Here is a 57,671-nt window from a genome sequence, read left to right as displayed (position 1 = left end):
ATGGTGGCTAATGTTTGACGATGTTCGGTTTGTTGACGACGTAATCCTGCAATCCAAGCCGTAGCATTTAGTTCCTTCAAAGCTCGCTGCATCGGCTCGACCTTGCGAATGCGATAATAAAGATTGAGGGCTTTAACGTCATCTTGCTCCCAGAGCTTGCCATACTTTGCTTCCATCCGCGCTGGACTCATTGAAGACTGATAAATTTTCAGATTCAAATTGAGTCTTGCGGTCAACTGTTCGGCAAATTGATAGGTTTCTCGATGGAGATAACCTGTATCTGTCCAGATAACGGGAATATTGGGGCAAACTTGAGTCACTAAATGAAGCATTACTGCTGAATGAATGCCGAAGCTAGTACTCATTACCAACCCATCTCCAAAAGTTTCTACTGCCCAATTAATGTTCCAAGTTGGTTCCGTATTGACCAGTAAGTGATTAATGGTTTCTAAATCAAAATCTTCTAATTTAGAATTGGGGAATTGATTTTCTTCGTACACTTTTAATTCTCCATTTGTCGATCGATTTTCCGACTTTTAAATCGCTTTGACCGCCCGATTCAAAATTTTGCTGAGCCATAACTTCTAGAAATTGCAGTAAACTCAGCCAATTTTTTAGACTCGCAGAAATACACTACAAACAAAATTACGCTTAGGTTAGATCGGTCTTGCAAAAGAGCATCCACTCCCTTTACTGCTCAAGTTACAAGCTTTATTCAGTCGCTTCTTAAGAAATAATAAAAGATTAAAGCTCGGTTGTCTGTGATAAAGTCACACAAGAAATTTGTCGATCGTTGACTGTCAATAAATAATGGAATGTACCTTGTGTATTCGAGAATACAGAAGTATATTTCGAGCTTTGATTTTTCCAAGCTGGCTAATTAAGCGTAAGTAAATTACTTCACCATACTGGCGTATGTGCCTCAAAATACAGAAGTTATTGAAATACTGTTTGTTGCAAAATTACCTTATGACTTTTATGAATGTACTAATTCTGGTATTTTACGTCGCAGACCGATAGGGTATTTCACTCAAAGAAATTGATTGAAGTGCAATCCGAACTATTTTTTGCGAGTAGTTATGCAAAAAGGAAGATAGAGAGGACAGGTACTTACTAACCCTGTTAAAAGCAATATTACCGCAATGATACCAAGTAATAAACCCAACCAACCAGTAACAACACCTTTTAAAAGAATTATACTAATTGTGATAGCACTTGCTAATCGAATTACTTTGTCTACTGCTCCGATATTCTTCTTCATCATTGACTCCCAGAAATATAAATCAATTATTAAAAATAATAAAGGTTTTGATTTATCAAGTCCGTGATAAAGTCACCAAACTAGTTTATCAATTTAGGGAATTCCAAATCTAGCAATGGTTTCAAGTTTTATCCGATTATTCAGCGCGATCGTCTTACGAGAAAGAGATAGTAATTCTTCTTTCTCGAAAATTTTTAGAATTCGGCTGACTACTTCTCTGGAGGTTCCTAATTCTCTGGCAATTTCCAGATGTGTTTTTGATATAGCTTCAGATTTATTACCACTAGTTTTTAATAAATAGGAAGCAATTCGACAATCCATCCGTCGAAAAGCAACCTCTTCAACTATTTCAATAACATTGGTTAACCTGCGGGAAAGTAGTCCACATATGTAATCTTGCCAAATAGGATTATGTCTTATCCATTTACGCAAACTGCTGGCAGGAATAGTAACAGCTTCGACGCGGGTTAGAGTAATTGCGAAAGCAGGAAAATCTTTTTGACTCATAATACTAGAGGCTGTAAGTACACAACTATCACCTTTTTCTAAATGATAAAGAGTTATTTCTCTACCTTCTTCTCCTAGTTTATAGATACGAATATTTCCAGAGATAATTAGTGGCAAAAACTGACAACAATCTCCTTCAAAATAGACAGACTGATTTTTCGCCAATTTAATTGTTTGCGCTTGAGTTAAAAAGGAGTTCTTTTCTTGACCACTTAGCTTTTCTAAAAATGGAAAAGTGCTAAAAATAGCTGTGTCAAAACTGGAATTGTGATTTTTAGATAAATTCATCATTCTCCATTAATTTCTTACGTTTTGGTTACTCATCAATATTATTCCCAAAAGTCAAAGCAACTAAATAAAATGATCCTGAGCAAATAGGTGAACTAGCAATATTGTTCAAATTACAAGAGAAACTTGACATATCAAAGCTAATTTAGAAAAACTAAGGCAATCGGGAAGCAAATACTTGACAAAGAGGTAGAAGCTCTTTCATTAAATAAAGTCACACTGACTGATGAAAAAATAGAAAAAAGAATTTTAATTATTAGCCAGAAGATGGGTAATGATTGTACTTTCCCTTTGTCAATGCAGAAGCTTTGTCTAGTAGTTGGTGTAGTTGGTCATGAAAAATTACCTGAAACATGCGAATCAATTACTTATATTGCGATGGTACAGTCGTTATCAAAGCTACTATCTCAAAACAAAAAACAGTTTGCTTAATATTTATTTACAAACGGTATCTTGGATAGAGCTAAAACACAAGTAAGAACAAATTAAGGAGAAAATCAGTTTATTCTCAGATTTTGTGGCTAGACTACATATGGGTTCGTGATACAAGTGTCTCAAAACTATCTTCTATGCAGCGTTGGCCTTTTTTCGCTAAAGACACTTTTAAATATTCCAGATTTGAATGCTGATAAAGGTTACGATATCTGCCAGAAGCGATTGCAATTTAGAAAGAGAGCCATTAAACTCCAATTTTTTAGAACGATATACCGAGATTGCGGAAGAACCTTGTTGTATTCGGTATCAAAGTAAATATCGTCGTTTTGCTGTTTGATGAAAGCGTATAAAAGTTAATTTCGATGCCTCTTTTTTTCTGGGTACCTTTCACGTTTAGATTAACAGAATATTATTAATGGAATAGGTTCATAAAAAACATGAAAACAAAACTAGTATTAGTTGGTGGTGGTCATTCCCATGCGATCGCACTCAAGCAATGGGGACTCAAACCTATATCCAATGTAAATTTAATTTTAATTAGTGATGTAAAGCAAACACCATATTCAGGAATGTTACCTGGTCATGTGGCGGGTTTTTATAGCTACTCTGAAACTCATATTAATCTGCTTAGTCTGGCTAAATTTGCAGGTGCAAAGTTGATTGTCGATCGGGCAATTAAGATAGATGCTGACAACAATAAAGTTATTTGTAATCTTAATCAGATTGAATTTGATTATTTATCTTTAGATATTGGCAGCACCCCCGAAAATACTACTATCCCTGGTGCTAAAGAATATGCTATTCCCGCCAAGCCTGTACCTGTGTTTCTTAATGCTTGGTATCAGCTGAAACGAGAAGCAAAATTAAATCCAGTTCGACCGCGAACGATAGTGATTGTTGGAGGTGGTGCTGGTGGAGTAGAATTGGCGTTGAATATGCAAACTTGTTTACAAAAAGTTTTGCCAGTTAGAGAAAAAGAGCTACTTCAAATTCATTTGATTCATCGTAGAGATCGGCTACTCTCCAATCACAATGATTGGGTAAGCAACAAGCTTAAAAAAATTATCTTAAAACGGGGTATTAAACTGCATTTACAAGAAGGCGTTACCCAAGTTTTACCAAATTATATTCATTGCAAATCGGGATTGAAAATTAAGTGCGATCGCACCTTTTGGGTAACTCAAGCTACTGCACCTGAATGGGTTAAAAAGTCTCAACTTACTACCGATGCTAAAGGTTTCATATTAGTTAGGGATACTCTTCAGTCAGTGTCTCATCCTCAAGTTTTTGCAGCAGGAGACATTGCTAGTATGACTAACTACAAACGTCCTAAAGCAGGAGTTTTCGCTGTACGTCAAGGACAACCACTAGTGGATAACTGGAAACGTATACTTACAGGTAAACCACTAAAAACTTATACTCCTCAACACAAGTATTTAGCATTAATTGGGACAGGAGATCGTAAGGCGATCGCATCGTGGAGTAATTTTGGTTGGCAATCTAGTGTCTTCTGGTGGCTCAAAGACTATATTGACCGAAAATTCATGAATCAGTTTTTTGATTTAAAGTAAAGACTTCTATTCCTTAGAGGATGTACGAAAAGTCTAAAATGTAACTTCTGAGTGGCTGATAGAACTTTTGTGTGTTAAAGGATTTAATCCAAGGAGTATGTATAATAAATTGTGCCAAAGGTCAAAACCTACTCTATTGCTAGTATCGATGGTCTAAATGGCTTTGCCGAAGCGACGAAGCGGTATTTGCCCAAAACAGCATACAGTCGTGTATGGTACGCATAGTACGAAATTCCTTGCGCTATGCCTCTTACAAACACCGTAAAGCTATTGCTGCTGACTTGAAAAGCATGTACAATACTGCTACTGAAGCTGAAGCCGAATAAGCATTGATGGCTTTTGCCGACAAATTGGACTCAACCTATGCCCCAATTAGTTAGTAAGTCTTGGTTGGCTGAATAGCAGCACGTCATCCCTTTTTTCCAATTTCCCCCAGAAATTTGCCGTATCATCTACATTACTAATGCGCTCTAGTCAATGAATATGATTTTGAGAAAAGTGTTGAGGAATCATCGGATTTTCCGACCGATGAAGCTGCACTTCAAGTTATTCATCTAGCTGTAGACAATTTATTCTAGAGATGGAATAAACCCCTACGGGATGGTAAAGCTGCTTTAAATCGATTTTTGACCGAATTCGATGGGCGACTTCCACTATGACTTTTTCGCTTTGACACAAACTTATTGGCAGACCCCATTGCGATCTATTTATTTGAAAACTGCTGTAAGCTTATTATCATTTCCCATTGTTAGGAAAACTTGGTCAGTAAACCCAAGAAAAATTTCGTCTTGGGAGTTAGCAGGGTACGTCGATAAGTATCGGCGGCTTTTTTGATTGCTTCTGCCTGAGTAGGATATGGATGAATCACGCTGGCGAGCTTGCTCAAGCCTATTCCGTTAGTTATTGCCGTTGTTACCTCACTAATCATTTCCCCTGCATGACGAGCCACAATAGTTGCGCCGAGAATTTTATCCGAGTCTTGTGGATGATGAATTTTAAGAAATCCTCCCTCTTCACCATCAGCTAGGGCGCGGTCTAAATGATTAAAATCAATTTTAATGGTATTAGTCTTAATGCCTTGTGCTTGCGCCTCCTCAGCATACAGTCCCACATGGGCGATTTCGGGATCGGTATAGGTTACCCAGGGTATTATCAATTTGCTCAACTTATCTTTACCCAAGCCAAAAGGAGCAAACAAAGTATTTTTAATTACGATTCGCGCTGTAGCATCTGCGGTGTGGGTAAACTTTTCCTTAAGACAGATATCTCCTGCTGCGTAAATCCGAGGATTGCTAGTTTGCAGAAAGTCATTAACTTTTACGCCGTGGCGATCGTATTTCACATTTACCGCCTCTAAATTCAATCCTTCTACGTTTGGCGCACGTCCAGCACCCACCAAAATTTCATCGACAGTTACAGTGTGCTTACCCTGACTTTTGGTATAGGTAATCTCTTTACCTCTGCTGGTCTGACGAACAAACTGAATTTCGGAGTTTAAAACCAGATTGACACCATCTGTCTCAAATTGATATCGAACGATGGCGGCAGCTTCGGAATCCTCATTACTGAGCAAATGCCCTCCACGATGGAGTAGAGTTACTCTAGAACCCAAGCGATGAAAAGCCTGCGCCAATTCACAGCCAATCGGTCCTCCACCAATAACAGCCAGACGGTTGGGTTTTTCGGTCAAGTTAAAAACCGTTTCATTGGTCAGGTAGCCTGCTTCTGCCAGCCCCTCAATTTCGGGAGCGATAGCTCTTGCTCCTGTAGCAATCACTGCTTTTTTAAAGCGCAGGATTTTACCATCTACTTCTACCGAGTCTGCACTACTAAACCTTGCCTGTCCCAAAAAGACATCTACACCAGATTTTTTAGCACCTGCCGCCGAATCAACTTTGCTGATTTGCGATCGCACCCGCCGCATCCGCCGCATTACGGAGGCAAAATCAACAGTAATAGTTTCGGGTGCAGCAATTCCAAGTTTTTCTGCCTCTTGCATCTCCGCTACTACACGCGAGGAGCGAATTATACATTTGGAGGGAATGCAGCCCACGTTAAGACAGTCTCCTCCCATCAAATGCCGCTCGATTAAAGCTATTTTTAAACCGATACCAATTCCTGCCGCTCCTTTGGCAACTACTAATCCAGCCGTTCCCGCTCCAATAACTACCAAATCGTAACAGGCAGCAGGTTTGGGGCTAATCCAGTCTATAGGATGCACATAATCTACCAAACGGCGATTATACTCATCCATTGGCGGAACAATTACTTTCTCTACTCTTGAATGTGACATGATGCTTTAATCGGCTCCTAAAAATATATAAGGTTAGAATTGCTCTCAATCAGTCGCTCGTTTAAGAAAATTGTTCGGAAGATTCAGTAGAAATTTCTTCATTAAGTGCGCGGCGAGCAATTTTGGTAACGTATAAGGTTACGGCTACAGTGGCAATAAATCCTACAATGCGAATCGTCCACTGTATTACAGGATCGCTGGGTTGATTTTCGCCACCAAGGGTAGCCAGACTACCAGCTAGAGAACCGATATAAACGTACATAATCGTTCCTGGCAGCATTCCACAGGAACCTAAAATATAGTCTTTTAAGGATACGCCAGTAACGCCAAAACCGTAATTTAGCAGATTGAAAGGAAATACAGGAGATAGCCGCGTTAGGAGAACTATTTTACTACCCTCTCTCTCCACGGCTCTATCTACAGCCCGAAACTTCTCATTACCCTCAATTTTTTTGGAAACCCAGTCTCGAGCTAGATAGTGACCGACTAAGAAAGCCAAAATCGCGCCAAGCATCGCGCCGACAAAGACATAAATTGAACCTTCAATTACGCCATAGACTACTCCCCCACCGAGAGTCAGAATCGAACCAGGTAAAAAAGCAACCGTCGCTACGACATACAATGCCATAAAAGCGATAATCCCTACGGTTCCTAACCCCTGAATCCACTCCAGGGCATTACGCAACCATTCTTGGGGAGCAAACCACCCTCCACTAGTTCCTTGGGCTAATGCAGGAGTAATAGCGACTGCCAAAGAAATCGTAGCTAGCATGGCAATATCAATTATTTTTTTCATTAATCTATTGGGAACTGACTAAAATTACACCGATAACAATAAAAACCAAACCAAAATATTGATTGGTAGCGGTCGATTTACTAAGAGTTTTTGATTTTTACAATCTTACGACCCGTTCTCCAAAAGCTTAGTGGTGCATAAGCTTAGAGAATTACGTCTGATTAACCAGTGGCTAAAAGGTTTGCGACTTTTATTTCTCATTCCAGTAAAAACGATAAAATAAAAAATCATCGGCAAATTTATGTTGGTCTAAGACATGATGTACTAAATTTTCATCTATTAATCTTTGACCTAACCGAACTGCTTGTTTTTTTGTCAGCTTCAGATTTGATTGCATCCATTCCACTGCTTCGCTACCAACAAAACATTTCGGATAAACTTTTAATCTATAACGACGAGCTTCGATCTGAACACCACCTATATTTCTCATTTTAGAAACTAGGTCGTCGAGATCGATTTGATTTACAATGTCCATAGACTCAGACCCACTTAGAAGATTTAGATTTTTATCTTCTATCCAGACAGTAAAACCAATAGGCTCTTCAATCAACACACAAGAAACTTCTCCTCGGAAATCTAGAAATTTGTTGCGACAATATTCTAATGCATCTCTAATGCATCTTGTTTTCGTTCCAAAGAAAAAAATGCATCTTTTGTATGAAGCTTATTTCCATAAGCAACACCAGGTAAATATTCTAGTCCCAGTTCAGTCTTTTTAGTTAAGTTACAGTATTCTATTTGCTGATTGCTTAATATTTTCATTATTTTACCAAGCCCCAAAAATATGCGGTATGAATTTTTGAAGACTGAGATCGAAAAATCATCTCAGTCCACGCAAATATTTTTCCCAAAAAAAGCATATTTTTATCAGTTCTGGTAAAACAGTATTGTCAGAGGCGGTTTGATATCCTGACCAACATGTACAACTCTGTCACAGCAGACATCTGTGAACTGTCCCGCTGCGGATTCCGCTGACGAACTTAACATAAGAACTAAAAGCGATCGCGGACAAGCAAAAATACTTTAGCTAATCAGGAGCTAACTCAGCAAAAGAAGATATGCGAGTTTTAGCCGAGGAACTCCCTCAAAACACGTAAACAGACGAATCGCATTCATCGCATTCGCAGTAAGTATGTGTTGTAAATTAACTTTGTTCAAACCTGTATAATGAGCAGACCGCATATCAAAACCACGAACGCCTTGAGAAATTGTAACTTCAACTCCTGCACGTTGATTGTGTAGTCGGTCATGATTTGCAGGATTCGTTCGAGAAATAGATCGGATTCAATCGCCATTTCATTTAAGACGGTTGTAACGGAATCTGGCTTTACCATCCCTTCGTTTAGACCATCCTCGATTAATTCGATAGTCATCTCAAACTCGCCACTTGAGTAAAGATAATCAATCGCCGCCTTTAAAGATTCTTTCAACATGATGTGATTCCTCAATAGTTTTTTTTCTTGAGGAATTGCGGGCTTTTGTGTAATTAGGGAAAATAGCAAAATTCCTATGGTTTTTTGCGGCACGGTTTGCTTCATGCTTGCCAATGAATCTGCTCAAGAGAATATATTGAGCCTGCAAATAAAAGTGTTTATACTGATGCGGTCAATGCTGCAATGTCTCTGGGAACGCAGTGATCGCCCAGGCAGATGTAACGTTTCTTGCACCTGCGGTTCTTGGGAGCAGGATAAGAACTGGTGTAAATTAAATTGGTAGCTAGTTCTGATTTAAGTTTCACCTGAATGTATTGCTCTAGAGAATTGTAACTCGATATTCCCAGCCCCATTGCCTCATTAATGGTCGCGGGAATTATCAATGGAGGAATACCGGTCGCTCTAACATTATTTTGCGATCGCGATTTGGGATTTTCCTTTACGTTCTTGGCAAATTCCTTGGCAGCATCAACTCTATCACCGCCAGTAATTTTGTAAATGTAATGTAGTATTATTGCAATTCCTTTGATGCTCAAGCAAATTAAGGTAACGATCGCCTTAAGTACATTTGCAATTAATGGGATTATTTTCTCATTAACGATGTATTCAAATACGTCTACGTATCGATTAAACTCTCGTGCCGTCATGGTTTTAGTTTCCTCATTCATTATTTTTTCTTTTTAAATGAGGTCGCTAATTAGTATCCCGAAATGTAATGTCGTCCTGGTTTGAAAGCTAAACATTATATTTATTTTTCTTTTTGCATCGTGTAGTGCTGCACGAGCAAAATTCTCTTAGGTTATTTTTTTCTCTTGAACTTCCTCAGAAAACAAAAAAAAATCTGAGGATGATATGAGTACCAAAAAGAGAAAACCCCGAAACAAGACTAAATTTACCGATGGCGAAACATTTATCCATCCCAACATCAGTTACAAGCTAAGTGAGAAACGCAAGCTACTAATCGATCTCGTTAATCATTACATTAGATCGGGTCTGGCTTACAAAGACATTGCTAAAGCGATCGGATATTCAGAAGCTACGGTTGTCAGACTTTATTATGGTTATGCCGATAACTGTCTATCTTCCAATCAAATAAAGGAACTCAAAGCATTGGGTGCTGAAATTACTCTGACCGAAACGGTTAGTCGGATTGCTAGCAAAGGCGAAGTATCAGACAGAAAGGCAATAATGCCTGTCGTGACCAATATGTCACTCTATTATTTCGAGAAGCACGAATTAACAGAATCAATGCCGTTGCCGTTTGAAATCCGAACTATTAAATACATCCCGCGATCGCCAGGACGAGACTTTGGCAAGTTAGAGAATGAAGCTTACGAAGAGGTTAACGTTATCGATACTCAAAGGAGTTACCGTAAAATCAGACCTTACGTTGTTATGTATCTTGGTGCTTGCTGCACAATTTAACCGTTCGGTAATTTTAAAACCATTAGTAACTAACCCAAATTACTGGTGGTTTCTGACCTAATGGCGCACCTGAATTAATTTTACGTATACCAGTAGGAGTAAACGGAGGGAACAAATTCCCCTCCATCAACTCAGTCGGTAAATTTAGTTCGAGCGTCGATATAATTCGAGCGATTTAATAAATTGATGCAAACTTTCGATTTTCTCGACGAGTTTTGCTTTCTCGGCATCGCTGTCGGCTTGAAATTTGATAAAGGTATTGCGTAGCATCAGCTTTTCACTCGATGGCAGTAAGGATTTATCTGATTTAATCGCTTCGAGAAATCGCGCCAACTGTTGATTAGTGCGTTCGATGCCGAAGTAGATATCGCCTTTAAGGTCTGCCAGGTTTAGCTTCCTAGTCATATCCGCCAGATTATCAAATGTAGATAAATGACTGCTAACTGGATTTTGGTAGTGTATTTTTAGTCGTTCGTAATACTCTTCATCGGTACGAAAGCTAACCTGGGGTAAATCACGTTTTCGTTTCTTCGAGATCGGGGGAGCGTTGTCTTCTGCTATTTCGTCTAGACTGCCATCTTCTTGTCTGACGATCGCGGTAAAGTTCTTAGTCTCGTTTTGTAAACGTTTCTCAATATCCTCAATTATTTCTCGTTCTAGATCGACTTTGCTCTGCGCTGCGGCTATTGCTTGATTGTCGTCGCTTGATTCTAACTTCTCTAACTTATTGAGTGCTGCTTTTAATCTAGCTTTGGCGTTGGCTAAGTCTTTCTGTAGTCTATTGGACATGATTGTCTCCTCTAGTTTTAGTTTTAGTTTTTTTCTTTTTTTTTTTGTGGAGACAGTCACCGATTTTTACGTGCAGCAATAGGGACAAGAGCGGGTATAAATCCCGCCCGAATTTCGTAGTTGCTTTTTAGTGCTATTCGTCTTTCAACGTATAGTAATTGTCTAAAGCGGCGAGAAATTCTGTTTTGATTAGGCTTAAAGCGATTGATAGTTCATAGGTGGTGTAAGTTTCCAAGAGTTCGCCAGCAATATGGTTATAGACTGTAACGCTATATACCAACCTGGGATTGCGCGTACCACAGGTAATCAATTCGTTGGCAGTTAAATAGATTTGAACGTCTTCGGCTCTGGCAAAGATATATTTGAGAGTCGTATGAACATCATAAGCATCTTTGCCGATGTCTTGATAGCGACTGGTCTCCTGAGATAATTTATCTACGAAGGATAGAGCGATGCTGTTGGTGAGAAATTCCATTGGTTTGTTCCTTTACTTTTTTTTCTTTGGCAGTAAAGGAACCGAAAGTTTATTTTTTCTTGAGATATCGCCCGCTACTCTACATCGGTGGTAAATCTATTTTGTCCCTCGCCGCGAGATAGTTATTGAGAATCATTTCGGGACTCGTTCCCGCGAGTCTAGCAATGGTCGCTACGTCAATGCCCGCTCGTACCAGCCTCGTAATTCCCGAATGCCGCAGGCTATAGAATTTCAGATACTTATGAACTTTCCCTGATAAAGCTAACTTAGTAACTAATGGCTTCCAGACATCGCGTCCCCAGGCTCTTTGATTCATGTAACTCCTTGCCTTGGGAGTTGGAAAGAGTAAATTGTGCTGGTTGGGTTTATGGGGTACGGTTCTCAAAAAATCTCTCAATTCCCGATTGCATTTAAAGACACGAATTTCGCGAGTCTTGCCATCTTTGAAAACGCCTCTCGAATAAGCTTTTGAAAAAGTAATAAACGTGCCGTTGCTTCTAGTTTTAATATCGGACCAAGTAAGCGCGATCGCGTCTTCTGGGCGACAAAATGTCAGAGCGACGAATTTTACGTAGTGAAAGTAATAAGAATGGGGAACTCTAGAATACTTACTAACGTATTTGTCAGATTTAAAAGCTTCGAGTATTACCTCGATCTCATCTGATTCATAGCATTCGATTTTCTTTTTCGCTCGTTTTGGAAGTTTGAGACCTACAAAGGGATTCTTATCGATTTGACCTTGTTTGAGAGACAGGTAGCAAGCAGCCTTAAGATCGGGAAACACCCTCTCCAAAGTTCCTACGGAGTATATTGCCAATAGCTCGGATAATAGTAAATCTGTCCGATTTAGCTGCAATGCCTTTTTAGTTACTTTATCCAAACAGCTATCGGTTTGTTTCCAGGATGCTTTTTGCGTTGTCAGTTCGCTAATGTGCTTGTTGGCTGACGGGGTGACAACCCTGTGAGAAGTCAGACAGTGTAGAGAACAGAGACAACCTATGGTAAAAAAGATTCGGTCAGTTATTGAGAATCCGACCGAACCCTAAAAAATGTTAAACCAATTGTACCGCAATCATCTTTCACGTTATCTGAGTGATGACCAACTAATTACTTTGGAAGTGCTGGTATACCTTATCCAGACCTACAAACAAGTAAAGATAGAAAGACTAGCTGCATACTTCCCTTTACCAATTAAATATGAGAGCCGTCGTCGCCGAATCCAAAGGTTTTTGAAGTCCTCAGCTTTATCAGTTTCGTTAGTCTGGTTTCCCATAGTCAAAGAAGTAGTTCAAAAGAAATTCTTGCCAGACCAGACAATTTATCTAGTCTTAGATAGAACTCAATGGCAAGATAAAAATCTGTTCATGGTTGGAGTAGTGATGGCGAAAAGAGCTTTGCCTATATACTGGCAGTTTCTAGAGAAGAAAGGAGCCAGTAACTTCGCTCAACAAAAAGCCATATTACGTCCAGTATTGAAGCTGTTTAAACAACACCAAATCGTTATTTTAGGAGACAGAGAATTCCAGAGTGTTGAACTAGCTAAGTGGCTGACCCAGCAGCAGGTCTACTTTGTGCTTCGACAGAGAAAGAGTACGAAGATAATGGTAACTCAATTAGGTTTTACTCCCTTAAAAGACCTAGACGTTAATCCAGGAGACCAACGGTTTTATCAAGAAACTAAAGTCACTCAACTGCATCAAGTTTCGGGGATTTATTTAGGGGTCTATTGGCGACGTATTTACCGAGGCATGGGGGCAAAGGAACCCTGGTATCTGCTGACAAATTTACCCAATTTACCTGAAGCTGTCAAAGCCTATAAAAAGCGCGTAGGGATTGAGGCGATGTTTAAAGATTGCAAGTCAGGTGGCTACAATCTCGAGGGGTCGCAAGCTCAGATTGAACGCCTTACTCGTCTAGTTTTGCTCATCGCCATTGCTTACACTCACTCGGTGTTCAAAGGACATACTCTTAGCCTTCGAGGTCAGTCTAAATACATCGGTCGCCATCGAAAAATTAAACAATCTTTGACTCGCAACAGCTACTTTTGGCTTGGTTTATATGGTAGTAGCTGGCTGGTTTCATTTACCTTGATGAAGGAATGGATAAACAAATTGATGTGGCTCAATCTCAATAAGCTGCCTTTTTACCAGAGGGGTCTACGAGCTATGTTTATTATCCAGCAATCTTTCTAGCTCCCTTGTCACCCCTTCAGGCTTGTTGGTCTCTTTGTACTGGTTCCAGATTTGAACTAAGTCCCAGACCCTTTGTACTATTTCAATCTGTTGAACTTGTCGCGGCAAATATTTTTCGTAACTAAAGTCAAAAGTTCGCGCTTTGATATCGTTATTTATTTCTTTGGCTACTGCTAAAGCCTCGAACCATCCATCATCATTGGCTGATGCAATAACGATTTGATGGCGCTTACCTTTGGGATAGGTAAACCGAACGCGGTAGCTATTTTTGTATTTATCGATATTAACTTTGCCAATCTTGGCTTTATCGCGTCCATCAATGTACATTCTGGTTTCTGTGTTGAGTCTAGAAACCAAAAAGAAACCAATTTATTCAATTTTGAGACCAAAATCTTTTCTCTAACAGAGCTAAAGTCAAAATTTTTCCCTCGCAAAATATTGACGAAGCTATTGCTATATATAGATTCTAGAATTTTTAGCTACTAGCTTTTCTCAGGCGCAACTTCTTTCACGCACCACACTCAAAATGTGGCGTAGCAATACGTGTCGGTTCGAGTCCGACTTTGCCCATGGAAAATATACAGGTCAAGGGTTTCAGCTTTCTTAGCAATAAAATTAGAGCGAATTTGGCTGGACTATTAATTCTAGATTAGACCCAATTCTGACCCAAATTTCTCACTTTTGTAGTATTTGTTTACAAAAGATTATAGGATTGTGGTTCAGATGCTTGGAAAACTCAATTGCGATCACGAATAATTGCGCTCCTAGCCTGGAAAGTTACCGATAAAGTTTAAGTTGCTTGCTCTAGCAGGCTCTTAAGGATATTAGACACGAGGTAGGATAGATCCATAAATACTACAGACATAGAGATGCCGTGCGAGTAATGATGGGTACTAATCGAATTACTGGCTATTTAGAACTCGAAGCATGTTTAGATTAGGTCAGTTCAATCTTGCTTTAGAAGCAATACTTTGAATAATCGAATCTACCCAGTCGGGTATTCCCTCAAAATCGTCATAGCCTCCAGATTTATAAAGTTCAATTACTTCTTCGCTCAGCAAATTTAAATTTAATGACGGCTCTTCAATATGGCTAGCTGTTTGCTCGGAATTTGCCAAGAATTTTTGAATCAAATCTTGTTCGATAAAAGCATGGTACTGAATATTGTCGATTATGCTACGAGTCAGGCGTTTATATTTACCATTATATTTACCATTTGCTTCTTGATAAGACTTAGTCATCACAAATTTTAAGCTGTGCTTTGAGACTTCGTTCCAAGTCTGACTGTCCGCGTCATATTTTTCCCATTTGCCTCTAGAATTACCGTTGGGATTATAACGGTAGAAATTATTGATTAAATTTATGGCTGCAAGGAATTCGGGGTTGAGGTTTTCTGAGGAGCTTTGATTGTTAAGCATGGTTCAATTTGTCTATGGTAGGGGATTCGAGATTGATTAAACGTTTGACTAAAGTATTGCGACAATATTCGCTACGGGTTTGGTATCGTGAAGCTGCCGCTCGGTCGATTAGCTCTAGTAATTCGATTGGAATACTAAATTTGACGATTGCAGAGTGATGTTTCTGGGGCATATTTTGCCTCTAGTTGTACTGATTAAGACCAACATTAAGCTCTTACCCAGACTTTTGGGAACCGATGCGAGCACTTGTAAGGCTAATTCCAGGTATCGTTTGTAGATCTTACGTTTTTACCCATAGCAGTTTCAATGTAAACTCCAGTACCCAGACGTAATTCAAAGAGCGGTCGTGCAAACGTAGGTACCTTCAAAGGATTTGATGGGAAAGCTAACGCCCTGGGTAAACTCGCTGCGATTAAAATCTAGCAAACGCTTTGCCTTTCTACGTTATCAACTTAAGTTCGCCCCAATAAACATGATGCAAAACCATTACCTGCCTGAGAATACCCGGTAGATTGGGATAGAGAAGAAAACGCAGACACTTTGGTTTTTGAAAAGATGCGGGTAAGACCATTATAGAGAACCAAATTGCGTCCTCTTGACTTTCACCAAAATCTATCGGAGGTAATCCCATGACTAAACGTGGTCAAACCACATTACAGGTAATCATTAGACCTGAATTTAAGGAATTGATTCGTCAACAGGCGGAGAAAAACTTTACCAATATTTCTGATTATGTGCGACATGCGCTCTGGAATCAGATGCGACAAGAGCTCGAACTCAATCCGAAAGGAGTGCACTAATGAACGAAACAACTAAAAATGGGGCTGCGCCAACAGCACCCACTCAAGAGAAAAAAGAAATTATTAATAACGATTTAGAGAATTTACCAATGAACCATACTCAAGACAAGAATCAAGCCCAAGTACAAAACTCAGAAGAAATTCAGAATCGTCAAAATACCCAAGAGCTATCTGAGTCTAACTCTAATACCTCTAATCTTACACAAGAACCCGAGTCTATTGTGGAGATGCTGCAAAAAGTTTTGGTTCGTAGCTACCACGATCTCATTCAAGAATTGGCAGATAGAGACTCGGCAGCATTCTACGTGCACTTAGCCAACATGGTTTCTGATTCCCTTGTCAGTGAATTAGATATCGATGAAAACGATGAATCTATTCCTTCGATTTATCGCTTAATAAAAAGAACCTTTGTTCTAGCACGACAGCAGCAAAAACAAGTGGAGGATATGTACCCGCTGCCAGAAAAACCTCCCGCAGATTCGAGTCCGACGAAAATCAAACAGTATGAAGAAAAAGTGTTTGAAATCCAAGGCTACCGTCAAAGCGTTGAAGTGATTCAGTGTGCTTTCGAACGAGCTTGCTATGAAAACATTAGGTTCGATTTGAGTACGAGCACCTATACCTATAATGACCGAAGCGATGTGGTTTGGTCGGTTCTCGACGCCACCATGAAGCGGGTTCTCAACGCGCGCCAGAAAAACTTCTATGACGGAACTCCCGGTCAAAAACTTCGCAACCTCAATACCAATCACATCGAAGATAATATTGGCGTCAATCATATATATCGCCCAGTAAAGGAATGGGCTAAGAATTTGCCTGCCTGGGATGGAGTAGACCGTTATCAACTCATGGCACAAACCCTTCATATGGATGCCAAGTCCCAGGAATTCGAGATTGTCAAAACCTGGTTCAAAGGTACGATGAATCGCTGGTTAGTTCCCGGTACCAAGCACGATAACGCCCTGATTATTCACGGGAAACAGGGTAGATTCAAGAGCACTTTCTTTAAAAACTTGGCGCCCAAATGCATTTACGACGATGAAAGGGGAGAGCTAGTTAATGCGCACTCCAACGGTCAAGAAATTAAAGATAAGGACGAGCTGCTACGTTACCACAAGCACGCTTTGGTTGAATTTGATGAGATCGAAACGATGTCTGGTAAACAAGAAGCTGGTGCCATTAAGAAATTTCTATCTCAGACCGAGGATGATTTGCGCCCCGCCTATGCCAGAAAGAGTATTCTTCTCAAGCGCGGCTACTCTTGTTGCGGTACGGTTAACGTCGAGGAATTCCTCAAAGACCTGACGGGGAACCGACGCTTCATTATTATTAGTGTCGGAGCCAAGTACATTGATTCTGCCTGGCTCGAAGATGAGAACGAACAACAGCAATTTTGGGCACAGGTCAAGGAAGATGCCGAATTACTGGGATATGTCCCTCGCGAACTAAGTGATGTTCAAGAACAAATGTCGAGACGTTATCAATACATGGATACCGACACGGAAATGATCTTAGAGTACATGAGAGAATTGTCCGAAGACCAATTGAAGCGCGGTATTCTACCCGGTCCTATAGGCAGTGGTAGAGAAACCCATGCCGAAGTTCCCATGAATCTGAGTAATCTCGGTTTCGCTATTTTTGGAGCGGAATACTTTACTAATGCCAACTATGACCTATCTCAATTTCCCTCAAGTAAAACCATTCACGGACGTGCCGATAGATTGATTTCGGGCAAGCTCAAAAGCGTTCTGACTAATAGGTTGGGCATGAGCGTCAAACAAAAAAGATTTGAGGGTAAAAGACAGGATGTCTATTGTTTGAGCGAATAAAGCCTGCCCACCATAAATTAAAAGATTGTGAGTCCTATGAGCATTTATTCATGGGACTTTTTTGATGTCAGTGAATGTCAGTGAACTAGTACTTTTTTCCCTGACACCCAAAATCCATAGCTGGTATACCTTTCGAGCATCGTGTCAGTCAAGCTCAGTCTTTCCCTGACATTTAACTGACAAAGCAAAACCCATACAGGGCTTAGCTTACAGTGCTATCTGTCAGTGAAAAGTAAGTTTTTTGAGCTCCTCTAGGGGGCACACATGCCCTAACCACTACATTATCTATGATAAATAAGCCTGTCTCCCCCTTTTTCAAGTTAAAAAAGTAAGTTTCCACTGACAAATAAGCTACAAAGGTATACCAGGTCAGACTTTTACCCTGTCAGTGAAAGAAACAGTCTCCACTGACACTAAGTTCGTAATGTATACCAGGACAGAACTCCTGCTGTCAGTGGAGAGAGAGCGTGTTCACTGACACAACTGACACTTACCGAACAGGAGTACTAGAATCTCATTATCATAGCGGATAATGTAGGTAGCAGATGGATTGGTCTATTCTCAACAAAACTAGACTATTGACCAATAATGTGAGGTTGCCCCTTTAAATATATTTACCTAATAAAATATTTATGGGGTTTTTAAAATAGTCAGAACTTTAACTGTAAATACTAAAAGTGATTCAGAAGGAGAACGATGAGTTAAAAACTACCTAAAAGTTTACAAAATTTACGCAATTGAGCATTCACCAATCTCTTTTGAAATTAACCCATATATGAAAATCAATAATAAACACTACCACACGATTTGGATCAATGAAGAGAATGCCCAACTCATTCAAGCCTTCGATCAAAGGTTCTTTCCTCATGAAATTAAGATTTTTGACATCACCAACACTGATGAAGCCGCATTTGCCATCAAAGAAATGGTGGTCAGGGGAGCGCCGTTGATTGGGGTAACAGCAGCCTATGGCATGTATTTAGGTTGTATTGAAGCTAAAGCCCACAGCGATCGCAATGGGTATTTAACCCAAGTCGCCGAGAAATTAAATGCCACTCGTCCTACAGCCGTAAACCTGTCATGGGCAATTAAAGAAATGCGTGACAGCTTATCCGTCAGCGACGATCCAGACGAAAAAATTGCGATTGCCTTAGCTAAAGCCAATCGGATGAAGCAGGATGATATTGATGTTTGTTATCGCATTGGTCAGCATGGGTTAAAGATTATTCAAACCATCGCCGAGGGCAAAAATGGCCATGGAGCAAAAACCGTGAGTCATTCTCAACCAAACGAAATAACCGAGCATCAAATCAGTAAACCAGTAAATATCCTCACCCATTGTAATGCCGGTTGGTTAGCTACGATCGATTGGGGTACTGCCACAGCCCCCATTTACCAAGCCCATGAGGCAGGTATTAACGTCCATGTCTGGGTAGATGAAACTCGACCGAGAAATCAAGGCGCAAACCTCACGGCGTTCGAACTAAATCAACAGCATGTACCCCATACCTTGATTAACGATAATACTGGAGGGCATTTAATGCAGCATGGTATGGTGGATTTAGTGATTGTCGGAACCGATCGCACGGCCCGCAATGGCGATGTAGCCAATAAAATTGGTACTTACCTCAAGGCCTTGGCCGCCCATGATAACCGGGTTCCTTTTTACGTCGCCCTACCTTCATCGACGTTAGATTGTTCGATTGAAAATGGAGTGCGGGACATTCCCATTGAAACCAGGGATGAAAAGGAAGTGAAATACATCCAAGGCAAAGTAGACGGGGAAATTAAATCCGTATTGCTCTGTCCTGAATCTACACCAGCAGTCAATTATGGTTTTGATGTCACTCCCGCTAAATATGTGACTGGATTAATCACCGAGCGGGGAGTTTGTGCTGCCTCTGAAGAAGGTATAAAACGATTATTTCCAGAAAAGTTTTAAGGACATGAACGATCTCAATCGGGACCTTGATGAGGGGTATATTAAGTTCGATCTGACTTGGATTGATCAGCCATTATCTATTTCTGTCCCAACCGAACTGATGGCTTGGCGCGATCGCTTGTACGAACTAAAGCAGATTGGATATGATGCCGGGCTTGGGGTTGGTTATGGGAATATCAGTGTTAAAACTACAGCAGGTATCTTAATTTCAGGTACTCAAACTGGGAAGATTTATCCGATTAGGGAAGAGCATTTTACCTTAGTGACAGAATATGACCTACAGCAAAATAAAGTAGTGTGCGCTGGACCCGTTAAAGCTTCATCAGAATCGATGACCCACAGTGCTGTTTATGATGCCGATCCCGAAATTAAAGCGATCATTCACGTTCATAATTGGGATTTATGGCGAACATTAAAGGGAAAAGTACTCACTACCGCGGAGGATGTTCCCTATGGAACTCCCACTATGGCAGAAGAAATTATCAGGCTATTTGAGGAAACCAAGGTCAAAGAGGAAAAAATTATTGTCATGGCAGGTCATGAAGCGGGCATTATTACTTTTGGCAAGGATTTGACCGAGGCAGGTAATATGTTGCTGAACTTCTTGCGCTCCTAGAGATGTCAAAATCGGGGTCTAAAGAACTGTAGATCTTTGGCGAACTCACAACGTCTGATAATATCTTGCTGGCAACTGGAAGCGCGATTCTCAAGATGTCGGGATCGGAACATTTTTGTAGTTTGTTGTATATTCTTATATTTCGATACGGTGTTGGTATAGCAGGAGAGAATATATATAAGGCTTTCAGCACTTTAAATTTCCTTACCGACCAAAATTTCCCCGTTGCTAAACAAACACCGATGTTCCTGTTCCTTATTGATTCATGTCTTAATTCAGCAATGCCAAACAAAAAAAAATTCTGAGGATGATATGAATACGAAGAACAGAAAACCCAGAAACAAGTCCAAATTCACTGATGGCAAGACGTTTATTCACCCAAAGCTCGGTTAGAAAATGAGCGAGAAACGCAAGCAACTAATCGATAAAGTCAACCATTACCTTAGATCGGGTCTGACCTATAAAGACATTGCTCAAACTATTGGATATTCAGAAGCTACGATCGCCAGACTATATTACGGATATGCCGATAATTGTCTCTCATCTAATCAAATAGAGGAACTAAAAGCATTAGGTGCTGAAATTACTCTGACTGAAACAGTCAGTCGGATTGCTAACGAAGGCGAAGTACCAGACAGAAAGGCAATAATGCCTGTCGTGACCAACATTTCTCTCTATTATTTCGAAAAACACGAATTAACCGAATCAATGCCTCTGCCGTTTGAAATCCGAACTGTTAAATATATTCCGCGATCGCTTTAGATGAAAACTGGCAACAAAAAATGCAAATGTTAACTAGCCTGCCTGGAATTGGTGAAGTAGTGGCTGTGACTTTAATTTCTTCTTTACCAGAACTAGGCAAAATTTCCCATAAATCAATTTCTTATCTAGTTGGTGTAGCTCCTTTAAACAAAGACAGTGGTAAGTTTCGAGGTAAACGAAGGATTTGGGGTGGACGGGCTAAAATTCGTGGTGTTTTGTACATGGCTACTTTGGTTGCAGTTAGATTTAACCCACCTATCAAAGCTTTCTACGAGCGTTTGATTAACAAAGCCAAGCTGAAGAAAGTGAGGGGCTGTCTCTTGAATTTATTTCAAGAGCTTGTAAGCCCCGTAGCTTTGACTGCTTGTATGCATAAGCTCTTAATTTTCTTAAATGCCATGATGAAAAAGAATCAGCTTTGGCAACCTCAAGTTGCTAATTAAGGCTACAGAGCATTTTTGAACTTTCAACATCACAAGATACTCCCATTGTGGTGAATCTTTTGATTGACTGATTTATGGATTTAGCGCTCGCCTTAAAAGAAAAAATTAGACTTGACATTCAAGACAATCGCTTTTCCCTTGCCTCAACAGAAGTTTATTGGACTTATGCAAGAGTTCTACTGTTGTTTGGTGTTTTTTCTTACAATAAATCTAGATAGTCTAATAGGTTAATATATTTATTGCCTTTTTTCTGGACTAGAAAATTTAATTTGGCACATATTTTTAATGTCAATAATATATGGATATAACCAATCTCAAACGCAATCTCGAAACTATCTCGCTACGCCTGGGTCAAACCCAGGAATATCTTTGACCTGCCCGCACTTACTGCAAAGATCGAAGATCTAGAACAGCTAGCCGCCCAACCCGATTTTTGGGACGATAACATTTCAGCCCAAAAGGTTCTTCAGCAATTAAGCGATCTTAAAACCAACTTAGAACAGTATCACCAATGGCAAAAAACCCTCGAAGATACTGAAGCGATCGCCGAATTGTTAGAACTAGAAGTCGATGAAGCATTGGCACTAGAAGCAGAAGCCAATCTAGAAAAACTGCAAAAAGAACTAGACGCTTGGGAACTACAGCAACTGCTTTCAGGTACTTACGATACCAAAGGGGCGATTCTGACGATCAACGCTGGCGCAGGGGGAACCGATGCTCAAGATTGGGCAGAAATGCTGCTGCGAATGTATACTCGTTGGGGGGAGCAGCAGGATTATAAAGTAAGACTAGTCGAATCATCAGCAGGAGACGAGGCGGGTATTAAATCGGCAACACTGGAAATAGATGGACGTTGCGCTTATGGCTATTTAAAAGCCGAAAAAGGCACTCATAGACTGGTGAGAATCTCTCCTTTTAATGCCAACGGCAAGCGGCAAACTAGCTTTGCTGGTGTAGAAGTGATGCCCAATTTAGAAAATGAAGATATTAATATTGAAATCCCCGACAGCGATTTAGAAATTACTACTTCTCGTTCTGGTGGTGCTGGCGGACAAAACGTCAATAAGGTAGAAACGGCGGTGAGAATCGTTCATCTTCCTACGGGAATTGCGGTGCGCTGTACCGAAGAACGATCTCAGTTACAGAATAAAGAAAAAGCCTTAGCTTTACTAAAAGCCAAACTGTTAGTAATTGCCGAAGAACAACGGGCTAAACAAATAGCCGAGATTCGTGGTGATATGGTCGATGCAGCTTGGGGCAATCAGATTCGCAATTATGTCTTTCATCCCTATCAAATGGTCAAAGATCTGCGAACGGAAACCGAAACAACAGATATTAGCAGTGTCATGGATGGCAACTTAGAGCCTTTTATTGAAGCCTATCTGCGTCGAGAAAATCGGTTGGTTTAGGCAAGGAGTGCACTACTTTATTCTTTTAACCAATTGAGCCAAAAACCAGTTATTTGGGAACGATATGGATAACTACAAATTTCAGTTATAAAGATCCATATTTTTTACATGACTGCCCAAAGATTAACTATTAACGATCCCACAGATTTTGAAAGCGTTGTTGCTCGCTACTTTCAACAAGACGGCTATGAGGTTATCATGCCTCCTGCAAATACTAAAGGTTATGATATTGAACTTCAAAAAGGTGATGAATGTATTGCCGTTCAAGTTAAAAATCATCGAGCCAAATGCAATGTAGCCCAAATTAGAAAATTTCAACAATTTATCCAATTGCCATTAGCAGATAAGTTTACTAAAGGTTGGTTTATTTCCGCTAGCAGCTTTTTTATACCAGCACTGACTCACGTTCATACCGAACAACCAGAAAATTTACGTTTGGGAATATTTGAGTTTGAAAGCGATCGGATCGAATGGGTTTATCCCGGGTAGTCCTGTAGAAGTAACGATCTAAAATAAGCGTCGAGCTTAAATAACTCGAGAGCAAAGCCTACTTGTCCAAGCTGCCATTCTGAGAAAATTGTCAAAAATGGTCGGATTCACAACGGAAAACAAAGGTTTAGATGTAATCAATGTCATCGTCAATTTGTAGAGAAACCGCAAAAAATCGTCGTTAATCAAGAGAAACGGGAGTTGATTGACAGGCTCTGATTAGAAAGAATTTCTTTGGCAGGTATTGCACGAGCAGTTGAAGTGTCAGAAAAGTGGCTTCAAACCTATGTTAACCATAAATAAATATGCTCTAGTTCCCAGAGAAATAAAAGTCACACCCAAAAAAAGGGGAAATTGACGAAGCAGTGTGATGCAATGTGGAGGGGCTGTGTGCGGACACAGGTTCCGCACCTTGAAAGCCCCGTGTCATTTGTAGACCATCAAGGAAATAAACAATGGGTCTGGTTAGCTTTGGATTCCAAAACTCGTGAAATCGTTGGGGTAACAATTGGCGATTGGCTTTGCCACTGCGCGGAGCGCAATCGCAGCGAACAAGCAGCGCCAGAACTGTGGAATTCGCTACCTCCTGTCTATGGTCAATGTGCGGTTGCCTACACTGATTTTTGGGCAGCTTATGAGACGGTATTTCCTCAACAACCCCATCAAGCAGTGGGAAAAGAAACAGGAAGAACAAGTTATATTGAACGGTTTAACAATACTCTTAGACAAAGAGTATCTCGATTAGTGGGAAAAACCCTATCATTTTCCAAATCATTAGAGAATCATCTAGGTGCTATCTGGCACTTCGTGCATTACTATAATGCTTCATTGCATCTTTAGCACTACCAATGCTTTGAGTAAATCGTCTTTATAACTTCTAGTTCTGGTCATTGCCACGCTTATCAGTCATCAGTCAGGAAGGCAGAAGTTGTAACAGACATTTCGCAGGTAGGCTAACAAATTAAATAATATTTTTGGCAAGGGCTTCCAAGAAAACTTAAAATCTTCAGTCGAGCCTCATTAAGATTAGAAACTTGTAGTTGATGATTCAAATGAACAAGATGAATCGCTTGAAAACATCGAAATATCCATCTTAGTGTGGGAGTAGAAGTGGGTTTCTTGAGTTGATTGGGAATAGTTTCTTGGTTCTGAGCTAAAGCTTGTCGTAACTGAGGTTGACCGAGAGTATAAACTAGCAAACACAAACCCATAACCATTGACAATGCTGCTACTCTTCGAGGGGTGTTCAAAAAAACACTGGAAGTAAAAAATAAAGGGTCTTTAAGAAAACGCAAGCCTCGCTCAGAACTTTGCTGTCCTTTGTATTCAACTAGCACCTCATCATTGGAAAGAACGTCTTCATCTGTGACATTAGTTGCTAAAACAAATCTCCCAGCTCGCCTTTGGGCAATCTCAATTATCGACTCTAAAGGAACAACTTGAGCAGTGACACGATAGGTAATGTGTTCGGGAGACTGATTGTTTAGTCGGTCTTCCTGCTTTGATGTAGTGAGGATGAGTTTCAATTGCCACTAATTCTAAAGAATGATATTTCCAATTACGACTTAGCATCTCCGCAGCTTGTTTGGCATCGACAGCACAAGCAAAATCCTGTCTCATGAGTGACTTTAGTTCACTGGTGGCTATTTTGAGTTGTTTTGTCAGTTGCTTGTCTAGCTGCTTCAAATGACTATCGCGACGTTTTTCACTTTCAACAACTAACCAACCTTGAGGCACTCCACCATAATCACAACAACAGGAGGCAATGCGATAACCAGAAATTTCACTCTCGACAAAAACATCGTCTTTGATTGATTCGGCTAAAATCTTAGCTGTTTTGATACTTCGAGGAACAAGAGTAATCCAGTTCAGTTTTTCTAGTTGTTGAATATTGTCCGCGCTGTAAAGCGCACTTTCGGCAACGTAAATACTCTCTAAATTCCATTCCTGTTTAAATTGCTGAATCAACTGAAAACGTCTATTTTCAGCTTCCCATGAATACTTGCCCTTTTCTTTTCTCGCTTGAGATTTCAATACTTTCACCTACTTGTGTCAGGCAGTCAGCTATAATACTCTTGTTAAAAATAATGTCGCGCTTGTCATAAAATCTCAAAACAGTGACAACCGTACTGAAATACCCGTATGGACGTATACTCAATTTATTCAGGGTATAGAGAGTAATAAAGTCAAACAGGTCATGATAGACCATAAAGTGACTAAAGCTGAAATTATAACTGTCGATAATCATCAAGTAGAAGTTTTGATTCCTCGTAATGTGAACTATATTCTAGAGTTTCTCGCTGACAAAAATATTCTAATTTCATTTGAGCTTCCCAAAAATAATTCCCCTATAAAAGTTATTGCTGAATCTCTCCAACAAAACTCTAGAAATATAGCCGAAGTCACATTTACTGAGTTTATTCAAATAGACGAAAGTAAAAAAGTTGAGCTATTTGTTTTACAAAAAGATAGAGTTAGAGGAAAAGCCAAACTCTTCGATGGTTCAGAATTTAGTGTTGTTTTGCCTTTCGATCCTAGCTATGCGATTGATATTTTGGGGGCGAATAATGTTTGGACAAGTATTAATGATTAATTGATATTGAGCTGATTACAGAAATGGAAACAGCGATCGCTAAAATAAACAACTGATTCGCAGCTTTGGTTTAACGGAAGAATATCGCGATATTCTTCTCGAATTGGATCTTATAGCCGAAGTCGATGCGTTACGATTTAGAAGAATTGTTCGAGCGCGTAAATCGAGAATACTTTACAGGAAAGTTAGCCAAACCACGTCTATCCCTCTTCTAAGAAACCAGATTTGCTGAGGGTTGAAGAATAAGCTCAAAACCCAAAGCAATCGCTTTTTTGTGGAGGTTATTGACCATTCGCTCTCGGTAACGCTGCTCATAATAATCCATGCCAGGAGCGGTATAATCTCCTTGGGTTGTCCAAAGTTTGTAAAAAATTCGGGCAATTTTATGAGCGGTAGCAGTAATGGCTTTAGGGGAGCCAAGTCGAGAACGTCAGCGACGATAAAATGCCCCTAAAGCAGAATTACTTTTTCCGGCAGTTTGTGCAGCTATGCCGAAAGCATTAGCAGCACGGTTGACGACTAGACGAGTCTGAGAGCTTTTAATTTTGCCACCAGTAATGCGGCTGCCAGGACAAAGACCAAGCCAAGAGGTAAAGTGTTTAACTGTAGGGAATCGGCTGGGATCTAAACCAACCTCAGAAAGAATGATTTGTACTGTCAGGACACCAAGAGCGTCAACACGAGTAAAATCTACCCCACTCATGAGGTAAAGATGAGTAGGCAAATCAAATGCAGGTTCATTACCTTGAGGTTTATGGCGAGGATGCTTGGGTGGAGAAAGGGGCGACTGGGAAATATCAATTTGGTCGTGAAATTGATTTAAGCACTCCTCAATTTGACGGTCACATTCGGCGATTTGGGATTGATAGACATCATAGAGATCTAGCTCTTGTTGCAAGACGAATAAGTGTTCTTGTCGGTAATCACTTTGAAGCGCAGCTGCTATTTCCGCTTCACTCCGTTTGACACGGTGATGTTTTTTAGCGGCAAGTACTTGTGGGTCATGTTCTCCAGCAACAATCGCTCTTATGATTGCCATGCCTGTAGTGCCTGTAATATCGCTGACTGCTTGATGCAGTTGTATGTTCATTTGAGTTAAAGCTTTCTGCATCCGTTGGATGTGAACACTAGCACTTCTGATGAGACTATCACGTTGACGGATATAGCTACGTAAAACACCTGTAGATTCCATTGCCACTGTCTCAACTCCACACTCAGCTAACCAATCCGCAATTGCATATAAATCAGTTGCGTAGCAACCAAAACGCTGGACGCACTCATTAGACCGTCCTGAGGGCACACACACCCAATGATTTTGAGAACCAATATCAATCCCTGCCGCATTGGGATGAATCGGATTCAGTTGAGATGCCTTGGCTACAGATTGGCGATTCCCAACTGAAAACTTCTGTTTTTTCTTCATTTTAGTTCTCCTAGTCTCAAGCAATATCAAAGTTGAGAGTGTGCCTTGACCCAGGTTGACGGAATTCTACAGTCTTCTAAACGGGATAACGTTTAAACGCTTCACCAATGCCATCGCCGTCACAACCCAGAACCACGCTTTTGTACGGACGAAGATGCACCATTGAGGGAACGGTCTTAACTGTCAAGACACAATGCGAGTATAAGCTTTTTCTGTCCTTTTTATTTCGTTTCTTTCATCTATCGTGGACATATCGTCCATCAACCGCTTTTGTCATTCTCCGAACACAAAGAGTAAGAAATAAACCGATTTATCCAGAAAGAGGCAGTAGAGAAAATTGATTTATGCTATCTATTAAATTATGTAATCCTAGCAATAAATAAGAATTAGGAAATACTTCTCTTCTAACCAGGGAAAAATTAACCATAATAGAAGACTCGGTTGAACCAGGAGACGGACATACATTATTTGGTAGTAATGCATTGTAATGGTAATCTAAAAGTCGAAACATTTTAGGAATTATAGCCGAGCTAATGAACTGCCCCAAATGCCAATCAGCTCGAATCATCAAATACGGTTCTACCCATTACGGTAAACCAAGATTCCGCGGTCAAGAATGTGGACGACAATTTGTCGAGAATGCTAGCCGTCAACCCATTGAGGAGGCAACTCGCAGCAATTCTCATTTTGAAACCTGAACGAAAGAAAATACAGAATGAAAAATGAGAAACAGGAACTTGTGCGCGAAAAATTTTTGCGCACAAAGCGAAGAGTTAATTAATTGTGAGCCAAAGTAAGCTTAGAAGCAGCCATCATTTCCGAGGAAGTTCATTTTGAGCCATGAAAAAGCCGAGTAATACTTGGAACGACTGCCTTTTACTTTAATCTAATTCATCCTTCTCTTAATCAGAGTGGTTTTTGTTAGCAAATAACTTTCGCTAACAAATGTTCATTTCTCATCTATTTTTCTCTGGGAATTTTTAAAATGAGAATTGCTGGGCAACTCGCCAGTTGATTGATAAGCTGCTACTCGAACGTCTATCGTTGGCAGCAATCGCCAGAGTCTCAGGTGTTGCTCAACGTTGGTTACAAATGTACGTCAATCAGAAATTTTATCAAATCCCTAGGACTGTTAACGTTACCCAAAAAAAAGAGGTAGGCTGACGATTCAATTAGACGAGATGTGGTCATTTCTGGGTTCCAAGAAGAACAAGCAATGGATCTGGTTGGCTATTGATGCCGAGAGCCGCGAAATTGTCGGGGTATTTGTTGGCGAGCGCTCTCGGCAGTCAGCGCCGCCGCTTTGGCAATCTTTGGGGGTGATTTATCCTCAGTGTGCGGTCTGTTACACCGACTTTTGGGAGGCTTACGAACAGGTGCTACCAAGTAAGCCTCATCGGGCTGTTGGTAAAAACACAGGTAAAACCAATTACGTTGAGCGATTTAACAATACCTTGCGGCAACGAGTGGGTCCCTTAGTTCGCAAGACCTTATCCTTCTCGAAAAAGTTGAGCAATCACATCGGCGCAATCTGGTACTTCGTTCATCATTACAATAGTCTTCTTCGAGCTTAACCATTACTATTCACCACTACCAAGAATTGATAGGTAAAGGATTTGCACCTATAAAAGCTAAACCAGAAAAACTAGCAACAGTCCGAGCAAAACTCACCCCAATTTCTCAAATACAAGCTGATTTATCCAGTTATTTTCAGGAACTTCGAGACCCGAGAGTTAATCGAACGAAAAAACACTACACTTGTTACAAGATATTTTAGTCATTGCCATTTTGGCTGTAATCGCTGGAGGTGAAGGCTGGGAAGATATCGAAAATTACGGTTATGCCAAGCAACAGTGGTTAGAAGAATTTTTAGAATTACCTAATGGAATACCGAGCGACGATACTTTTCGTCGGGTTTTTGAGAGGCTCTTATGACCGTGAAGGGGGTCTAAAAGCCTTACATCTAGTAACAGCATGGGCTGCGGAACACAAGTTAATTTGAGGACAAGTTAAAGTCGAAGACCATTCTAATGAAATAACGGCTATTCCAGCCTTATTGGAGTTAATTGATGTTACCGGGGCAATTGTGACTATTGATGCCATGGGAACTCAAACTGAAATTGTGCCCTTAATTGGTGCTAAAAAAGCTGACTATATCTTGGCACTCAAAAGCAATCATCCCACTCTTCACCAAGAGGTCAAAAATTGGTTCGTTCGAGCCCGCGCCTCCAACTTTGAAGGCATTAAAGTCTCTCATGACCGTCGCGTGGAAAAAGGACATCATCGTACCGAAAAACTACTGGTTTGGGCTGTTCCTCTCTCCGAGTTTGGGGGTCTCTACCAACAAGAACAGTGGTCAGGTCTTCAAACTATTGTCATGGTGGAAAGAACCCGCCATCTCTGGAATCAAGTTACTCATGAACTCCAGTTTGATCTTTCTTCTCTACCCGCAGACCCTCAGAATCTTGGCAATGCAATTCGGACCCATTGGGGAATTGAAAACCAAGTCCATTGGTCTCTCGAGGTAACTTTTAGTGAGGATGACTGTCGCATTCGCTCAGGAAACGCACCTCGCAATTTCGCTCTCCTGAGACCCATGGCAGTTAATGCCTTGAATCTAGAGAATACTCTAGCGCGATCGCTGCGACAAAAAAGCAAGCGAGCATCTATGAATAATGATTATATGATGACTGTTCTACAATCCTTTTGTCAATAGGGTTTGAGATGCTCTTACCCTGACGTCCTTGGGAAAGTTATCTGACTCAAAATGAATCGGTGAAAGTTACTCCGAGCTTGGTTCAAAGAGACTTTTCTCGAATAATTTCGCAGATTGAGACATCTGCCAAATCTCCCAAACGCCGAGGTTATTCTTCTGGATGTATTAAAGGGTATAAAAAGTTCCACGAGTTCGTCATCAAGTTATCAAAAAACAGAGAAAAAAATCAAAATATTCGTCAAAAGTTGCTTAGCTTTTGAGAAAGATATTGTCAAATTACTATTTCTGAGCTTTTTATCTAGCTGAGACTAAGGAGATATTGTCCCTCGATAATTTGCGTAATTATTACGCAAATTATTTTTCTCTTTGTCCAAAGTCCAATATCTAGCTATCCACAGATTTATATCACTACCAAATCAGTTAGTAGTTCAATTGGATTGAGAGACAAATTGTTGGAATCAAAGAAATCGCTAACAGTTTTTCTGAGTACTTGAGTCATTTCTTGAGTAAATAATCTTGCCATTTGAGGAGTGTCCAAAAAAGTATCTCTTTCAAAACTTTCAAGTGGAAGGCCGGCATGATTAGATTCTGGAAAAAGATCGAGGGACTCCAAATTACCTGAAAAATCTTGTAGGTTTCCAGAATTTTTATCGAGTTTAACTGTCCAGCCGTCTGCTGCACCTGTATTAGTTTCTCCGAGAGAGCCTTCAGTAATTCCCGTCACGTAAACATTACCTACGTTATCATCACTGATAGCGTGAGCATAATCGAGATCGGGAGTACCGAACTGCTCGAGCCATTGGCGATCGCCATTACGGCTGTACTTAGCTACCCAAACATCATAAGAACCCGCGTTATTTCCTGCTAGGTCATTATCGGTATGTCCTGTTAAAAATATATCCCCATCGGAGTCAACTTCGAGATCGCCAAACAAAAGACTATCATCACCTTGAGTACCAAACTGCTCGAGCCATTGGCGATCTCCGTTACGGTTGTATTTAGCTAGCCAAACATCGTAAGAACCCGCGTTATTTCCGCCTAGATCGCCTAAAGTCCATCCCGTGACATAAATATTGCCTTGACTATCGGTATCGATCCCCCAAGGAAACTCATAATCTTCTGTGCCAAACTGTTCTATAAACTGTAGTTCGCCATCGTTGTTGTGTTTGGCTATCCAAACATCATAAATTCCCGAATTGTTTCCTCCCAAATCTCCTAAAGTCCATCCCGTAGAATAAACGTTACCATCAAGATCGACAGCTACATCGTAAGCTTCGTCATATTGATTTGTTCCGAACTCACTAAACCACTGTCGGTTGCCATTGCTGTCATATTTAGTGACCCAAGAATCATCAGTTTGAGAGTTTCGAGTCTCTTCGATTGTATAGCCCGAAAGATAAACATTACCATCACCGTCAACATCGATGGCAAACGTTCGATTAATTAGTTCTGTACCAAACTGTTCGAGCCAAATTTGATTGCCGTCGCTGTCATACTTAGCTAACCAAACATCAGCAACTTCTGCATCTTTACTGTCTCCTAAATTACCCTCGGTATATCCCGCCACATATAAATTACCGTGATTATCTGTGACCAGACCGCTAATCCACTCAGAGTTGGCACTACCAAACTGTCTAGTCCAAACTTGATTGCCATTACTATCGTATTTCGTCACAAAAGAATCATACGCACCAGCATTTTCCCCTTCTAGAGAACCAGTAGTCGCTCCTGCTATATAAACATTGCCTAACAAGTCTGTAGCATTACTTGTAGATAACTCATTTCCAGTAGTGCCTATTAGTTTTGCTTCTCTCGAAAATGATACGGGTGGAGGAGTAGTGCCTTCAAATTGAAATAAGTCATCTTCTAAATCTAGGTTATCTACTAAGGGTAGAAAAGCAATGAGGTCTCGATTAATATTTTCTCGCCAAAAAATTGCCGTACCGAGTTCTGCGTCATTTAAACTTATTTCTTCTAAAAAATAATTTTCCTCATTACCATGTAGCTGAATGATATCTCGATTGGAATCTAGATCGACAATTGTCACAAATTCATCTAAACCAAACTGAGATGGTTGGCTATCTACATAATAAGGCTGTTGCCAATCGCCCAGAATAAATCTATTTTGCCAATTGCGATTGGATTGAGGCTGTTGTCCTTCTAATAGAGGAACTTCAAGATCGCTAATCCAAATGTCAACTTTTTGTCGACCGTCGTTATTAACTCCATTAACTCCAGGATTGTAGGTCATTATGCTGTCATTTCCGTCACGAGTATAGACTAATTGACTATCGGAAACGCCAAAAGTATAGTCACTGCCAGGAGTCCATATTTGGGATATTTGGGTATTAGCCATTTTAATTTTTTTGGTAAGTAAAAAATTTAATTTAATATTTGAGAGTTTTTGAACGAAAATGAAATATCTTGAATCGAAAGAAGAATATAGCGTTCCTCAGATGAGTGAGGTACAGTCTTTTTAAGAAGAAATGATGAAGCTAGGAGAGAATCTAGCTTTAGTGAGACTTTATGCCCGTGCGCTTAAAGGAAAAAGAGCCACGGGAGTTCGACCTCAGAAGCGAGGAAAAAATATCTCGATGATTGGTGCTATTGCACTTAAAGGAGTTATTGCTTCGGCTAACATCTATGGGGCTTGTGATCGCATCATTGACTAAACCTTGCCAAAGAAGATTTTTAGCTTGTCTTAACCTTCGATGACTTTCTCCCACTTTATGAAGATTCTCGATTAAGTGATACCAATCTAAAACCTTCCTTCTTTGCTCTGGTTCACCAATCTGCTCGATTAAATTCCACACTCCATCATGACCATCTCGCAGACAAATTATATTCCTACTTTCTTTCCTCCTGCTATGCTGAAAAAAATCACCTATCTCTGGAGCTAACGCTATAATTGGTTTTGTACTTGGTTTCAATACTGAAGAATTTATCTTCAGTATTGAAACCTTGAAATTGCTAATATAGCCCCTCAACTTTCAGAGTGAATTAAAAATCTAGTAAAGTTCCATCTGCTGCTGAAAACCGAGCTATCCAACCATCAAAGGACCCATCATTAGTAGAGCCTAAAGAACCTTCGGTAACTCCTGTGACAAAAACCTTGCTACCACTATCACTAATGCTAATTTCATAAGAATTATCAAGCTCAGAAGTCCCAAATTGCTCGAGCCAAAGTTGATTGCCGTCACTATCATATTTAGCAACCCAAGCATCATAAGACCCTGCATTACTTCCTCCTAAGTCACCATCGGTATATCCTGTCAGGTAATAATTACCCAAATCGTCAACTTCAACATCTACAGCTGCATCATCTCCTCCCGTGCCAAACTGGTCGAGCCAAAGTTGATTGCCGTCACTATCATATTTAGCAACCCAAGCATCATAAGACCCTGCATTACTTCCTCCCAAGTCACCAAGAGTCCATCCTGTAATATAAAGATCGTCATTTGGGTCGGTAGCAACATCCCATGACCAATCAAAAGTATTAGTGCCAATCTGTTCGATCCACTGCTGACTACCATCGGAATCGTATTGGGCTAGCCAAATATCGTAAGTTTCTTCACCGTTGGAATTCAAGTTATTGGACGCGCCTAAATTTCCTCTTGTCCATCCTGTAGTGTAAATGTTATCTTCACTGTCGATGTCGAGACCAAAAGTCTCGTCTCCTTCATTAGTACCAAATTGTTCGATCCATAATTGATTCCCTCGATCATCATACTTAGCAATCCAAGCATCGGCACTAGGAGGAATTTCTGTATCCACATTGGGAGCACCTAAGTCATCATTAGTGTAGCCAGCGATAACAATATTGTTAGAGCTATCAACTTTTGGATTGACAAATGGATTATCATTGCCCGGACTGCCAAATTGAGTTTGCCATAGTTGTCTTCCCGAACGATTGTATTTGCTAAGTACAACATCGTTACCTATTCCTGTATTATCACCTGCCACGCTGCCATTTGTTCTTGACAGTAAATAGACATTACCTGCCGAATCGGTTTCAATACCATAAGCATTCTCAATAGATGTAGTTCCGAATTGTCTAGTCCATTGTTGGGTGCCTTTGTTATATCTAGTCATAAAACTATCTAAAGCACCGAAATCGCGTCTTCCAAGAGGACCACTAGTGTATCCTGCGATTAAAGTTGATTTAGAGAGGTCTTTACTGTTAGTAATGGTAAAAGGAAAATCAATGCCAGCAGTTCCAAATTGTTCGATTTCCCTCGAATTTGGCCGTGCCGCCGAACCATCCACAAATTTAAAGTACTCAGCATCCAAGCTTAATCCACTAGCATTAGTAACATTAGCAATTAGTTCGTTACTGATTTCTCCATTTAGAAATATTGCCGTTCCAGTCGATCCTTGTTCGGCAAGATTGACCAGAGTATAGTCTTCTGGGCTGCCATGAAGTTGAATGATATCTTGTGCGGGATCAAAATCGAATAAAAGAGCTAGATCCCTGTCGCCAGTGGTATTAGCATTGCCATCGTCGTAGTAGGGTTTATTGCGATCGCCTAAGATAAAACGATCTCTTTCACTTCCTCCACTCAATAGGTCTTTTTCTCCCAGTCCTGGAAGATTTAGTTCGGGATCGACACCTAAAATTACATCACTGCCTTCCCGACCTAAGATAATATCTGTTCCCGTACTACCAAATTGGAAAGCATCACTTGCAGGAGTGCCAGCTACAACAAGGTCGTTAATAAAAGCAATCACCGGGTCCAAAAGCTCATCTGGTATTGGTAAGTCTGGTGCGGTGTCGTCTACTTCATCCTCTAATTCTACGACCATTGCTTCTTCTATATCTTCTAATCCTTCTTCTCGTTGTTCGTCAGTGGTATCGCTACTATCAAAAGTGCGGATTAATTCTTCTCCTATATTTGTGATTTGTGGTACAAGTTCCGTGTAATCTACTAAGAAATAGGCAGCGATTTCTTCTATTAAGTTTTGAGATAAATCGGAGAAAGGAGTGGAGTTAATCGTATTTAGATCGATAGCCATATTGATTTAGTTTCCTTTGGGTAGGCTTTAGGACTGTTAATTTTTTGAAAATGTCGCTCGTTTTTCAACCTCTTCATGGCTTCATGGCTCACAATTACTGCAATTTTCCATCTGCCATTTTTTCTCAGCCAAATAGCAATGAATCAGTAGCTCTGACTCGAGTTTTAGCTTGTTACTCATTAGTTAACTGCAACAAAAGTGTTTTCAACTAATTGAGACTAATTGAGTTAGTTTGTCTGTCTAACATCGAGCCAGACCGAGCAAACTAACTTAGGACAGACTGTACTTTGAGAACGAATAGTTGAAAAAAAATTGAGAAGATACTAAAAAAATAGTTAGATTTAACTTTTGTTGTTTGGTATCTTCCTATCCAAATCGAGGCAAATAAACTAGGATAATGCTAGAGCTTTACTAAGATTTTCTTTACTCATTTAAGAGTATGTGCTCGATTGTGTCTATTGAAAAAATCTACAAAAAATCTACATTTTATGAATATTTTCTGACGGGGCTAAGTTGCTGCATTTAATCCGCTAATCCATGCCAAACTCCTTGCGACGTTTTGCGGGGTAATAGTTAACCTCAGTTCGGGTTAAGCAGATTGAGGTAAAAGCCAGTCTAGGTGAAGACTAGGCTCTGGCTGATGGACACATCTTTGTGAATCCCTTGAAAATTCGTACAATTACAATCTCCAAAACACGTAATATCAATGACTTGACGGAGGCGCGATCGCTCGACCGACTATATACTTTGAGCGTTAAAAAGTATCCCTATTATGTAGTGGTGATATAAATCTCTGGAAAGGGGGATGAGCGATGATTTGATTCGGGTTAAGGTGACAAATGAAGAACTCAAATTAACTTTTCGATGACTGTTTAGCTCGCTGTTGAATGTCCCCATTGCCTTGGCACTGATGTGGTTAAAAATGGCAAGTCAGGAGAAGGAAAGCAACGATATCTTTGTCAGAATAAAGACTGTAATCGCCGTAGTTTCATTCGTGATTATAGTTACAATGGATGTCGAAAACAAGTCAAAAGGAAAATTCCTAGAATGGTAGTTAATGGGAGTAGAATTATCCCTCTCCTAAGAAACAAAATCAGTTACAGAGGGTGAGACGGACTGAGGAGTCAAATCAAAGCCGAGAGAGTCAGCAATTCTCATTTTGAAACCTGAACGAAAGAAAATACAGAATGAAAAATGAGAAACAGGAACTTGTGCGCGAAAAATTTTTGCGCACAAAGCGAAGAGTTAATTAATTGTGAGCCAAAGTAAGCTTAGAAGCAGCCATCATTTCCGAGGAAGTTCATTTTGAGCCATGAAAAAGCCGAGTAATACTTGGAACGACTACCTATTACTCTGTAGAGCTATAAAGGGCGCGAATTGGTTCTGGTTCAACAGTCGCGAAATTTAGCTAGAATTAACCCTGTCAGTTGCTTTTCCCTCCCTCAGCATAAACTCCCACAAAGTCTGCCAACTCTCAAACCATAAATATCTGGTTAGTGCCCGAACATCATTGAAGAAAGTTTGGCGAGTAACTAACATCGAGCGAACGGCACGATAAGTGATGTGGACTAAATCCCAACTGGTGTGGAAGAGATAAGCTAACCAATTAAGGCAGAATAGAAGTTCCGCCTGGTGGTTTTCACCGTGACCCAAGTTGTGTTCGAGATGATAGCCTTTAGTTTTGAGAATATTATTCCCTTCATTTTCGAGCTTCGAGCGCGCACGAGCAGCAGTGACAATCTCGATCGCATTCTGTCGCTCGATTTCATGGCAAGTAGCAAAGGCATTGTAATACAAGGTTTTCTCGTCGCTGGTATCTGTAACCGTTACCTCACACCAGTTTACGTCCAGGGCTGGTTGGGTAGCTCTGAGGGGAATTTTATTCACAAAGCGGTAGTAGTAAGACAAACATTTTCGTCCTCGAATCTCCAACTGGGTTAGAGTTTTCACCTCCCCGACTCGTTCGAGGTAATCCACCCACTCATAAAGTTCTGAATGAGATGTACGCTTACAGACAAAGATAAAATGATAACCATGAGCCAAAGCCGTTTCACAGATGGGTTGATTGCAGTAGAGGTCATCCCCAAGTAAAGTTACAGGGAGGTCTTCTGGGTCGCGGGGATGAGCAGCAATCCAACGCTTAGCGGCAGCGTTCTCCCAGTCTTGTTTATCATGACCATCTTGGGAAGTGATGAATTCTGGTTCTAAACTGATGAGCTGTGGTCGTCCTGGAGCCACCAGTACCGGAGTAACCGCAGCATGAAAATAGGTAGTACTGCCGTTTTTATGAGTCCGATGGCAACAATGACAACAGTGAATCTTCTTGGAGGAGAAATATTCAGTTCCATCAAGTGTCAGCAAAAATCCTCCACCGAAGCAACGATAGGGCGATAGGTTCCCTGTCTTGGACAAACCATTATAGACTGAGCGAAAAACGCCAAATACCGTCGAAGCTGGCACCAAATTGAGCAGGGTGCGAATCTGAGGATCACAGGGGATGTTCTCGATGCCAAACAAACTCTGGGCATTATTTTTCCCTTTCTGACTTTTCATCAAACGTTGATGGTCTAAAAAAGAAGGAGATTGCATAAAAAATACAGAAAATGCACTTAAGTGAGCTTCTTCAACCGTATATTTAGTATTATTGCTTGGTTTTCGTTCCTCGGGAAGATTATTTAACTCGGCACTCAGCATCGATAGTAATTCAGGCATTCCTATTGCTAGACCCATGTTGCTACTCTGTGAGAATTTAATGCCTTTTACTTTAATCTAATTCACCCGAATCTTAATCAGAGTGGTTTTTGTTAGCAAATAACTTTCGCTAACAAATGTTCATTTCTCATCTATTTTTCTCTGGGAATTTTTAAAATGAGAATTGCTGATTGGAGCCTTGAAAATCAGCTTCATTGGACTTTAGATGTCACCTTCAATGAAGCTCGTTCTCGGATTCGCTCAGGTTACAGTCCCCGCAATTTCGCTTTCCTGAGACGACTGGCACTTAATGCTCTCAATCTAAAGACAACTTTCAAGCGTAGTCTTCGCCAAAAAAGAACACCAGCTGCAATGAACAATAATTACATGGTGACGGTTCTCAATGCCTTCTGTCAAGCCTGATTGAGATGAGCTTACCCTGTGAGTGGGTCGAGCGGTTAATGATACTGACTCCCAATAAATTACCTTTTTATCAACAGGGTATTAGGGCTAAAACGTTGATTATTTCATCTTTTTAAGCTTGCTGTCACCCCATGAGCTCGTGTTTTTTAAGGATCAAATAGTTGCGATCGCTATAGTTGACACACCAGTTTGGTTCGATAACAATGGTGTTGGTTGGTTCGACAATAATCGCCACACCCGTGAGGCGATCGCCCGGCTGTAAGTCCTCGCGTCGATAAACTGAGGCATCGTGCCATTTTTCTCGAGCAAACATCTTCACTGTAGTGATCGCCGATGGTGCTTCATCTAAAGACCTAGTGCGAGTTACTACAGGTTCTTCAGGTGTAGGCATTTTTCGAACCACTTCCACTGAAGCCGATTCGACGATTAGGCTTTTTTCAGGTTGAATAAAACCATAGCGAGATTTATGTTCGGTTTCAAATTCGCGCTGCATTACAGCGACATCGGTAGCAAAATCGACCGTCAGAGTAGAGTCCGATCCTTCATATTTTAAATTCAGCTTGTGCAAGATCTTCTCGGTGGTAATTTTGTCCTCGGAACCGAGTTCGTTTTTGCCTCTAGTTTTTAGAGACTGCATTAACGAGACAAGCTGAGAAATAAGCTCGTCGGTGAGAATTCGCTCTACCGACTCGACTTTAGTCACCCTCATATCTGCTAAACCGATACCATAAGCAGAAAGAACTCCTGCATAAGGATGAATGAAAATCTTGTCAATGCCTAAAGTATCGGCAATTAAACAAGCAACCTGCGCTCCCGCACCGCCAAAACAGCAGAGGACATAATTAGCCAAATCGTAACCTCGTTGCAAACTAATCTTTTTAATGGCATTAGCCATATTCATCACGGCAATAGCAATAAATCCTGCTGCTACTAGTTCGGGAGTAGCAGATTTCCCCGTAGTGCTGGCAATTGCTGAATTTAACTCGCTAAATTTTTTCACTACAACTTCTTTATCCAGAGACAAATTACCCTCTTCACCAAACACCGCAGGAAAATATTGGGGTTGAATTTTGCCCAACATCACATTGGCATCGGTTACTGTAAGATTTCCACCACGTCGATAACAGGCAGGACCTGGGTTGGAACCAGCAGACTCTGGACCGACGCGATAGCTAGAACCATCGAAAGAAAGTATCGAGCCACCGCCAGCCGCTACGGTATGAATTGCCAGGACGGGAACTCGCATTCTTGCTCCCGCAATTTCTAAATCTAGATTTCGTTCGTATTCACCGTTAAAATGAGCTACATCGGTACTAGTACCGCCCATATCGAAGGTGATAACGGAGTTAAACCCCGCCCTTTTACTGGTCTGTACTGCACCGACAATACCCCCAGCAGGACCACTGAGAATGCTATCTTTACCTTGAAACTTGGTGGCTGAAACCAATCCGCCATCGGACTTCATGAACATTAACTTGACATTGGGTAACTGACTTGCGACCTGCTCGACATAACGCCTTAAAATTGGGGTTAAATAAGCATCTACTACTGTAGTATCGCCACGACTGACAAACTTAATCAAGGGACTTACCTGATGGGATACGGATATTTGGGTAAAGCCAATTTCCTTTGCCAGTTGAGCTACCTGCCGTTCGTGGTCGGGATAGCGATAGCCGTGCATCAGGACGATGGCACAACTGCGAATGCCCCGTTCGTAGGCGGTTTGTAAATCTCGTTTGACCGTTTCTGATGCGATCGCTTTTAGTTCTCGTCCGTCAGCATCGTAGCGTTCGTCTACCTCAATTACCGTCTCGTAAAGCATACTAGGTAAAACGATCTGACGGGCAAAAATATCGGGACGATTTTGATAGCCGATGCGCAAAGCATCTTTAAAGCCTTTGGTAATTAATAGTACCAGGCGATCGCCTTTTCGTTCCAGTAAGGCATTGGTTGCCACTGTCGTTCCCATTTTGACTACTTCAATCTCGTCCGTGGGAATGGGTTGGTTTGCCTCAATTCCCATTACATCCCTAATTCCCTGGAGCGCTGCATCGCGATAAAGTTCCGGATTTTCAGACAACAGCTTGTGAACGATAATAGTTTCTTGAGGTGTTTTGGCAACTATGTCAGTAAAAGTACCGCCGCGATCTATATAGAATTGCCAGCGTCCATTAGAATTAGCAGTCATAAGCAGTCAGTCGTTAGCAAAATGAATAAATGATATATTGAGATCGTAAACCCGATAGTAATTTTAAAATTAGCGGCAAGTCTGTTGCCGAGCAGTACTTTTAATCTTAATAGCGTTGAGTAACTAAAAGACAATGGCACGAGCTATTTGGAATGATGTAATTTTAGCCGAGAGCGATCGCACCGAAGTAGTAGAAGGAAACCAATATTTTCCTCCCGACTCGATCGATCGAAAATATTTTCAGCCGAGCAACACTCATACAACCTGTCCTTGGAAAGGACAAGCTAGCTACTACAATATCGTAGTCGATGGCAAAGAAAATCCCGATGCGGCTTGGTATTATCCTCAAGCTAAAGAAAAAGCCAAAAATATTGAAGGCTATGTTGCCTTTTGGAAAGGAGTAAAAGTAGAAAAATAGCTACAGTTACTGGATGTGGAGCCGAGCTTAGTTTATACTCGACTCCAAAATAGAGCAGCGCATCCAATTGTTTTAACTGAAATCTCTGAAAAGTTTTGCTGGAGAATTTTCTTCAAATCTTCTAAATTATCATCTTGATTGGTAAAGATGCCTTTTTTGTTATAAACCTCCATTAACCGTTGGGCTACAAAACTTCGTTTGACTCCTCCAGTTAGAAGAGTCGAACCAAATACTACTCCACCTGGATTGAGTAAATGCTTTACCTGCTCAAAAACGAATGCTTTCGTTAGCATCGTTCCAGGCAAACAGTGAAGTAAATAATTCAATCCCACTGAATCAAATCCTTGCTCGTCGAACTCGATTGGTTCTAAGACATTTCTTCTGTAAGTTTTCGGATGATAACGGGCAACTCGACGAGACGTTACTTCTAAACTATTGGGGTTTAAATCCATTAAACACAGTCGAGGGTTGCTAGTAGGAAAAGTGCAACAGTCTAGGAAAAATCCAGTTCCAATACCTAGATCGAGATGATTAGCTGAAATATGCCGATCGTAGAGTTCTACTAGGTGGGATGATGGACATTTCCAGATAAAGCGATTAGAAATTCCCAGCACCCAGAGGTCGTATATAGCTAGAGTTAGCTTAGTGTAAACAGCCTGTCCCGCCTCTACTTGTTTGGTAATTTCTGTCATCTTTATCTTTTACTCAATATTGCTAAATTGAGCTAGCAACCGGCTCAGTAGTTTGCCCTTGTCCCATGCGCCTACCCTTCATCACCATCTTCACCCCACCAGCAGGGGAGAGGTTAACACCTCGGCGCTGAGGTCGGACGGGTCTATTATCAGCTAGCGCCAGTTGATAATTTGATAGAATAGTTGCCAATATTAGCTTCATTTCAAACATAGCCAAAGCAGCGCCAAGGCAGCGACGGCTACCGCCGCCAAAGGGCAAATACTCATAAGGGGAATATTGCCGTTCTAAAAATCGTTCCGGTTTAAATTGCTTTGGTTCTGGATAGAGATCCTCTCGCTGATGGACGAGATAAATACAGGGAGACAGGCTAATATCGGTTTCAAACTGATAGTCCAGCACTTGGAAGGGGTCTTTCAAAATTCGGGAGAAAGCAATGAATGCCACTGGATAAATCCGCAGCGTCTCCTGACACACAGCCGTCAGATAAGGCAGGCGGAAAATCTCGATCGGGTCGGGGTTTTCACCAAGGCGGTCGAGTTCTTGCAGTAGCCGATCCCGCACCTGGGACTGGTGATGAATCCAGTAAAAAGCCCAAGATAGAGCTGTGGAAGTGGTTTCGTGACCAGCTAACAGTAGTGTAATCAGTTCGTCGCGCAACTCCACATCTGTCATTCCCTCTCCTTGCTCGTCGACAGCTGAGATCATTAAAGAGAGAATATCGGTACGCACGGGGTCATTGTGCGATCGCCTTTCCTGAATTTCAGCATAGAGTAGTTCGTCAATTTGTTGCCGGATGCCAAGAAAGCGTCCCCAAGGACTCCAAGCTCCTAAATCCTTTTGCAGGAACTTGAAAAACAGCAAGCTGGAGCCCAAAGGAGAATTTGTAAGTTCTAGGAATGCTACCAGAAGTTGTCTCAGTTGCTCGTAACGTGGTCCTTCATGGATTCCAAATACCACTTGCAAGATGACTCGCAGACTAATTTCTTGCATGGATTCTCGGACAGAGAAGGGTTGGTCAATAATCCACTTGCTGCTGACTTGTTGAGTAAGAAGACAAATTAGCTCCCCATAGACTCGCATTCGTTCCCCATGAAAGGGTGGCATCAACAGTTTTCGTTCCCGATTGTGGCGATCGCTATCCAACAGAAGTAAGGAGTTTTCTCCCAATAGTGGTTGTAAAAACCTATTATCTCGACCAGAGTCAAACCCCTTGGGGTCAGCGGTGAAAATCTCTTGAATTGCTCGGGGGTTGCTGACGAATACTACTGGGAAAGGAAAAACTCGACCCAAGTGAGCGGTGAAGACATCCCCATAGCGTTGGGCACAGGTTTCTAGATACCCTATCGGATCGGCAATCCATTGAATTAGCTGCAACCAGGGGGGAGTTTTCGGACCGTCAGGTAATTTCATTATCCTTTTCTAGCTGTATAGAGGTCTTCGGAATTTCAATGGGTGGGGCAATTGTCAAACTGCGCCACTGCTGAATGGAGCTAACAACAGACAGACAAACATCGGTCAATCATCTACTTATACTTACTACTTATACTTACTACTGATGGCGATCGCCATCCAACAACAACCAACAACAATAGGTTGCTTTTCTTAAAAATTGAAACCCTACATTTATTTATTCGGGTAGCAATTGTTGGTTTATGCATTAATTATTTATTTGCCGAAATTTAATTTCATACCCAAAGTGCGATCGCGCTAACTATTCTACATAAAATGCCAACACAGCTATAGAGTACAGGACTTACGCAGTTGAATGAAATTTCGTTGTTTGAGCAGCGAGTCAGGTAAATCAAGGTTTAGAGTGCTGAAGTGCGTAAGTCCTGGAGTAATGGATACCAGTAGAAGAATTGCCTCACTCCACATCAAAGAAAATCGCTAAAATTTTAAATATTTTCGTTAAGTCGATTTTTATTTAATAATTCTCAACAATATAACTACAAAAAAATAGAAATAAAATAAAATAGATTTTTATACTTTCAGTACTTGATATTCCTTATCTATCAAGAGTTGTAATGTAAAATTATTTTGTCTATTTTTAAGAAAATAATTTATTTATATCTTTAGTACGATTATTTATACTGTAATCAATTAATATCATAATAAATAGAATAAGAAACAAATAAACTGCTTTGTCGGATGGGGGTTTTACCGCTGTGACCCATTGCTTTTTACCAAAGGAGAGCGAATTGTCAGGTAAAAAGACGATAAAGTAAATCTAAAGTTGACTGAGGCGTTGCAGAGTTTTTATCGCTTCCTCTGCTTAACTGCCATCGAGGTGAGGCGCAATCCTCAATCAGAGCGGTCTGAGATGGCAGGCGTAATTATGTCAATTTTGAACCAACTTCATGATTGTGATAATTTTGGCTCTTATTTTGTTCTGCCTACTTAATCTTTCTAGGCAAATTAATTTTTTTTAAAGTTACAGATATTAAATCTCCTCGTATTTTCTGACTCGCTCGCGATTTTTCGTCACAGTCGATCTGAATTGAGTCCGAATCCCTAGTAGCTTGCCAAATCTAGTTATTCGTTCAGAATCGTGTTATAAGATATAGCTGATAATAGCCTACTTTTTCGAGAAAGAATTACAGCTATCTTAGAATCTAGGCGATCGCTAACATAAAACACATCGATGAAAACTTTACAAATCGGGTTGGGTTGGTTTCCAGAATGCGCCGGTGGTTTAGATCGTTACTATTATGACTGTGCCAATCATTTATCTCAAGCCAATATCGAATTTAGCGGTTTAGTCGTAGGTTCGGAAAACTTAGAGCGTGATTCGCAAGGTAAAGTCAAAGCGTTTGCCACAGCAGATGCTTCTCTCATACAACGCTGGCTTAAAATTAGAAAGAATTTTCAACAGCTAATTATCCAACATGAATACGATTTAATTGTTTCTCACTTTAGCCTTTTTGCCTTTCCTTTATTAAATTCTTTGAAAAATCGTCCTTTAGTCACTCATTTTCACGGCCCCTGGGCATTAGAAAGCGATGTAGAAACTCAAAAGCCGCTCGCGATTAAGGTAAAAAAACTGGTCGAGCAATCAGTATACAGGCGATCGCGTCAGTTTATCGTATTGTCTAAAACCTTTCGCGATATTTTGCATCGAGAATATCGAGTATCTTTAGACAAAATTCATATTATCCCCGGTGGAGTAGATCTAGATCGCTTCAATATCGATCTTTCCACAACTCAAGCTCGTCTCAAACTCGGTTGGCGTTCAGACAGACCGACTATTTTCTGTATTCGCCGCCTCGCCAAGCGTATGGGACTAGAAAATTTAATTGCTGCCATCGCTATAGTACGCGATCGCCATCCCGAGCTCATGCTTTATATTGCTGGCAAAGGTGCATTGGCAGCAACTCTCGAAAAACAGATTGCCGAACTAGACCTGAATAATAATGTCAAACTCTTAGGATACGTCTCAGACGAGCGATTACCACTGTGCTATTGCGCTGCCGATTTTTCTGTCGTTCCTACCTTGTCGTTAGAAGGTTTTGGTTTGATTGTCGTCGAGTCTTTGGCTACCGGAACTCCAGTTTTAGGAACTTCAGTAGGAGGAATTCCCGAAATTTTGCAGCCTTTTTGTAAAGATTTGCTGTTTGAAGATTCTTCTCCTGAAAAATTAGCAGCGGGAATTAACGAGGCACTGTCTGGACAGAGAAAATTACCCAGTCAAGAAGCCTGTCTGACTTATGTTAAGGATAACTATAGCTGGAATAAAGTGGCTCGGCAGATTGCAGAAGTTTATCAACAAGCATTATAAAATCTTTGATTTTTGGTAACTGAATTATAATGCAACTAACTTCAAGTTCTGAATTGGATAAATTTATGAAAAAAAATATATGTAATTAATAAACCCTCTCTATTTATTTAGAAGGGCTTTAGAAAATATTATCCGTATAAAATAAAACGGTTCTATGGAGATTTTAGAACCAGAAGGGGTGTTTATTATTTAAAGTAAAAATATTACTGTTTATTGGGTTGAAGTCGTTTTCGAACAAAAAATATCTCTAAGTTTAGATATTAATAGTTGAAACATAATTTATGCGATCGCGATTGATTAAATATTGGAGCTTCCGAGCAGCAACTGCAAAAATAAGATTTTTTAAAAAATTGAAACATACCACGCAAATTTTATCACAGTTTAAACCGCGTCCATATAGAGAACTGGAGTTTTAACCAGATCCCTTTTTCCTTTGCCCCTTGACCTTTAACCTAAAAATAGAAAAATAAAAAACTACGGGTTTCAAAGTAGACGCGGTTTATATAAAAATGTTACCGATAATTGTGTGGAATTTTAATTTGTATGGATTTTAATGGTATGCAACATGCTAGATTTAGCAGCTTGGGAAATACAGATTTTGTAGGTATGAATGTCGTTACTGGGGATGACAACACTGGTTTGTTAAATCAAGACAGTATTACGTTTGATGCTGGTAACGATCTAGTTCAAAATGTGCTGTTGGTTTCTGGAGGTGGCAATCGCAATCAAGCGATTTATAATCTTGGGGAACTTGGTGAAGAACAAGAAGCAGTTATTACTACTGGAGCTGACAAAGATAATATACGTGGCATTAACATCGTTACCGGTAATGGAGACACCAATACCGGTATTAGAAATTATGAAACCTTTATCGGTATGGATGCTGGTATCGATCGCGTTTTCGGTTTAGTTCTGGTTAGAGGCAATGGTGACCGTAACAATGGTATTAGCAACGTTTTTAGCTCCATAGATCTGGGAGCCGACAACGACCGAATCATCGGCATCGCAACTATTAATGGAGATGGCAATGACAACTACGGCATTAGCAGTTCATTTTTCGGCTTCAGGTTAGGAGAGGGAAATGACGATTTTAGTGCAGTTGTTAAAGTTGCCGGTAATGGTAACGGAAATGGAGGTTTTATTGCCTCAGATGGTGGTCTCAGCGGCGATCGAGGAAACGATGTTGTTAGCGCTGTAGCCTCTATTGGCGGGGATGGCAATGACAATGTTGGTCTCGACATAGCTAATGAAGCTGGTATTAGTCTTGGTGATGGGGACGATCGCATTGATGCTGTTGCAGGTATTGATGGTAACGGCAGTAACAATACCGGAATTTCCTCTAGGTTTGGTGGAATTTCCTTTGCTTCTGGCAAAAACTATATTAATAGTACCGTTGGAGTAAGAGGCAATGGTGACTTTAATCGTGGTCTCGATCTTGAATTCTTTGGAAATATTCAAGGTGGTGCTGAAGATGACAAGATTGACAGTAGAGTAAGGGTTCGAACAGGGAATAACAATAATGGTAGCTACATTGGCGACTTTGGTACTGTCGATCTAGGAGATGGTGATGACGAACTGATAAGCTCGGTTGAAATCTTTGGCGGGGGAGATAACAATAGTGGCATAGTCTTAGTACCAGAACAGGGCGACTCCAGTCTAAACACTGGAGCTGGAAACGATCGCATTTACAGTTCGGTATCTGTTGAGAGTGGTATCGATAACCATAGTATTAACAACCAAGGAACAATCGATCTGGGTTCGGGAGAAGACAGAATTGAGACTCTGGCACCCGATGCTTTCTCAGGATATACAGGAGGTGGAATCATCAATTTAGGGGAAGGTAACGATTATATTAGTGGCTTTGGAGATCAGTTCGTCGATGGGGAAGAAGGTTTTGATATTGCTAAATTTGATTTAGAGACTGAATTTTCAGTCTTTCTCGGCAGCGATCCAAGTTCGATTGCGATCGTGGCGAATGACATAAGGATGTCTTTCTCCAATGTCGAGCAATTTGACTTTGCTCATAGCTCCTACTTCTTTGAGGACTTGGTTGCTATAGCTGCAGAAATTTGAGTTTAAACTGACAATAGACTTCTTGCACGAATCATAATCGACTAGCTTCCCAAGAGGAAAAAGCAATTATCCTCAGTGGTCATGCTACTCAAATAGGCTACCAACTTGAATTTATCCCTATTGCATAACCTTTTCCTTTCGCTTCCACCGATTTATAACAGGTGTAGGGTTGCCCGTTCCTGTTTAGAGAACGAGTTTTTGTAATATTGCAATACGCATTGCTGTATAAAAATACAAACTGCTATCACCTATAAATATTCTGTTGATTCTGTTGAAAAAATCTACTGTAAAAATAAGTGCTGATTGATATTCTATAGTCAGTCCAATATAAATTTAATTGCTTCTTAATTGCTCTTTCGGTTGGGATTGAGCAATTTTTTGTGGTAGAACTATCGAACTAAAATTCATGGCAGACAGAATAAAACATGAATGAAGCGAAGACTTTATCTGTAATTAAGAATATTGGTAACGTATCTTACTCCCAACAAAAATTTGCTGCTTGTTTCCAAGTCACTCTCGTCACTTGCATATTTTCTGCATCCTAGCCGTAGTTTGATTTAGATTCAAACTTAAAACTTACAGAAGAGAGACAAAAAATGAGACACTTACAAGCTTTATTTACCGCTTTTGTACTTTATATCGTACTGTGTTTTAGCCTCGATCCGCAATCCGCCAAACAACTTATTAAATACCTAGTTGAAAATTAACTTTTACATTTTGACAAATATTGAATTAAACTCACTGAAATATTGAATTAAACTCACTCTCAAATCGCTCGATAAATCTAAAATAGATCGAGCTTACTAAAAAGCTTTTGTTTGTGAAACTTATTACATCAAGTTTAGAAGTAAAACTATGTATTCAAGTAATGTCAATCTCCTCGCCAATTCTTTAGGAGTATTATCTTTAATAGGTTCTAGTATAGTTTTTTATCCCGCGATCGCCAGTACAGTCAGACTATTGCCCAATTACAAGATATTGTGTTGGCAGACTGCTCGTCTAGCTTTAATGGTTACTATTTTCTTGGGATTAGTACATGGTTTGTTAATGACTCAAAAGGAAGATATTGATTTTAACGAGCTCAATACTTATTGGGTTTATGCCGAAGGATTACTAGCTTTTAATCTCCTAATTTTTTTAGCTTTTACCTTTAGCGAATTAAAACGCGATCTTAAAAAACTAATTTATTTTACTTACGCTGGTTTATTCCTTTTAGGATGTCACGTCTGGCAACAAATCGCACATTTATTTGGTTAGGAGGTGAATGGTGAATATTTTAGATTCCTTAGGAATGGCGCTTGCCACCTTAAAAGCTGACAAGTTAAGAAGTTTATTGACCACCTTAGGCTTAATCATCGGTAATACTTCAGTTATTTTATTGGTGGGCATTGGCCAAGGTGCCAAACAGTTGGCAACCGAAGAATTAGAATCCTTTGGACCGAATATGCTGTACGTAATTCCCGAACAGGGTAATGTACGCCGAACCACAGGTAAGCCCAAAACCTTAGTCTTAGCAGATGCCGAAGCGATCGCCACTCAAGTTCCTTCTGTCTCTGCAGTAGCCCCCCAAATCAAAAACAAGCAGCTAATTAACTATCGAGATCTCACTATAGAAGCTTCTTTGGTTGGTACTACCCCAGAATTTCTTGCGGTGCGTAATTTTCAAGTAGCAACGGGAGAGTTTTTTACAACCAGGCATCTCAAACGTAACAATTTAGTTGCAGTCTTGGGTGCAGACTTAGCCGCTCAACTATTTCCCCACGAACGAGCAATTGGCAAAAAAATCCGCATTAAAAATAATAGCTTCGAAGTCATCGGCATTATGGCGGCTAAAGGCTCTTTACTCGAAAGCAATCAAGATCGGGCGGTATTTATTCCCGCTACTACTATGGCAACAAAAATAGTGGGCCAGACTTCTCCCTACGGTACAGAAGTCTCTTCAATTACTTTTACCGCTACAGATAAAGCTAGTGTCCGTGCGGCAGAGTTTCAAGTGAGTAATTTGTTGCGCTTGCGCCATAAAATTATCGATCGCGACGATTTTGCCATTCACTCTCAAGAAAAGTTTTTACAAACCTCTAATTTAGTAACGTTAGGTTTAACTGCTTCTTTGGTGGCGATCGCCAGTACCTCTCTGATCGTCAGCGGTATTGGCATTATGAACGTGATGCTGATGTCGGTCAAAGCCCGTACCGCAGAGATTGGCTTACGCAAAGCTGTCGGTGCTTCTAGTAGGGATATTTTGACTCAGTTTTTAATCGAGACTTCAATTTTGTCTTTAGCTGGAGGTGTTATTGGTACTTTAGTTGGTGCCAGCGGTATAGTGACAATCGCCATATTAACTCCACTTCAAGCTAGCGTAGCACCGTTAGCAGTATTTTTAGCGATCGCTAACTCCTGCGGAATTGGTTTTTGTTTTGGAGTCATACCTGCCAGACAAGCTGCCCAACTCGATCCGATCGTATCCTTACGCCAGGCAATTTAGAGTTTATCGGGAAAATTAAACTCTTTACTTGCCCTCATATTAAATTAAAAATCTCCCCTGAGTTCGTTCCGTCTCAGTTAATGCAAAACGTTTAATTTTTTGCTCTAGCAAATGTTCTGCCATTGCTACATCTAAATTGCTCCAGTGCATTAGTAAAGCCAATTTGACTCGTTTGTTGCTGCGCTCTAGTAACTCCTCTGCTTGTTGGCGATTTAGATCGGTAAGATCGCTAATTATTCTCAGGGCGCGATCCTGCAGTTTACTGTTAGTGACGGCAACGTCAATCATGCGATTGCCAGTCAAAAATAAGAGCCTTGAATTTCTATGCTCCACAATAAACATCGGAGTTTGCGAATTTTTAGTTCGGTTTTACGTCTTTGAAGAAGCAACTAAAACAGCTACGATTTAATCATTACGGGTAAATTATCTCTCCTGGGAGGTATTAAACTCCAAAAGAAATGATTAATTGTCGGTGGAGGTCGAAATACAAGTGCAAAACTGGTGGCTGCAGAATCTGAGCGAAATTCTCAATCGCGATCGAGAAGAAGTTTTTGGCTCTGTCTTGGTTAGACGAAATTCTCCAGGAAACCCAGAGCATTTAGAGCAGTATAGTAGCAAAAATCGTACTGCCGAACTCAGAGCACAAAGAGAATGGTGTGGCGCGATCGCTACAGCCGAGCAGCTACTTTTGTCAAAAATTGCTTCTCAGACTGAAACCTCTAGTCCAAAGGGTTTAATCTTAGCAGCTCCAGTTCCACTTTTTAGCAATTTAGCTCTTTCAACTCACTATCAAATAGGAATATTTACCCCTAACGCTTCTAAAGCTGCGGCATTAATGCCCTCTCAACCCTCCTCTGTCGTTAATGATAATTCTCTTATTAATACTCCTTCGACCTTTGAGTTACCTCTGTTCGCTGGAGATCCCCTCGCCGAAGAACAGTTTTGTTTGATTTTAACCGACGAGTTTAGCTTGGTGATGGTGTTGGGAACCGACAAGGCAAAAGTAGCGCAATTTGATTTTTCTTTCGAGCCAGAAGTCATCACCGAAGTATGGCTAACTTTGCGCTCGCGCTTATTACCTAATAATTTCGACAGACGAGAAAAACTAGATAGTTTAGTCGAAATTTTTAAACCAACCGTTCCCGATTCTCGTTTGGTAACTAGCTTTACTCGTCAATTACTACAAAATATACCAGACGAAACTACTTTTGAAGCTGCCAAAGCTCGTCACGTCGAGTCAATTGCCTCTCGGAGATTGCCTGAGGTAGCCTCTGGGTATTCTGCTTCGGCTTCGCCTCAAAAGGGAAATAAACTAGAAATGGAACTGTTGCAGGCACTTACTCACGAAGTTCGGACTCCTTTAACTACGATCCGAACTCTAACTAAACTGTTATTAAAGCGCAAACAAGACTTTAAGCCCAACGTAGTCAAGCGTTTGCAAGAAATCGAACGCGAATGTACCGAACAAATAGACCGTATGGAGCTAATCTTTAGGGCAGCGGAATTTAAATCTACATCTCCCGTTACAAAACCAGTTAATTTAGTTCCTTTTCCCTTAGAGCAAGTATTTCAACAAAATATTCCTCGCTGGCAAAAAAAAGCGCAGCGGCGAAATGTGGAACTAGATTTTGTTCTTCCCCAGCAGCTACCGAGAATAGTCAGCGATCCAGCTATGTTAGATCGAGTTCTTACCGGCCTGATGGAAAGCTGCACTCGTAGTTTACCTACCGGAGGTCAAATTCATGTCAAAGTCTCTACGGCTGGCGATCGCTTAAAACTTCAGGTATTATCGGAACACAATAATCAAACCAATCGTCTGAAGTCTTTAGGTCAACTACTGTCATTTCAACCAGAAACGGGATGTTTGAGCCTCAACCTCGATGTAACTAAAAACATCTTTCAAGCTATAGGCGGCAAACTTACCGTCAGACAAAGACCCCAACATGGTAAAGAATTTACGATCTATTTACCACTTGGTAACTCAGGAATTACTCAAGATTGGCAATGCGCGGCTAAAAATGCCTAGGTATAGTTATAGTAGAAGCTGTCTCACTCCCTCAATCGATTACAATCTCAGACGAAAACATAGTCGTGGATAATCTTAAGGCGATCGCCGATCTTTTCAAGCCAGAGGAGGATCGAGTTTTAGAGCTGCAACAATTTGGTAGTGGCAATATCAATCATACCTTTTTAGTAACTACCGACTCTACAAGCGAACCTTATTTCATATTGCAACGCCTTAACACCAGAGTATTTCGTCAGCCAGAACTGGTTATGGGCAATATTCGTACCTGTTGCAATCGCCTGCGTCAAAAACTTCAGCAAGCAACCCTAGGAGAACGTCGTTGGGAAGTTCCTCGGGTATTGACCATCGGTAGCAGCGATCGCTGCTACTGGATCGATCGCCAGGGTTCATTTTGGCGGGGTATTAGCTACATCAATAATTCTCAATCCTTCGATACCGTTCTAGACCTCCAACACGGAAAAGAAATTGGCTACGGTTTGGGGATGTTTCATCATTTAATTAGCGATCTTTCCGTAGCCAAATTAGCCGATACCCTACCGGATTTTCACATTACGCCCAAATATTTACAAATTTACCAGGTAGTTGTCGCTCAAACTAAACTTATTCAATCTCCTGAAATCAATTATTGTCTTAAGTTTATTGACGCTCGCGCTGAGTATGCTGAAATTTTAGAACGTGCCAAAGAAAAGGGTAAATTAAAGCTACGTCCCATTCACGGCGATCCCAAGGTTAACAATATTCTCCTCGACTGCCAGACCCAACAGGCGATCGCCCTAATCGATCTCGATACGGTCAAACCAGGATTGATCCATTACGATCTAGGTGACTGTCTCCGTTCGGCTTGCAATCCTCTTGGAGAAGAAACTCGAGACTGGGAGCGAGTATATTTCGAACCACACTTAGCTCAGACTATTTTACAAGGCTATTTATCCGTGGCCAAAAATTTCTTGACTGGTAACGATTACGAGTATCTCTACAGCGCGATCCGCCTTCTGGCATTCGAGTTAGGACTGAGATTTTTTACCGATTATCTAACAGGCAATGTTTACTTTCAAGCTAAATATCCAGAACACAATCTCATTCGAGCTTTAGTTCAATTTAAGCTGACAGAAAGCATTGAATCTCAAAAAATAGCGATCGAAAATTTGGTTCGAGGCCTCAAATAGAATGAAATACTGTCGAGATCGATCGTCATTTCTTGATGATTTTTTTAAATAAAAATAATTATTAAATTAAGTAAGTTGTAAATTTGTATACTAAAATTAATATTAGACAATATTTTTTAGGTTTATTGGCAAAGAATGGACGAAAAAGCAACTAAAGCAGAACCACCTCTACTGTATGATGCAAAAGCAATTTCGTCTCAATACCGCTATCGACCTTGGCAAGTTATCGGTCGAGCCTTGGTCATCATCTGGTCATTAGGTAGTTTTGCATTTCGCCTTCAGCTAGATAAATGGTTGGGCAAAACCGAGATTAATCGACCGAAACGCGCCAGAGAATTACGTAAAATTCTCACCAAACTCGGTCCCACATTTATTAAAGTAGGACAAGCTCTATCTACTAGACCAGACCTAATTCGTCGCGATTTTCTCAACGAGTTGATCGAGCTGCAAGACCGGTTACCGCCTTTTGATAATCAGACTGCATTTGAGATTATTGAATCTGAGTTAGGGCATAAAGTTCGAGATATCTATCGCGAAATCTCCCCCAATCCGATAGCTGCTGCTAGTTTGGGTCAAGTTTATCGGGGATTCTTGCATAGTGGCGAAGAAGTGGCGATTAAAGTCCAGCGTCCCAATTTAAGACCCTTATTGACCTTGGATTTATATCTAATGCGTTGGGGTGCGGGTTGGCTGGCACCTTGGCTACCCCTAAATCTCGGACACGATTTAACTTCGGTTGTCGATGAATTTGGTATCAAACTCTTTGAAGAAATTGACTATGTCAACGAAGCCAAAAATGCTGAAAAATTTGCCCTGAACTTTGATGGTGACCCAGAAGTAAAAGTTCCTTTTATTTATAGACAGTATAGTAGCACTCGTGTTTTGACCCTAGAGTGGATTAATGGTATCAAGCTCACCGACATCAAACGCATTGAAGCTGCTGGATTAAATGTCAATAGCCTGATCGAGATTGGAGTAACTTCTGGACTGCGTCAACTGTTAGAATACGGCTTCTTTCATGCCGATCCCCATCCTGGCAACTTGTTCGCTACTTTTGATGGGCGGATGGCATACATCGATTTTGGCATGATGGATCAACTGGAAGAATGGATGAAAGAAACTATTGCTTCGGCGGTAGTACAGCTAATCAACCGCGATTATCAAGCTTTAGCCAGAGATTTCGTCCAGCTAGGATTTTTAACTCCCGATGTAGACATAGAGCCAATTATTCCCGCTTTAGAACAAGTATTGGGCAGAGCAATGGGCGAAAGCGTTAGGAACTTTAACTTTAAAACTATTACCGATGAATTTTCCGAGTTAATGTACGAATATCCTTTTCGCGTACCTGCCAAATTTGCCCTGATTATACGTTCTCTAATTACTCAAGAAGGGTTGGCACTCACTCTCGATCCCAATTTCAAAATTATTGAAGTTTCTTATCCCTATGTGTCGCAACGTTTGTTAACGGGAGAATCCCCTCAGCTAAGAAGACGTTTGCTCGATGTATTGATTAGAGATGGCAAATTCCAGTGGGAAAGACTGGAAAATATGATTGCGATCGCTCGTTCTGACGGTAACTTCGAGCTTTTACCTACGGCTAGATTGGGTTTACAATATTTACTTTCGGCAGAAGGAAAATATCTTCGCCATCAGCTATTGCTGGCATTAACCGAAGACGAACGCATCCATACCGATGAGGTAAGGCGTTTGTGGATTTTAATTCAGGATGAAATTAAACCACAAAGTATTTTCGAACTAGCCTTAACTACCTTTCGCGAACTATCCATGGAAAGAGTAGCAGCAATGATACCTACTGCTACTAATTGAGACAGAGTGAGGTAACAGACGGGGAAATCCTTACTACTTCTTCCTTCGTTTTGACGTTTCGAGATAAAGTAGTTGAGAACTAGATCGTCAATCAAATAGCTAGCTTCGTTTATGTACTATTTTTCCCAACCACCATTCTTAGTGTCTATTATCGGAGTTGCAATCGCCCTTGCCTTTATTTCGTCGTTTAAGGCTCAAGTAGAACAACAACTTCAAAATCGGTCTCAAGAAGCAAAAAAATCCGATTTTTACCAATTAAAAGGTAAGGGATTAGTGCTATCTTATTGGGGAGTTTGTCTGGGAGTCTGGATTTTTCTGGCAGGGGGATTATTAATTTTTGATTTCGGAATCATCTCTGCTTATGGAGTATCCCTACTTTTAACTATATTTATTGGTTCTCTAATTTGGACTCAACTCAATGACTTACTGATGCAATTTTACCGAGAAGGTTCAAAAGCACTGAATTTGGATGAAATGAACAAATAAATCAGTCCTGTTTTTGTCTAACGCCGACGATCGACTCTTGCTGCAAAAACTATAAAATGGCAAAATAAGGACAGTTATTAAGAGAAAATAAAAATAGTAAATTTAGTCACTAAATTGCCCGTACCTGATTAGATAAAACTTAAATTAAACTTGGGAGATAACTCAATGAGTGAAGAAAATACTGAAAATAATGGCAATCAAATACCAGAAAACCAAGGTCAGTCACCAGAAAATGGTGAAAAAAAACAAGCCTTAGCTTTATCGGTCAAAGAAAAAAGCACTTTATTGCCACAAAATAGACCAATCGAACGCAGCCATCTGCAAATAGTAGACACATACAGTTCTGTGGGTTCTAATCGTCCCATAGCTAAAGGCACTGTCGAATTTAAAAATGCTCTAGCAATATCTGGAAATCGTCCCATTGCAGTAAGTAAGCTGCATATCAGTCAAAACTATTCGGTTATGGGCAATCGTCCCGTAGCTCCTAATGAAATGGATGATGTTTCTACATTAATGGGCTATATCGACTAAATTAGCTCGATAGAAGCTTTAGATTAATTGGAATGAATACTAAGATCGTGACAGCAAGTAGGGCAATTTGTTTCTGGTTGCTGTCATTCGTTTATCCGATCTATGGTTAAAAAATTGTTTAGCTGCTTAAATTGCTTTTTTTTCTACGACGCAAACGTTTGAGAATTGGCAAGCCACCAAAATAGGCAACGGATGCGGCGATCGCACCTACTACAACACAGCCCGTAATTAGGGTTGCCCCAAAAGTAAAGCCTAGTTGACGAAAAGATTTAAAAGACTCAATATTCAAAGGCGAAGCGATCGTGTCTTCAGTTCGCAAAATTAGCTTGCCTACGTGGTAATTAAACACATAAATTGGCACGTATGTCAGAGGATTACTCACCCAAGTACCTGCCGCCGCCGCTAGTTTACTGCCTCGAAATATAGCCGCTAAAAATATACCAATTGCGGTTTGTAAGCCAAATAAAGGAAAAAATCCAGCAAAAACTCCTAGAGCTAAACCTCTGGCAATGGTTTGAGGATTAGCACGCAGCCGAATTAATCGATAGTAAATCAGGCGAATCGGTCTAATTATCTCAAGCCGACGGAGTTTTCTGTGCTTACTACGATTGACTTTTTTTTTCTCCATTAGAGCACTTGGAGACAACAAGTTGCCTTGGGAGTAAGAGCGATTCATGCTGAGTATTTGCTAAATTTCGGATCTCTTTCATAAATAAATGCTATACGAGAAAGAGGAGAATAGGAAAGTCCTGAGTTCAAAATTTTAGGTAAATATACTCTAATGGCTTTAATTCAAGGAGAAACCATTGCGGCGATCGCAACTGCTGTTGTACCCCAGCAGGGAAGTGTAGGCATAGTTCGTCTCTCAGGAGATAAAGCCTTAGAAATTGCTCGTGTTTTATTCGATGCTCCAGGCAAACAGCACTGGGAAAGTCACCGGGTTCTCTACGGCTACGTCCGTCATCCCCAAACCAAGCAGTCCATCGACGAGGCCCTGTTATTAATTATGCTTAGCCCACGTTCCTTGACTCGGGAAGATGTAGTCGAGTTTCACTGTCACGGTGGAATCGTGGTGGTACAGAACGTATTGCAATTATGTATAGCTTTAGGAGCGAGATTGGCTCGACCGGGAGAATTTACGCTGCGGGCATTTCTCAATGGTAGAATCGATCTCACTCAAGCAGAAAGCATCGCCGATTTGGTAGGAGCGCAGTCTAACGCCGCATCTCAGACCGCTTTGGCTGGTTTACAGGGGAGGTTATCAGCTCCTATTCGTAAGTTGCGCTCTACCTGTTTGGATATTCTCGCCGAGGTGGAAGCGAGAATTGATTTTGAAGAAGATTTGCCCCCTTTAGACGAAGCAAAAATCGCACGGAAAATCGAGCACATTTTAACCGAGGTAACGAAAATTTTAGCTACGGCAGAACGAGGAGAACTACTGAGAAGCGGCTTAAAAGTAGCAATTGTCGGTCGTCCAAATGTGGGTAAGTCCAGCTTGCTCAACGCTTGGAGCCAAAGCGATCGCGCCATCGTTACCAATCTACCGGGTACGACTCGCGATGTAGTTGAATCAACCTTAGTAGTTAAAGGAATTCCCGTCCGGGTACTGGATACGGCAGGAATTAGAGATACTGTAGATACGGTCGAAAAAATTGGGGTAGAGCGCTCGCGTCAAGTAGCCACTGCTGCGGATTTAGTGCTGTTAACTATTGATGCTGCTGCTGGCTGGACGAATGAGGATGAAGCAATTTACTTACAAGTCAAACACCGCCCGATAATTTTGGTTATCAATAAAACCGATTTAGCTAGGGCAGATAAGGTTCAATATCCTCAAGAAATTCCCTTGGCGATCGATACTGTCGCCGCAAAAAATCAAGGTATAGAACGTCTCGAAACGGCAATCTTAAACTTGGTGACTGCCGAACGGCTTAGCGCTACTGACTCAGATTTAGCTATCAATCAAAGACAGGC

Annotated in this window: 48 protein-coding genes and 13 pseudogenes (2 of these 61 cut by a window edge); 33 read left to right on the top strand and 28 right to left on the bottom strand. The window is 40.7% G+C overall.

All coding sequences use genetic code 11. The features are described from left to right. The 3 genes from cysH to ACLFKQ_RS26580 form a co-directional block, all read right to left on the bottom strand. Positions 1-500, bottom strand: partial view of a phosphoadenosine phosphosulfate reductase gene (gene cysH / locus ACLFKQ_RS26590; protein WP_449002672.1) — the 5' portion only. Its footprint begins 253 nt before the window's first position; only the first 500 of its 753 coding nucleotides appear in the window; its start codon is at positions 498-500; the stop codon falls past the left edge of the window. 560 nt (positions 501-1,060) lie between these two features. Then, positions 1,061-1,261 (bottom strand): YgaP family membrane protein, encoded by a 201-nt coding sequence (locus tag ACLFKQ_RS26585; protein ID WP_449002724.1) that lies wholly within the window; start codon positions 1,259-1,261, stop codon positions 1,061-1,063. A 93-nt stretch (positions 1,262-1,354) separates the two neighbouring features. After that, positions 1,355-2,056 (bottom strand): Crp/Fnr family transcriptional regulator, encoded by a 702-nt coding sequence (locus tag ACLFKQ_RS26580; RefSeq protein WP_449002671.1) that lies wholly within the window; start codon positions 2,054-2,056, stop codon positions 1,355-1,357. 872 nt (positions 2,057-2,928) lie between these two features. On the opposite strand from ACLFKQ_RS26580, the gene ACLFKQ_RS26575 reads away from it, so the two are divergent. Both ACLFKQ_RS26575 and ACLFKQ_RS26570 read left to right on the top strand, forming a co-directional pair. Continuing rightward, positions 2,929-4,062 (top strand): FAD-dependent oxidoreductase, encoded by a 1,134-nt coding sequence (locus ACLFKQ_RS26575; protein ID WP_449002670.1) that lies wholly within the window; start codon positions 2,929-2,931, stop codon positions 4,060-4,062. 188 nt (positions 4,063-4,250) lie between these two features. After that, a pseudogene (locus ACLFKQ_RS26570) lies at positions 4,251-4,388 on the top strand (transposase); the annotation flags it as partial. Between the two features lie 422 nt (positions 4,389-4,810). On the opposite strand, the gene ACLFKQ_RS26565 reads toward ACLFKQ_RS26570, so the two are convergent. The 7 genes and pseudogenes from ACLFKQ_RS26565 to ACLFKQ_RS26535 all read right to left on the bottom strand — a co-directional run bounded on the left by ACLFKQ_RS26565 (position 4,811) and on the right by ACLFKQ_RS26535 (position 9,252). Next, positions 4,811-6,355 (bottom strand): mercuric reductase, encoded by a 1,545-nt coding sequence (locus ACLFKQ_RS26565; RefSeq protein WP_449002669.1) that lies wholly within the window; start codon positions 6,353-6,355, stop codon positions 4,811-4,813. A 61-nt stretch (positions 6,356-6,416) separates the two neighbouring features. Further along, positions 6,417-7,151, bottom strand: coding sequence for a TVP38/TMEM64 family protein (locus ACLFKQ_RS26560; RefSeq protein ID WP_449002668.1), 735 nt, complete (start codon positions 7,149-7,151; stop codon positions 6,417-6,419). Between the two features lie 190 nt (positions 7,152-7,341). Continuing rightward, positions 7,342-7,704: a hypothetical protein gene (locus ACLFKQ_RS26555; protein WP_449002667.1), complete on the bottom strand. Its 363-nt coding sequence runs from the start codon at positions 7,702-7,704 to the stop codon at positions 7,342-7,344. Between the two features lie 47 nt (positions 7,705-7,751). Then, complete coding sequence (locus tag ACLFKQ_RS26550) at positions 7,752-7,913, bottom strand: hypothetical protein (protein ID WP_449002666.1); 162 nt, start codon at positions 7,911-7,913, stop codon at positions 7,752-7,754. A gap of 265 nt (positions 7,914-8,178) precedes the next feature. After that, a pseudogene (locus ACLFKQ_RS26545) lies at positions 8,179-8,390 on the bottom strand (transposase); the annotation flags it as partial. After that, the gene (locus tag ACLFKQ_RS26540; protein ID WP_449002665.1) at positions 8,306-8,689 is read right to left on the bottom strand and encodes a hypothetical protein; all 384 of its coding nucleotides are present in this window, start codon (positions 8,687-8,689) and stop codon (positions 8,306-8,308) included. The pseudogene ACLFKQ_RS26545 and the gene ACLFKQ_RS26540, both read right to left, overlap by 85 nt. 53 nt (positions 8,690-8,742) lie before the next feature. Further along, positions 8,743-9,252, bottom strand: coding sequence for a hypothetical protein (locus tag ACLFKQ_RS26535; protein ID WP_449002664.1), 510 nt, complete (start codon positions 9,250-9,252; stop codon positions 8,743-8,745). Between the two features lie 184 nt (positions 9,253-9,436). Here ACLFKQ_RS26535 and ACLFKQ_RS26530 point away from each other — a divergent pair, with 184 nt between their 5' ends. Then, entirely contained in the window at positions 9,437-10,009 is a 573-nt protein-coding gene (locus ACLFKQ_RS26530; protein ID WP_449002663.1) for a hypothetical protein, read from the top strand. Between the two features lie 144 nt (positions 10,010-10,153). Here the strand turns inward: ACLFKQ_RS26530 and ACLFKQ_RS26525 are convergent, their stop codons facing one another. The 3 genes from ACLFKQ_RS26525 to ACLFKQ_RS26515 form a co-directional block, all read right to left on the bottom strand. Then, positions 10,154-10,798, bottom strand: coding sequence for a hypothetical protein (locus tag ACLFKQ_RS26525; RefSeq protein WP_449002662.1), 645 nt, complete (start codon positions 10,796-10,798; stop codon positions 10,154-10,156). Positions 10,799-10,931: 133 nt separating this feature from the next. Continuing rightward, on the bottom strand, positions 10,932-11,273 hold the full coding sequence (locus ACLFKQ_RS26520; RefSeq protein WP_449002661.1) for a hypothetical protein: 342 nt from the start codon (positions 11,271-11,273) through the stop codon (positions 10,932-10,934). A gap of 79 nt (positions 11,274-11,352) precedes the next feature. Further along, positions 11,353-12,153: a tyrosine-type recombinase/integrase gene (locus ACLFKQ_RS26515; RefSeq protein WP_449002660.1), complete on the bottom strand. Its 801-nt coding sequence runs from the start codon at positions 12,151-12,153 to the stop codon at positions 11,353-11,355. Between the two features lie 169 nt (positions 12,154-12,322). Here ACLFKQ_RS26515 and ACLFKQ_RS26510 point away from each other — a divergent pair, with 169 nt between their 5' ends. Beyond that, positions 12,323-13,465: an IS4 family transposase gene (locus ACLFKQ_RS26510; RefSeq protein ID WP_448998311.1), complete on the top strand. Its 1,143-nt coding sequence runs from the start codon at positions 12,323-12,325 to the stop codon at positions 13,463-13,465. On the opposite strand, the gene ACLFKQ_RS26505 is transcribed toward ACLFKQ_RS26510, so the two are convergent. The 3 genes from ACLFKQ_RS26505 to ACLFKQ_RS26495 form a co-directional block, all read right to left on the bottom strand. Continuing rightward, positions 13,430-13,822, bottom strand: coding sequence for a hypothetical protein (locus ACLFKQ_RS26505; RefSeq protein WP_449002659.1), 393 nt, complete (start codon positions 13,820-13,822; stop codon positions 13,430-13,432). The genes ACLFKQ_RS26510 and ACLFKQ_RS26505 overlap by 36 nt on opposite strands. A 584-nt stretch (positions 13,823-14,406) precedes the next feature. Then, positions 14,407-14,883 carry a hypothetical protein gene (locus tag ACLFKQ_RS26500; protein WP_449002658.1) on the bottom strand — a complete coding sequence of 159 codons (477 nt, stop codon included), beginning with the start codon at positions 14,881-14,883 and terminating at the stop codon, positions 14,407-14,409. Further along, positions 14,876-15,055 (bottom strand): ribbon-helix-helix domain-containing protein, encoded by a 180-nt coding sequence (locus ACLFKQ_RS26495; RefSeq protein WP_449002657.1) that lies wholly within the window; start codon positions 15,053-15,055, stop codon positions 14,876-14,878. Before ACLFKQ_RS26495 ends, ACLFKQ_RS26500 begins: the two co-directional genes overlap by 8 nt. A gap of 457 nt (positions 15,056-15,512) precedes the next feature. Here ACLFKQ_RS26495 and ACLFKQ_RS26490 point away from each other — a divergent pair, with 457 nt between their 5' ends. The 9 genes and pseudogenes from ACLFKQ_RS26490 to ACLFKQ_RS26450 all read left to right on the top strand — a co-directional run. After that, on the top strand, positions 15,513-15,683 hold the full coding sequence (locus ACLFKQ_RS26490) for a hypothetical protein (protein ID WP_449002656.1): 171 nt from the start codon (positions 15,513-15,515) through the stop codon (positions 15,681-15,683). Next, complete coding sequence (locus tag ACLFKQ_RS26485) at positions 15,683-17,512, top strand: VapE domain-containing protein (protein ID WP_449002655.1); 1,830 nt, start codon at positions 15,683-15,685, stop codon at positions 17,510-17,512. The genes ACLFKQ_RS26490 and ACLFKQ_RS26485 overlap by 1 nt, the downstream gene beginning before the upstream one ends. Positions 17,513-18,287: 775 nt before the next feature. Then, a complete protein-coding gene (gene mtnA, locus ACLFKQ_RS26480) occupies positions 18,288-19,454 on the top strand; it encodes an S-methyl-5-thioribose-1-phosphate isomerase (protein ID WP_449002654.1) in 1,167 nt (388 codons plus the stop codon). Between the two features lie 4 nt (positions 19,455-19,458). After that, positions 19,459-20,070 (top strand): class II aldolase/adducin family protein, encoded by a 612-nt coding sequence (locus tag ACLFKQ_RS26475; RefSeq protein ID WP_449002653.1) that lies wholly within the window; start codon positions 19,459-19,461, stop codon positions 20,068-20,070. Between the two features lie 396 nt (positions 20,071-20,466). Next, a complete protein-coding gene (locus tag ACLFKQ_RS26470) occupies positions 20,467-20,832 on the top strand; it encodes a hypothetical protein (protein WP_449002652.1) in 366 nt (121 codons plus the stop codon). Further along, positions 20,811-21,275: pseudogene (locus ACLFKQ_RS26465) on the top strand (transposase); the annotation flags it as partial. The gene ACLFKQ_RS26470 and the pseudogene ACLFKQ_RS26465, both read left to right, overlap by 22 nt. A 298-nt stretch (positions 21,276-21,573) precedes the next feature. Further along, a protein-coding gene (gene prfB / locus ACLFKQ_RS26460) for a peptide chain release factor 2 (protein WP_449002651.1) occupies positions 21,574-22,684 on the top strand; the annotation gives its coding sequence in 2 pieces (ribosomal slippage) (positions 21,574-21,645 and positions 21,647-22,684; 1,110 coding nt in all). A gap of 108 nt (positions 22,685-22,792) precedes the next feature. Then, the gene (locus ACLFKQ_RS26455; protein ID WP_449002650.1) at positions 22,793-23,173 is read left to right on the top strand and encodes a restriction endonuclease; all 381 of its coding nucleotides are present in this window, start codon (positions 22,793-22,795) and stop codon (positions 23,171-23,173) included. A gap of 45 nt (positions 23,174-23,218) precedes the next feature. Further along, positions 23,219-24,013 (top strand): annotated as a pseudogene (locus ACLFKQ_RS26450) (IS1 family transposase); the annotation flags it as partial. 113 nt (positions 24,014-24,126) lie between these two features. Here the strand turns inward: ACLFKQ_RS26450 and ACLFKQ_RS26445 are convergent. Further along, entirely contained in the window at positions 24,127-24,699 is a 573-nt protein-coding gene (locus ACLFKQ_RS26445; protein ID WP_449002041.1) for an IS1634 family transposase, read from the bottom strand. After that, positions 24,587-25,207 carry a hypothetical protein gene (locus ACLFKQ_RS26440; protein WP_449002649.1) on the bottom strand — a complete coding sequence of 207 codons (621 nt, stop codon included), beginning with the start codon at positions 25,205-25,207 and terminating at the stop codon, positions 24,587-24,589. Before ACLFKQ_RS26440 ends, ACLFKQ_RS26445 begins: the two co-directional genes overlap by 113 nt. Before the next feature lie 178 nt (positions 25,208-25,385). Between ACLFKQ_RS26440 and ACLFKQ_RS26435 the strand changes: the two genes are divergently transcribed. Beyond that, positions 25,386-25,766, top strand: a complete 381-nt coding sequence (locus ACLFKQ_RS26435; protein ID WP_449002043.1) for a hypothetical protein — start codon at positions 25,386-25,388, stop codon at positions 25,764-25,766. A 211-nt stretch (positions 25,767-25,977) separates the two neighbouring features. Here ACLFKQ_RS26435 and ACLFKQ_RS26430 read toward each other — a convergent pair. Then, positions 25,978-27,189 (bottom strand): annotated as a pseudogene (locus ACLFKQ_RS26430) (IS110 family transposase). Between the two features lie 533 nt (positions 27,190-27,722). Here ACLFKQ_RS26430 and ACLFKQ_RS26425 point away from each other — a divergent pair. The 4 genes and pseudogenes from ACLFKQ_RS26425 to ACLFKQ_RS26410 all read left to right on the top strand — a co-directional run. Next, positions 27,723-27,887, top strand: a complete 165-nt coding sequence (locus ACLFKQ_RS26425; protein ID WP_449002044.1) for an IS1/IS1595 family N-terminal zinc-binding domain-containing protein — start codon at positions 27,723-27,725, stop codon at positions 27,885-27,887. A gap of 304 nt (positions 27,888-28,191) precedes the next feature. Continuing rightward, positions 28,192-28,763 (top strand): annotated as a pseudogene (locus ACLFKQ_RS26420) (IS1 family transposase); the annotation flags it as partial. Positions 28,764-28,792: 29 nt separating this feature from the next. Continuing rightward, a pseudogene (locus ACLFKQ_RS26415) lies at positions 28,793-29,905 on the top strand (ISAs1 family transposase). A gap of 23 nt (positions 29,906-29,928) precedes the next feature. Continuing rightward, positions 29,929-30,158, top strand: a pseudogene (locus ACLFKQ_RS26410) (NF041680 family putative transposase); the annotation flags it as partial. 147 nt (positions 30,159-30,305) lie between these two features. On the opposite strand, the gene ACLFKQ_RS26405 reads toward ACLFKQ_RS26410, so the two are convergent. Beyond that, positions 30,306-32,261, bottom strand: a complete 1,956-nt coding sequence (locus tag ACLFKQ_RS26405) for an SBBP repeat-containing protein (RefSeq protein ID WP_449002648.1) — start codon at positions 32,259-32,261, stop codon at positions 30,306-30,308. 142 nt (positions 32,262-32,403) lie between these two features. Here ACLFKQ_RS26405 and ACLFKQ_RS26400 point away from each other — a divergent pair. After that, positions 32,404-32,568 (top strand): annotated as a pseudogene (locus ACLFKQ_RS26400) (IS630-like element ISMae26 family transposase); the annotation flags it as partial. Here ACLFKQ_RS26400 and ACLFKQ_RS26395 read toward each other — a convergent pair. Both ACLFKQ_RS26395 and ACLFKQ_RS26390 read right to left on the bottom strand, forming a co-directional pair. Further along, positions 32,560-32,748, bottom strand: a pseudogene (locus tag ACLFKQ_RS26395) (ISKra4 family transposase); the annotation flags it as partial. The pseudogenes ACLFKQ_RS26400 and ACLFKQ_RS26395 sit on opposite strands and share 9 nt — an antisense overlap. Positions 32,749-32,905: 157 nt before the next feature. Then, the gene (locus ACLFKQ_RS26390; protein WP_449002647.1) at positions 32,906-34,918 is read right to left on the bottom strand and encodes an SBBP repeat-containing protein; all 2,013 of its coding nucleotides are present in this window, start codon (positions 34,916-34,918) and stop codon (positions 32,906-32,908) included. Between the two features lie 891 nt (positions 34,919-35,809). Here ACLFKQ_RS26390 and ACLFKQ_RS26385 point away from each other — a divergent pair. After that, positions 35,810-36,028 (top strand): annotated as a pseudogene (locus tag ACLFKQ_RS26385) (IS1/IS1595 family N-terminal zinc-binding domain-containing protein); the annotation flags it as partial. Positions 36,029-36,322: 294 nt separating this feature from the next. On the opposite strand, the gene ACLFKQ_RS26380 reads toward ACLFKQ_RS26385, so the two are convergent. Further along, a complete protein-coding gene (locus ACLFKQ_RS26380; protein ID WP_448998433.1) occupies positions 36,323-37,648 on the bottom strand; it encodes an ISNCY family transposase in 1,326 nt (441 codons plus the stop codon). 153 nt (positions 37,649-37,801) lie between these two features. Here ACLFKQ_RS26380 and ACLFKQ_RS26375 point away from each other — a divergent pair. Then, positions 37,802-38,032, top strand: a pseudogene (locus ACLFKQ_RS26375) (transposase); the annotation flags it as partial. 124 nt (positions 38,033-38,156) lie between these two features. On the opposite strand, the gene ACLFKQ_RS26370 reads toward ACLFKQ_RS26375, so the two are convergent. Next, on the bottom strand, positions 38,157-40,220 hold the full coding sequence (locus tag ACLFKQ_RS26370; RefSeq protein ID WP_449002646.1) for a hydantoinase/oxoprolinase family protein: 2,064 nt from the start codon (positions 40,218-40,220) through the stop codon (positions 38,157-38,159). A gap of 133 nt (positions 40,221-40,353) precedes the next feature. Here ACLFKQ_RS26370 and ACLFKQ_RS26365 point away from each other — a divergent pair, with 133 nt between their 5' ends. Beyond that, positions 40,354-40,638: a DUF427 domain-containing protein gene (locus tag ACLFKQ_RS26365; RefSeq protein WP_449002645.1), complete on the top strand. Its 285-nt coding sequence runs from the start codon at positions 40,354-40,356 to the stop codon at positions 40,636-40,638. Between the two features lie 32 nt (positions 40,639-40,670). On the opposite strand, the gene ACLFKQ_RS26360 is transcribed toward ACLFKQ_RS26365, so the two are convergent. Beyond that, positions 40,671-41,330 (bottom strand): class I SAM-dependent methyltransferase, encoded by a 660-nt coding sequence (locus ACLFKQ_RS26360; protein ID WP_449002644.1) that lies wholly within the window; start codon positions 41,328-41,330, stop codon positions 40,671-40,673. A 22-nt stretch (positions 41,331-41,352) separates the two neighbouring features. After that, positions 41,353-42,741: a cytochrome P450 gene (locus tag ACLFKQ_RS26355; RefSeq protein WP_449002643.1), complete on the bottom strand. Its 1,389-nt coding sequence runs from the start codon at positions 42,739-42,741 to the stop codon at positions 41,353-41,355. 823 nt (positions 42,742-43,564) lie between these two features. Between ACLFKQ_RS26355 and ACLFKQ_RS26350 the strand changes: the two genes are divergently transcribed. The 5 genes from ACLFKQ_RS26350 (at position 43,565) to ACLFKQ_RS26330 (ending at position 49,664) form a co-directional block, all read left to right on the top strand. Continuing rightward, positions 43,565-43,732, top strand: a complete 168-nt coding sequence (locus ACLFKQ_RS26350) for a hypothetical protein (RefSeq protein ID WP_449002642.1) — start codon at positions 43,565-43,567, stop codon at positions 43,730-43,732. 240 nt (positions 43,733-43,972) lie between these two features. After that, the gene (locus ACLFKQ_RS26345) at positions 43,973-45,106 is read left to right on the top strand and encodes a glycosyltransferase family 4 protein (protein ID WP_449002641.1); all 1,134 of its coding nucleotides are present in this window, start codon (positions 43,973-43,975) and stop codon (positions 45,104-45,106) included. 558 nt (positions 45,107-45,664) lie between these two features. Further along, the gene (locus ACLFKQ_RS26340; protein WP_449002640.1) at positions 45,665-47,179 is read left to right on the top strand and encodes a hypothetical protein; all 1,515 of its coding nucleotides are present in this window, start codon (positions 45,665-45,667) and stop codon (positions 47,177-47,179) included. Positions 47,180-48,034: 855 nt separating this feature from the next. Then, the gene (locus tag ACLFKQ_RS26335) at positions 48,035-48,436 is read left to right on the top strand and encodes a hypothetical protein (RefSeq protein ID WP_449002639.1); all 402 of its coding nucleotides are present in this window, start codon (positions 48,035-48,037) and stop codon (positions 48,434-48,436) included. A gap of 10 nt (positions 48,437-48,446) precedes the next feature. Then, positions 48,447-49,664, top strand: a complete 1,218-nt coding sequence (locus ACLFKQ_RS26330; RefSeq protein ID WP_449002638.1) for an ABC transporter permease — start codon at positions 48,447-48,449, stop codon at positions 49,662-49,664. Between the two features lie 39 nt (positions 49,665-49,703). On the opposite strand, the pseudogene murQ reads toward ACLFKQ_RS26330, so the two are convergent. Then, positions 49,704-49,961: pseudogene (murQ, locus tag ACLFKQ_RS26325) on the bottom strand (N-acetylmuramic acid 6-phosphate etherase); the annotation flags it as partial. Positions 49,962-50,136: 175 nt separating this feature from the next. Here murQ and ACLFKQ_RS26320 point away from each other — a divergent pair. The 5 genes from ACLFKQ_RS26320 to ACLFKQ_RS26300 all read left to right on the top strand — a co-directional run bounded on the left by ACLFKQ_RS26320 (position 50,137) and on the right by ACLFKQ_RS26300 (position 55,700). Continuing rightward, positions 50,137-51,690, top strand: a complete 1,554-nt coding sequence (locus ACLFKQ_RS26320; RefSeq protein WP_449002637.1) for a sensor histidine kinase — start codon at positions 50,137-50,139, stop codon at positions 51,688-51,690. A gap of 65 nt (positions 51,691-51,755) precedes the next feature. Then, on the top strand, positions 51,756-52,856 hold the full coding sequence (locus ACLFKQ_RS26315) for a phosphotransferase enzyme family protein (RefSeq protein ID WP_449002636.1): 1,101 nt from the start codon (positions 51,756-51,758) through the stop codon (positions 52,854-52,856). Positions 52,857-52,991: 135 nt separating this feature from the next. Beyond that, entirely contained in the window at positions 52,992-54,683 is a 1,692-nt protein-coding gene (locus ACLFKQ_RS26310; RefSeq protein WP_449002635.1) for an ABC1 kinase family protein, read from the top strand. 111 nt (positions 54,684-54,794) lie between these two features. Further along, positions 54,795-55,169, top strand: coding sequence for a hypothetical protein (locus tag ACLFKQ_RS26305; protein ID WP_449002634.1), 375 nt, complete (start codon positions 54,795-54,797; stop codon positions 55,167-55,169). 165 nt (positions 55,170-55,334) lie between these two features. Further along, complete coding sequence (locus ACLFKQ_RS26300; RefSeq protein ID WP_449002633.1) at positions 55,335-55,700, top strand: hypothetical protein; 366 nt, start codon at positions 55,335-55,337, stop codon at positions 55,698-55,700. A 118-nt stretch (positions 55,701-55,818) separates the two neighbouring features. Here the strand turns inward: ACLFKQ_RS26300 and ACLFKQ_RS26295 are convergent, their stop codons facing one another. Next, positions 55,819-56,376: a DUF2062 domain-containing protein gene (locus ACLFKQ_RS26295; protein WP_449002632.1), complete on the bottom strand. Its 558-nt coding sequence runs from the start codon at positions 56,374-56,376 to the stop codon at positions 55,819-55,821. A 105-nt stretch (positions 56,377-56,481) separates the two neighbouring features. On the opposite strand from ACLFKQ_RS26295, the gene mnmE reads away from it, so the two are divergent. Next, positions 56,482-57,671 carry the 5' portion of a tRNA uridine-5-carboxymethylaminomethyl(34) synthesis GTPase MnmE gene (gene mnmE / locus ACLFKQ_RS26290; RefSeq protein ID WP_449002631.1) on the top strand. The gene runs 187 nt beyond the window's last position, so 1,190 of the gene's 1,377 nt are visible here — the first part of the coding sequence; the start codon lies at positions 56,482-56,484; the stop codon falls past the right edge of the window.

Source organism: Myxosarcina sp. GI1(2024) (genome assembly GCF_053543375.1).
The sequence above is the reverse complement of the archived record's forward strand: the minus strand, read 5'-3'. Positions and strand labels throughout refer to the sequence as shown.

Bases quoted from the DNA above. Each gene is read 5' to 3' on its own strand.
- ACLFKQ_RS26585 (WP_449002724.1), bottom strand. From the start codon at position 1,261: ATGAAGAAGAATATCGGAGCAGTAGACAAAGTAATTCGATTAGCAAGT.
- ACLFKQ_RS26580 (WP_449002671.1), bottom strand. From the start codon at position 2,056: ATGAATTTATCTAAAAATCACAATTCCAGTTTTGACACAGCTATTTTT.
- ACLFKQ_RS26575 (WP_449002670.1), top strand. From the start codon at position 2,929: ATGAAAACAAAACTAGTATTAGTTGGTGGTGGTCATTCCCATGCGATC.
- ACLFKQ_RS26565 (WP_449002669.1), bottom strand. From the start codon at position 6,355: ATGTCACATTCAAGAGTAGAGAAAGTAATTGTTCCGCCAATGGATGAG.
- ACLFKQ_RS26560 (WP_449002668.1), bottom strand. From the start codon at position 7,151: ATGAAAAAAATAATTGATATTGCCATGCTAGCTACGATTTCTTTGGCA.
- ACLFKQ_RS26550 (WP_449002666.1), bottom strand. From the start codon at position 7,913: ATGAAAATATTAAGCAATCAGCAAATAGAATACTGTAACTTAACTAAA.
- ACLFKQ_RS26540 (WP_449002665.1), bottom strand. From the start codon at position 8,689: ATGAAGCAAACCGTGCCGCAAAAAACCATAGGAATTTTGCTATTTTCC.
- ACLFKQ_RS26535 (WP_449002664.1), bottom strand. From the start codon at position 9,252: ATGAATGAGGAAACTAAAACCATGACGGCACGAGAGTTTAATCGATAC.
- ACLFKQ_RS26530 (WP_449002663.1), top strand. From the start codon at position 9,437: ATGAGTACCAAAAAGAGAAAACCCCGAAACAAGACTAAATTTACCGAT.
- ACLFKQ_RS26525 (WP_449002662.1), bottom strand. From the start codon at position 10,798: ATGTCCAATAGACTACAGAAAGACTTAGCCAACGCCAAAGCTAGATTA.
- ACLFKQ_RS26520 (WP_449002661.1), bottom strand. From the start codon at position 11,273: ATGGAATTTCTCACCAACAGCATCGCTCTATCCTTCGTAGATAAATTA.
- ACLFKQ_RS26510 (WP_448998311.1), top strand. From the start codon at position 12,323: ATGTTAAACCAATTGTACCGCAATCATCTTTCACGTTATCTGAGTGAT.
- ACLFKQ_RS26500 (WP_449002658.1), bottom strand. From the start codon at position 14,883: ATGCTTAACAATCAAAGCTCCTCAGAAAACCTCAACCCCGAATTCCTT.
- ACLFKQ_RS26495 (WP_449002657.1), bottom strand. From the start codon at position 15,055: ATGCCCCAGAAACATCACTCTGCAATCGTCAAATTTAGTATTCCAATC.
- ACLFKQ_RS26490 (WP_449002656.1), top strand. From the start codon at position 15,513: ATGACTAAACGTGGTCAAACCACATTACAGGTAATCATTAGACCTGAA.
- ACLFKQ_RS26485 (WP_449002655.1), top strand. From the start codon at position 15,683: ATGAACGAAACAACTAAAAATGGGGCTGCGCCAACAGCACCCACTCAA.
- mtnA (WP_449002654.1), top strand. From the start codon at position 18,288: ATGAAAATCAATAATAAACACTACCACACGATTTGGATCAATGAAGAG.
- ACLFKQ_RS26475 (WP_449002653.1), top strand. From the start codon at position 19,459: ATGAACGATCTCAATCGGGACCTTGATGAGGGGTATATTAAGTTCGAT.
- ACLFKQ_RS26470 (WP_449002652.1), top strand. From the start codon at position 20,467: ATGAGCGAGAAACGCAAGCAACTAATCGATAAAGTCAACCATTACCTT.
- ACLFKQ_RS26455 (WP_449002650.1), top strand. From the start codon at position 22,793: ATGACTGCCCAAAGATTAACTATTAACGATCCCACAGATTTTGAAAGC.
- ACLFKQ_RS26425 (WP_449002044.1), top strand. From the start codon at position 27,723: ATGAACTGCCCCAAATGCCAATCAGCTCGAATCATCAAATACGGTTCT.
- ACLFKQ_RS26405 (WP_449002648.1), bottom strand. From the start codon at position 32,261: ATGGCTAATACCCAAATATCCCAAATATGGACTCCTGGCAGTGACTAT.
- ACLFKQ_RS26390 (WP_449002647.1), bottom strand. From the start codon at position 34,918: ATGGCTATCGATCTAAATACGATTAACTCCACTCCTTTCTCCGATTTA.
- ACLFKQ_RS26380 (WP_448998433.1), bottom strand. From the start codon at position 37,648: ATGGGTCTAGCAATAGGAATGCCTGAATTACTATCGATGCTGAGTGCC.
- ACLFKQ_RS26370 (WP_449002646.1), bottom strand. From the start codon at position 40,220: ATGACTGCTAATTCTAATGGACGCTGGCAATTCTATATAGATCGCGGC.
- ACLFKQ_RS26365 (WP_449002645.1), top strand. From the start codon at position 40,354: ATGGCACGAGCTATTTGGAATGATGTAATTTTAGCCGAGAGCGATCGC.
- ACLFKQ_RS26360 (WP_449002644.1), bottom strand. From the start codon at position 41,330: ATGACAGAAATTACCAAACAAGTAGAGGCGGGACAGGCTGTTTACACT.
- ACLFKQ_RS26355 (WP_449002643.1), bottom strand. From the start codon at position 42,741: ATGAAATTACCTGACGGTCCGAAAACTCCCCCCTGGTTGCAGCTAATT.
- ACLFKQ_RS26345 (WP_449002641.1), top strand. From the start codon at position 43,973: ATGAAAACTTTACAAATCGGGTTGGGTTGGTTTCCAGAATGCGCCGGT.
- ACLFKQ_RS26340 (WP_449002640.1), top strand. From the start codon at position 45,665: ATGCAACATGCTAGATTTAGCAGCTTGGGAAATACAGATTTTGTAGGT.
- ACLFKQ_RS26335 (WP_449002639.1), top strand. From the start codon at position 48,035: ATGTATTCAAGTAATGTCAATCTCCTCGCCAATTCTTTAGGAGTATTA.
- ACLFKQ_RS26310 (WP_449002635.1), top strand. From the start codon at position 52,992: ATGGACGAAAAAGCAACTAAAGCAGAACCACCTCTACTGTATGATGCA.
- ACLFKQ_RS26305 (WP_449002634.1), top strand. From the start codon at position 54,795: ATGTACTATTTTTCCCAACCACCATTCTTAGTGTCTATTATCGGAGTT.
- ACLFKQ_RS26300 (WP_449002633.1), top strand. From the start codon at position 55,335: ATGAGTGAAGAAAATACTGAAAATAATGGCAATCAAATACCAGAAAAC.
- ACLFKQ_RS26295 (WP_449002632.1), bottom strand. From the start codon at position 56,376: ATGAATCGCTCTTACTCCCAAGGCAACTTGTTGTCTCCAAGTGCTCTA.